The following is a 56,906-nucleotide window of genomic DNA, read 5'->3' as shown; positions in this document are numbered from 1 at the left end:
GGCAGCGCGGCGAGCACGCCGGCCAGGAAGCCCTCGGCCTCGGCGGTCAGGCCGTGCGGGCCGGAGCCGCCGCGGCCGAGGTTGCGGCCGTCCCGCCAGAGGCTCAGGTGGAGGTGGCCGCCGTTGCCGACCGTGCCGGCCTCGACCACGGGTGCGAAGGAGACCCGCAGGCCGTGCCGGTTGGAGACGGCACGGATGGTGTGCCGGACCAGGACCGCGGTGTCGGCGGCGGCGACCGGGCCCTCGGGGGCGACGGAGACCTCGAACTGGCCCGGCGCGTACTCGGGGTGGATCTGCAGGACGTCGAGCCCCTGCTCGCCGAGGGCGCGCAGGACGTCCCGCAGGTAGTCGGAGAGGTCGGTGAGGCGGTGCATCCCGTACGCGGGGCCGTGGGTGGGGTACTGCGGCTCGTCCGCCGGGGCGCCGGCGAGGGCGGCCACCCACTCGACCTCGATGCCGGCCTTGAGGCCGATGCCGCGCGCGGCGGCCGTGGCCTCCATCCGGCGGGCGAACAGCCGCTGGCAGCCGGGGTGCGGGGTGCCGGCCTGGGTGTGCCGGTCCCCCGGGGCCCAGGCCCAGCCGGGCTGGGCGGCGAGCGGGACGACCCGGTCGAGGTCGGGGTACAGGCGCAGGTCCCCGGTGGGGCCGCCGATGATCGGGCTGGTCGTGATGGCGTCGTCGGCGAGGAACACGTCGAAGCAGGGGGCGGCGCCGACGCCCCACTGGGCGGCGTGCACGAGGCCGCCGAGCGGCACGGCCTTGACCCGGGTGATGCCGGCGTTGTCCACCCAGGTGACGGCGACCGCCTCGACCCCGGCCGCGCGGAGCCGGTCGGCGGCGGCCTCGGCCTGCCGGGCGCGCTCGGCGCGCGGGGGCAGTTCGACGGCGGCGTGGGCGTCCACGGCGACGGCGATGGTGTCAGCAGTCATGCCTTCATGCTGCCCCTCCGGGTGGGTCCGCGTAACTCCTCGATCGGGTGGTTGGAACGGACGCGCGTCCTCCCGTTCACCCGTTCGGGGTGGGGCGGTTTTGCCGCCGTCCGCCCTCTTCCTACTGGGCAGTAGCTTCGCTACAGTGGCCGCACGCACCGCCGTCGGGCTTCGGGAGCCGCACCGACGGGTGCCGTGCGTCCTTCACCGGCCGGTGCCGCGAACCGCGGCGGGCCGGGTTTCCCTCCTCGCGTCAGCGCCGCTCCGTTCACCTCCGAGCGCCTGAGCACGACGGCACACCCGCAGTTCGGCCGGAGCGGACCGGCCGCCGCGCGGGTGGGCCGCACCCGTCATCCCTCCAGCCCCCGCGCGCGGACCCTCCTCCGGCGGGCTGCCGCCCCCTGCGTACGCACGGGCGCGGCGGCACGTCCGCCGGAGCGCGCGCGGGCCCTTCATGACTAGGAGTCAGGACCATGCAGCGTCCCTTCCCCACGGTCGCCGTGGTCGGCCTCGGCACGATGGGTGCCGGCGTCGCGGTGGCGGTCGCCAAGAGCGGCCGCCGGGTGATCGGCATCGAGGCCACCGAGGACTCGGCCGCCCGGGCCCTGGCCCGGATCGAGGAGGCCACCGCGCACGCCGTCGAGCGCGCGCGGATCACCGCCGAGGAGCGCGCGGCCCTGCTCGCGCAGATCTCCGTCGGCCACGAACTCTCCGCCGCCGCGGGCGCCGACCTCGTGATCGAGGAGGTGCCCGAGCAGCTGGAGCTCAAGCGTGAGGTCTTCGCCGAGCTGGACCGGATCTGCCCGCCGGAGACGGTGCTCGCCACCGGCACCACCGCGCTGTCGGTGACCCGGATCGCCGCCGCGACCGCCCGCCCGGACCGGGTGCTCGGCCTGCACTTCTTCAACCCGGTCCACACCATGAAGCTGGTCGAGGTGGTCCGCACGGTGCTGACCGCCCCGCAGGTCGCCGAGGACGCCGCCGGGTTCGCCCGGGACCTCGGCAAGGAGCCGGTCGCGGCCGGCGACCGGGCCGGTTTCGTGGTGAACGGCCTGCTGTTCGCGTACCTGAACCAGGCCGCCGCGATGTACGAGTCCAAGTACGCCTCGCGCGAGGACATCGACGCCGCGATGCGGCTCGGCTGCGGCCTGCCGATGGGCCCGCTGGCACTGCTCGACCTGATCGGCGTGGACACCGCGCGGACCGTCCTGGAGGCGATGTACGAGCAGTCCAGGGACCGCCTGCACGCGCCCGCGCCGATCCTCGGCCAGCTGGTGTCGGCCGGTCTGCTGGGCCGCAAGTCCGGCCGGGGCTTCTACACCTACGAGGCGCCGGGCTCCTCCAAGGCCGTGGACGCGGCCACCGGCCCGGCGCGGCCGAAGGTGGCGGGCCGCGAGGTGCGGACGGTCGGCGTGTGCGGCTCGGGCACGATGGCGACCGGCATCGCCGAGGTGTTCGCCAAGTCCGGGTACGCCGTGCTGCTGGCCGCGCGCAGCCAGGAGAAGGCGGACCGGGCCAAGGCGCAGCTGGCGAAGTCGCTGGAGCGCTCGGTGGCGAAGGGCCGGATGGGCGCCGAGCAGCGGGACGCGGCGCTGGCCCTGGTGACGCCGGTCGGGCAGTACGCGGAGCTGGCCGAGGTCGACCTGGTGGTCGAGGCGGTGGCCGAGGACCTGGCGGTCAAGCGGGAGCTGTTCGCAGCCCTGGACAAGATCGTCCGGCCGGGCGCGGTGCTCGCCACCACCACCTCCTCGCTGCCGGTGATCAGCTGCGCGACCGCCACGTCGCGGCCGCAGGACGTCGTCGGCATGCACTTCTTCAACCCGGCGCCGGCGATGAAGCTGGTCGAGGTGGTCTCCACCGTGCTGACCGCGCCGGACGTCACCGCGACCGTCCTGGACCTGTGCGCCAAGGTGCGCAAGCACCCGGTGGAGTGCGGGGACCGGGCCGGCTTCATCGTCAACGCGCTGCTCTTCCCCTACCTGAACGACGCGGTGCGGATGCTCCAGGAGCACTACGCGACGGTGGACGACATCGACACCGCGATGAAGCTCGGCTGCGGCTACCCGATGGGCCCGTTCGAGCTGCTGGACGTGGTCGGCCTGGACGTCTCGCTGACCATCGAGCAGGTGCTGCACCAGGAGTTCCGCGAGCCGGGCCTGGCCGCCGCGCCGCTGCTGGAGCACCTGGTGGCGGCGGGCTGCCTGGGCCGCAAGACCGGCCGCGGGTTCCGCGACCACGCGCGCCGGTGACCGTGCCGCAGCCCGGCGGCGCCGCTCCCCGCGGGGCGGCGCCGGCCGGGAGCGCGCCGACGGCCGGGCAGCCGCGCTCGGCCTGGAACCCCGGGACGGTGTCGGCCCGCTGGCCGCGCCCGGCCGTGACCGGCCCGGTCTCGCCGGTCCGCCGGGGAAGGGCCGCCGGGGCGCAGCCGGGGCCGTGTAGCGTTCCGGACATGGATCGGGTTCAGTCAGCCACCCCGCAGCAGTCCGCCGCACCGCGCGCCGCCGACCGGCCGGCCACGTCGGCCGGGGGCACCGGCCCGGACGCCGGCCCGGGCAGCCGCCGGGCCGCGGCGCAGCGCCTGCAGATGCGCCAGGACCTGGCCACGGCCGCGATGGACCTGTTCGCCTCGCAGGGCTACGAGGAGACCACCGTCGACCAGATCGCGGCGGCGGCCGGGGTCGCCCGGCGCACCTTCTTCCGGTACTTCCGGTCGAAGGAGGAGGCGATCTTCCCGGACCACGACGACACGCTCGTCCGGGTCGCGGACCTGCTGGCCAGCGCCGAGCCCGAGGAGCACCCGCTCGACGTGGTCTGCCGGGGCATCAAGGAGGTGCTGCGGATGTACGCCTCCACCCCGGGGGTGTCGGTCGCGCGGTACCAGCTGATCCGCCAGGTGCCGGCGCTGCGCGAGCGGGAGATCGCCGTGGTGGCCCGGTACGAGCGGCTGTTCACCCGGTACCTGCTGGGCCGCTTCGACACCGGCGAGGACATCCCTTCGGGCTGGCAGCGCGGCGGCGAGGACGACTCGATGCTGGCCGAGGTGTCGGCGGCGGCCGTGGTCGCGGCGCACAACCACGTGCTGCGGCGCTGGCTGCGGGCCGGCGGCCGGGGTGACGTGGAGGCGCAGCTGGACCACTCCTTCGAGGTGATCCGGCGGACCTTCTGGGCGTCCAGCGCGCCCGGTGCCAGGCGCCGCGGATCCCTGGTGGCACCCGGTGCCAGTGGGGCGCCCGGGGAGGTGCTCGCCGAGAGCGCACTGAGTGCCAGCCCCGGAGGTGAGGTACTCATCACAGTCGCCCGGACGGACGCTCCGCTGGACGTCGTGGTGGACAGCATCCGGGCCGCGCTGAGCGGCTCCGGGCACATCTGACGGGAGCGTTTCCGCAGGTCACGGAGGAAACGAAGGTCAAAAAGGGCCCGCGCCGAGGAATCGGCGGCGGGCCCTTTTCGTCCCCGTTCGGGTGTCCATGACAGCCGCCGGAAGTCGGCCAAATTCCTGACACCCGGTGTCTTTACGGCTGGCACAGGGTGCCACTACGTTGTTACTCACCAGTCGCGGCGCCGCGGCTCCCCACCTCGGCGCGCCGTCGTCCGGTGTTCCCACACCCCGGGAGCAGAGCGAGTACCACCCGGCCCACGGCCGGGCCGACCAGCCTGACCCCGCCCACCACCCACCACAGCGAAGCCGGTGTCCGCTCCCGGCCTTCCCCAGACGCCCTGTGCGCCCTCACACAGGTACGCCTCCGGAGGCAGAGCCATGCAGCAAATCCTCGACGCGATCCTCAGCAACGACGCCACGGCGGAGGACTTCGCAGCGATCCAGCTCCCCGAGTCCTACCGGGCGGTCACGCTCCACAAGGACGAGGAGCAGATGTTCGCCGGCCTCGACAGCCGCGACAAGGACCCCCGCAAGTCCCTCCACCTCGACGACGTCGCCCTGCCCGAACTGGGCCCGGGCGAGGCCCTCGTCGCCGTCATGGCCAGCGCGGTCAACTACAACACCGTGTGGAGCTCGATCTTCGAGCCGGTCTCCACCTTCGGCTTCCTGGAGCGCTACGGCCGGCTGTCGCCGCTCACCAAGCGCCACGACCTGCCGTACCACGTCCTCGGCTCCGACCTGGCCGGTGTCGTCCTGCGCACCGGTGCCGGCGTCAACGCCTGGAAGCCCGGCGACGAGGTCGTCGCCCACTGCCTCTCGGTCGAGCTGGAGTCCCCGGACGGCCACAACGACACGATGATGGACCCGGAGCAGCGCATCTGGGGCTTCGAGACCAACTTCGGCGGCCTGGCCCAGCTGGCCCTGGTGAAGACCAACCAGCTGCTGCCCAAGCCCAAGCACCTCACCTGGGAGGAGGCCGCCTCCCCCGGTCTGGTCAACTCCACCGCCTACCGCCAGCTGGTCTCGCGCAACGGCGCCGGCATGAAGCAGGGCGACAACGTGCTGATCTGGGGCGCCAGCGGCGGCCTCGGCTCGTACGCCACCCAGTACGCGCTGGCCGGCGGCGCCACCCCGATCTGCGTGGTCTCCAGCCCGCAGAAGGCCGAGATCTGCCGCGCCATGGGCGCCGAGGCGATCATCGACCGCTCGGCGGAGGGCTACCGGTTCTGGAAGGACGAGCAGAACCAGGACCCGCGCGAGTGGAAGCGCCTGGGCTCGAAGATCCGCGAGTTCACCGGCGGCGAGGACGTCGACATCGTCTTCGAGCACCCGGGCCGGGAGACCTTCGGCGCCTCGGTGTACGTCACCCGCAAGGGCGGCACCATCGTCACCTGCGCCTCCACCTCCGGCTACATGCACCAGTACGACAACCGCTACCTGTGGATGTCGCTCAAGCGGATCGTCGGCTCGCACTTCGCCAACTACCGCGAGGCCTACGAGGCCAACCGCCTGGTCGCCAAGGGCAAGATCCACCCGACCCTGTCGAAGGTCTACTCCCTGGAGGAGACCGGCCAGGCCTCCCTCGACGTGCACCACAACAAGCACCAGGGCAAGGTCGGCGTGCTGTGCCTGGCCCCCGAGGAGGGCCTGGGCGTGCGCGACGCGGAGTTCCGCGCCACGCACCTCGACGCGATCAACCGCTTCCGAAACGTCTGAGGCCGATCCGATGACCGAGCCGCAGAAGCGCGACCGGCCCTGGCTGATGCGCACCTACGCCGGACACTCCACCGCGAGCGACTCCAACGCGCTCTACCGGCGGAACCTGGCGAAGGGCCAGACCGGCCTCTCCGTCGCCTTCGACCTGCCGACCCAGACCGGCTACGACTCCGACCACATCCTCGCCCGCGGCGAGGTCGGCCGGGTCGGCGTGCCGGTGGGCCACGTCGGCGACATGCGCACCCTGTTCGACGGCATCCCGCTCGAACAGACCAACACCTCGATGACGATCAACGCCACCGCGATGTGGCTGCTGGCGCTCTACCAGGTGGTCGCCGAGGAGCAGGGCGCCGACGTCGCCAAGCTCACCGGCACCACCCAGAACGACATCGTCAAGGAGTACCTGTCGCGCGGGACGCACGTCTTCCCGCCCGGCCCGTCGGTGCGCCTGATCACCGACATGATCGCCTACACGGTCGGCAACATCCCCAAGTGGAACCCGATCAACATCTGCAGCTACCACCTGCAGGAGGCCGGGGCCACGCCCGTCCAGGAGATCGCCTACGCGATGTGCACCGCCATCTCGGTGCTCGACGCGGTGCGCGACTCCGGGCAGGTGCCGGCCGAGCGCATGGGCGACGTGGTCGCGCGGATCTCCTTCTTCGTGAACGCCGGCGTGCGCTTCGTCGAGGAGATGTGCAAGATGCGCGCCTTCGCCCGGCTGTGGGAGAAGGTCACGCGCGAGCGCTACGGCGTCGAGGACCCCAAGCAGCGCCGGTTCCGCTACGGCGTGCAGGTCAACTCGCTGGGCCTGACCGAGGCGCAGCCGGAGAACAACGTCCAGCGGATCGTGCTGGAGATGCTCGCCGTCACGCTCTCCAAGGACGCCCGCGCCCGGGCCGTCCAGCTCCCGGCCTGGAACGAGGCGCTGGGCCTGCCCCGGCCGTGGGACCAGCAGTGGTCGCTGCGGATCCAGCAGGTGCTCGCCTACGAGTCCGACCTGCTGGAGTACGGGGACATCTTCAACGGCTCCGAGGTCATCGAGGCCAAGACGGCCGAACTGCTGGCCGGCGCCGAGGCGGAGATCGCCAAGGTGCTGGAGATGGGCGGGGTGATCCCGGCCGTCGAATCCGGCTACCTGAAGTCCAACCTGGTCTCCTCGCACGCCGCCCGGCGGGCCCGGATCGAGTCCGGCGAGGACAAGATCGTCGGCGTCAACTGCTTCGACACCACCGAGGAGAGCCCGCTCACGGCCGACCTCGACACCGCGATCATGGTCGTCGACCCGGCCTCCGAGCAGTCCGTCCTCGCCGCCCTGGAGGCCTGGCGCGGACAGCGCGACGAGGCCGCCGCCCAGGAGGCGCTGGCGGAGCTCAAGGCCGTCGCCGCCACCGACGCCAACCTGATGCCGGCCACGCTCGCCTGCGCCCGGGCCGGCGTCACCACCGGGGAGTGGTCCTTCGCCCTGCGCGAGGTCTTCGGCGAGTACCGCGCCCCCACCGGCGTCGGCGGCGCCCCGGTCGCGGTCGCGGCCGAGCCCGGCGGCGAACTGGCCGCCGTGCGCGCCGCCGTGGCCGCCACCGCCGAGGAGCTGGGCGCCGGCAAGCTGCGCCTGCTGGTCGGCAAGCCCGGCCTGGACGGGCACTCCAACGGTGCCGAGCAGATCGCCGTCCGGGCCCGCGACGCCGGGTTCGAGGTGGTCTACCAGGGAATCCGGCTCACGCCGGAGCAGATCGTCTCCGCGGCCGTCGCGGAGGACGTCCACTGCGTGGGCCTGTCGATCCTCTCCGGCGCGCACTCCGAGCTCGTGCCCGACGTGCTGCAGCGCCTGCGGCGGGCCGGGGTGGAGGATGTCCCGGTGATCGTGGGTGGCATCATCCCGGCAGCGGACGGCGAGGCCCTCAAGGCCGCCGGCGTCGCCGCCGTGTTCACCCCGAAGGACTTCGGCATCACGACCATCATCGGCCGGATCGTGGACGAGATCCGGCTGGCCAACAAGCTCCAGCCGTGGACGCCCGCACCGACCCCGGCCACGAACTGACCAGCTGACCAGCTGACCACTGGGAAGGAACAGAACCACCCTCATGACCACTGTCAACCGCCTGCGCCCGCGCCGCTCCTGCCTCGCCGTGCCCGGCAGCAACCCGCGCTTCCTGGAGAAGGCCCAGGGCCTGCCCGCCGACCAGGTCTTCCTCGACCTGGAGGACGCCTGCGCCCCGCTGGTCAAGGAGAGCGCCCGCCACACCATCGTCGACGCCCTCAACAACGGCGACTGGGGCGGCAAGACCCGCGTCGTGCGCGTCAACGACTGGACCACCCACTGGACCTACCGCGACGTGATCACCGTCGTCGAGGGCGCCGGCCCCAACCTCGACTGCATCATGCTGCCGAAGGTCCAGGACGCCGAGCAGGTCAAGGCGCTCGACCTCCTCCTCACCCAGATCGAGAAGACCATGGGCTTCGAGGTCGGGAAGATCGGCATCGAGGCGCAGATCGAGAACGCCAAGGGCCTGATCAACGTCGACGCCATCGCCGAGGCCTCGCCCCGGCTGGAGACCATCATCTTCGGCCCCGCCGACTTCATGGCCTCGATCAACATGAAGTCCCTGGTGGTCGGCGAGCAGCCCTCCGGCTACAACGCCGACGCCTACCACTACATCCTGATGCGCATCCTGATGGCCGCCCGCGCCAACGACCTCCAGGCGATCGACGGCCCGTACCTGCAGATCCGCAACCAGGAGGGCTACCGCGAGGTCGCCGGGCGCTCCGCCGCCCTCGGCTTCGACGGCAAGTGGGTGCTGCACCCCGACCAGGTCGCCGCCGCGAACGAGATCTACTCGCCCTCGCAGGAGGACTACGACCACGCCGAGCTGATCCTCGACGCCTACGACTACTGCACCTCCGCGGCGGGCGGCGCCAAGGGCTCGGCGATGCTCGGCGACGAGATGATCGACGAGGCCAGCCGCAAGATGGCCCTGGTCATCTCCGGCAAGGGCCGGGCCGCCGGCATGGAGCGCACCACCAAGTTCGAGATCCCGGAGGCGTAGCACCATGCAGTTCGGACGCACCTACGAGGAGTTCGAGGTCGGCGCGGTCTACAAGCACTGGCCCGGGAAGACCGTCACCGAGTACGACGACCACCTGTTCTGTCTGCTCACCATGAACCACCACCCGCTCCACATGGACACCAACTACGCGGAGAAGACGACCGACTTCGGGAAGAACGTCGTCGTGGGCAACTACATCTACTCGCTGCTGCTCGGCATGTCCGTCCCGGACGTCTCGGGCAAGGCGATCGCCAACCTGGAGATCGAGTCGCTGCGGCACGTCGCGCCGACCTTCCACGGCGACACGATCTACGGCGAGACCACCGTCCTCGACAAGTGGCCCTCCAAGTCCAAGGACGACCGGGGCATCGTCTACGTCGAGACCAAGGGGTACAAGCAGGACGGCACGGTCGTCTGCATCTTCCGCCGCAAGGTGATGGTGCCGACCGAGACGTACATCAAGGAGCGCGGCGGCGAGCAGCCCGGCCGTCCCACCCCTCTTTCCTGAACCGCTTTTCCCCTCCCAATGCCCCGGAGGGGCAGGCCGCCGTCATCGGCCGACCCCCACCCGGAACGGGGGCCCTGCTGCCGCAGCCACGCCGGCAGGGCCCCCGGCAATCCCCCCCCCCCCCGACTTTTCACGACAAATCGGAGCCGCACGATGGGACGCCTCGCACAGACCGACGGCCTCACCGAGATCCAGCGGGACATCCTCGCCACCGTGCGGGATTTCGTCGACAAGGAGATCATTCCGGTCGCGACCGAGCTGGAGCACAAGGACGAGTACCCGACCGCCATCGTCGAGGGGATGAAGCAGCTCGGCCTCTTCGGCCTCACCATCCCCGAGGAGTACGGCGGCCTCGGCGAGTCGCTGCTCACCTACGCCCTCGTGGTGGAGGAGATCGCCCGCGGCTGGATGTCCGTCTCCGGCATCGTCAACACGCACTTCATCGTGGCGCACATGATCAACGCCCACGGCACGCAGGAGCAGAAGGACTACTTCCTGCCGAAGATGGCGGCCGGCGAGATCCGCGGCGCGTTCTCGATGTCCGAGCCCGGCCTCGGCTCCGACGTCTCGGCCATCTCCACCAAGGGCGTCAAGGACGGCGACTTCTACGTCCTCAACGGCCAGAAGATGTGGCTCACCAACGGCGGCACCTCCACCCTCGTCGCGGTCCTGTGCAAGACCGACGAGGGCGGCAGCAGCCCGTACAAGAACATGACCACCTTCCTGATCGAGAAGACGGCCGGATTCGGCCCGAACCCGACCGTCCCCGGCCTCACCGTGCCCGGGAAGATCGAGAAGATGGGCTACAAGGGCGTCGACACGACCGAGCTGGTCCTCCAGGACGTCCGGATCCCGGCCGACCGGATCCTCGGCGGCGTCCCCGGCCGCGGCTTCTACCAGATGATGGACGGCGTCGAGGTCGGCCGCGTCAACGTCGCCGCCCGCGGCTGCGGGGTCGCCCGCCGCGCCTTCGAGCTCGGCATCTCCTACGCCCAGCAGCGCTCGACCTTCGGCAAGAAGATCGCCGAGCACCAGGCGATCCAGTTCAAGCTCGCCGAGATGGCCACCAAGGTCGAGGCCGCCCACCAGATGATGGTCATGGCCGCCCGCAAGAAGGACAGCGGCGAGCGCAACGACCTCGAAGCCGGCATGGCCAAGTACCTCGCCTCCGAGTACTGCAAGGAGGTCGTCGAGGACGCCTTCCGCATCCACGGCGGCTACGGCTTCTCCAAGGAGTACGAGATCGAGCGCCTCTACCGCGAGGCCCCGATGCTGCTCATCGGTGAAGGAACTGCGGAGATCCAGAAGATGATCGTCGGACGCCGGCTCCTGGAGGAGTACCGGATCGCCGAGTGACCTCCGGGCCACCCCGGCTCGACGGGTGGCCCCCGGAACAGCCGGCCGACGGGCGTGCGGGCCCGTCCCGGCATCCCGCCGTGCCACGACGGCCCCGGCCTGGTCCGCCTGGGGTCCGGCACGGCCCCGGAAGCGGCCGCAGGGCGTAGAGCTGCAGCTACGCGCCCCGCGGCCGCTTCCGCACGCCGTCGCGGCGCCGTCCCGGGGCGTCCGGGAGCGGATGGCGCGGACGCGGCGTTCCCCCGGCGCACCCGCTGAGACAAGAGTCACCAGGCCCGTCCGGGCCCTTGGGAACCGGACGGGGCCGAGCTACGGTCGTATGAGTAGGCGTGACCTCGCGCCTGCGGAACGAGCAGGCGGGTTGCCCACCCACCGTGTGCTCCCGATAGCATCCACCGGGACAGCAGCCGTCCCTCTCTTACCCGATCCCGCGGTGGCCCCCGTCCAGCGGCCATGATCCCCCGCGACAAAGGTCTTCGATGCCCATCAGCCCGTCCCCTCACACCTCCGTCACGGACCGCGATGCCCTCGCAGCCACGACGGCCGGTCGGCGACCCCGCGTGACCATCGCGCGCGGAGCCACCCCCTGGTTCGTCCCCACCCTCGCCACGGCCGCCGTGACCACCGCCCTCACCCGGCGCAGCGGCAAGTGGGCCCTGGCGGCGGTACCCGCCTGCGCGCTCGGCGCGGGCATGCTGTGGTTCTTCCGCGACCCCGAGCGTGAGATCGGCACGGGCAGAGTGATCTCCCCCGCCGACGGCGTGGTGCAGAGCATCGACGCCTGGCCGGACGGCCGCACCCGGGTCGCCATCTTCATGAGCCCGCTCAACGTCCACGTCAACCGCGCGCCGCTGCCCGGCACGGTGACGTCGGTCGAGCACGTCGCGGGCGGGTTCGTGCCCGCGTTCAACAAGGACAGCGACCAGAACGAGCGGGTCGTCTGGCACTTCGACACCGAGCTCGGCGACATCGAGATGGTGCAGATCGCGGGGGCCGTGGCCCGCCGCATCGTGCCCTACGTCGACGCCGGCACCAAGGTCGCCCAGGGCGACCGGATCGGCCTGATCCGGTTCGGGTCCCGGGTCGACACCTACCTGCCGGCCGGCGTCGAGGTCGGCGTCGAGGTCGGCCAGAAGACCACAGCCGGGGTGACACGCCTTGACCGTGACTGATCCTGAGACCATCGTCGGCCTGGACGACGAGGAGACGGCGCTGCGCCGTCGCCGCTGGGCACGCGACCGCGAGCTCCGCGCGCCGCGCTCGCCGCAGCACCTGTCCACCGCCGACTTCCTGACCCTGGGGAACGCCGTCTGCGGCTTCCTGGCGATCTACTCGATCACCACCGGGGTCCTGATCCCGCACATCACCAACCCGGACGTCGCTCCGGACCGGCACAGCGCCGCCACCGCGGTGACGCTGCTGCTGATCGGCTCGATGTGCGACCTCTTCGACGGCCTGGTGGCGCGCAAGCTGCGCTCCTCCGCCCTGGGCGCCGAACTCGACAACCTGGCCGACCTGATCAGCTTCGGCATCGCGCCGGCCTACTTCGTCGCGGTCTGGGGCATGGTCTCGCAGGGCTCCAACCGGCCGCTGTCCGCGCTGATCGCGCTGACGGTGCTGCTCGCGGTGGTCCTGCGGCTGGCCCGCTTCTCGGCCGTGAAGATGCGGCCCGGGGTGTTCCAGGGCATGCCCTGCCCGATGGGCGCCATGACGGTCATCGCGATCGTGCTGCTCGACCCGCCGTTCCTGCCCGGTCTGGTCGCCATCTTCGGCGCCGCGTACCTGATGGTCAGCCGGATCGAGTACCCGAAGCCGCAGGGCCTGCTGGCCACCGCCACGCTGTGCTGGATCGTGGTCTCCATCGGCTGCCTGGCCGCGTGGGCCACCGGCCTGCCGGGCGGCGACCTGCTCCTGCACGTCGGCGCCTTCGCCCAGATCGCGCTCGCGGCCATGGCGCCGCTGCTGGTCATCCGGCGCAAGGTCGGCCAGAAGGTCGGCGACGTCCGCGCCCGGCGGGCGGAGTCGCGGCTCGGCTGAGCCTCCCGCGTACGAAGCGCACATGACGAAGGGGCCCGGATCCGCAGTGGATCCGGGCCCCTTCGTCATACGTGCTTCCGGGCGCTCACGCCCCGCCGGTGTGGACGCTGAACGCCGAGCGGCGGGCCGCCCGGGCCACGCCCGGGTCCGGGTGCACGCCCGACACCGCCGTCAGCACCGAGGCCGCCCGCGGGTGCCCCGACTGCCGGGCCCGGGCGAACAGCCGCACCGGGTCGCCCGCCGAGGCGCCCTCCACGTGGCCGACCAGCAGCTCGGTCTCGCCGTGGTCCAGCACCGCGGCCGCCGTGTCCACCCAGAGCCAGGCCGCATCCTCGGCGCCCAGCACGTCGGCCGGGGACACGCCCTCGTCCGACTGCTCAGCGAGCCACAGCAGCGCGTACGGGCGCAGCACCGGCTCGTCCACGGCCGCGCGCACCGCCTGCTCGGCCGTGCCCCCGGCCACCCGCAGCGCCTCGAAGGCCAGGCCGCGCACGAGCGCGTCGTCGCCCTGGGCGGCGTCCAGCAGCTCCGCCACGGCACGGTCCGCCGGGCGGGCCGCCACCCAGGCGCGGTACTCGGCCCGGGCCGGGCCCGGCGAGTAGTCGGCGCAGGCGTTCAGCAGCTCGTAGGCGCTCTGCTCGATGTGGCCGGCCGCGGTCTGGGCGACCGTGCAGATCTCCTCCAGCTTCGCCCGCACCGCCCAGTGCCCGAGCGGCGACAGCTCGGCGGCGTCGTTCCGGCGCACCACGGCGCCGACGGCCGCGAGGCCGTCCAGCATCCAGTCCAGGACGGCGGCGACGTCCGCCGGCGCGGCCGGGGTGTCGATCTGCGGCTCGCGGCAGGTGCCGCGGACCGCCGACACGGCGGAGGCGGCGTGCGGCACGGGCGACAGGCCCACGCCCCCGCTGCCGCCGACCCGGCGCTCGTCCAGGCCGCGGCGCAGCAGCTCCAGGAGCTCGCTGTCGGCGACCGGGCCGGCCACCAGGTGCAGGAAGGAGAGCAGCTGCGGGGCCTGGTCCACGGCCTGGCCGGCCAGCACCGTGAAGACGCCGCGCAGGGCGGCCGGCGGGACCGGCGCGAGCAGCGTCCAGGCGTCGAACAGCGCGGACCAGCCGCGCACCACGGCCTCGTCGTCGTGCTCCCAGGCGTGCAGCCGCCAGCCCGGCCCGGCGCCGCCGTCGCGGGCCTCGACCAGGCCGACCAGCAGCGCCTGGCCCCAGGCCTTGGCCGCGGCGCCGACCGTCATGGCCAGTGCGCGGCCCGCCGCGCGGGCGTCCTCGGGGAGCAGTTCGCCCCGCTTGTCGACCTCGCCGAGCTCCCCCGCCCAGCGGGCGATCCGGACGGCGTCCACCAGCATCCGGCGGGCCAGCGGAGCCAGCTCGGCGGGGGCGGGGAAGCCGTCCGGCACGGGGACCCGGCCGCGGCCTGGGGCGGGTGCGGGGCCTCGTCGGCGGGGTACGCCGCCCCCGCCCGGCCTGGCCCCGACGGGCCGGTGGGCCGTACCGGGGAGGCGGGTCACCGTCGCACCGGTACCGATCGTCGGTGGGAGCGGGGCATCACGGTCGCGCGGGTTCCGAGACGTCACGTCGAGCAGTCTTCCCCTTGTACCGGCCTTCTGTCACATCCGGTTGGTTGTACGGGCGGGCGGGTTGTGGCAGCACCTCCGCAAGATCGGGCAACAGCGGCAAACCGCCTGGCCGGAATCGTGTGGCGGGCTCATGCCAGGCCCGTTTGCGGTGGTCACGGGGGGTGTTCGAACGGATACGGAAAGGGCTGCGGCGAGGGGTGAATGGCCGACTCTCGCGGTGTCGCCGACGGATGGAGGCGGGAATGCGCGCACCGGGCACGCCCGCCGGGAGTGCTCCGGGTGGATGCGGATCGGCCAGGTCGGCGAGGGCGGGACCGGTGGCGGAAATCGACCGCGCCGACTTCCCGTTCCGGCGGAATCGGCTTCCGGTGCCCGGGTGGCGCGCGATGACGGGTGGGGGGAATTGCAAGAACGGAGGAAGCGGGGGCCGGACCGGGGAATGACCGGCCGGAATGCCCCGGATTAACGGCAGCCGGTCCGGATCAGAGGAGGGGGGTGAGCCAGCGCCGGAGGAGTTCCGAGTAGTGCGCGGGGTCGGAGTTCCAGAGGGCGGTGTGGTCCGCGCCCGGGAAGGTGCGGAGGCTGACGACGTCGGGACGGGCCGTGGCGAGGTGCCGGGCGGCGCGGAACGGCGCGATCGGGTCGTCCGGGCTGTGCAGGACGAGGGTCGGCACGCGCAGGTCGGCGCCCTCGGCGAGGCGCGCGAAGTCGGCCAGGTCGACCCCGGTGCGGCCCTCCGCGGCCAGCGCGCCGAGCTCGGCGACCGGCCTGGAGTAGCCGGCCCGGACCGCGTCGCGGCGGGCGGTGGCGGGCAGGTCGAGCACCGGCGAGTCCAGGACGATCCCGGCGATCGCCCCCGCCCAGGCCGAACGGGCCGCGGCGTGCAGGCACATCGTCGCGCCCACCGACCAGCCGTAGAGGATCACCCGGCCGGCGCCGCTGTCGAGGGCGAGCCGCACGGCCGACTCCACGTCGCGCCACTCGGTCTCGCCGAAGTGGCCGAGCCCGTCCGGCGAGGCGGGGGCGCCCTGGTCGCCGCGGTAGGTGACGGCGAGGGCGGGCAGCGCCAGGCGCTGGAGGACGGGCAGCACGGGGAGCGTCTGGGTGCGGTCGGCGCCGGGGCCGTGCACGAGGACCACCCAGGTGCCGCGCTTGCCGTCCAGGCGCCAGGCGGGCATCGCGCCCAGCTCGCCGGCGACGGCGGTCTCGGTGAACGGGAGGCCGAGGGAGGTCGTCGGGTCGCCGAGGTGCACGCGCGGGGTGAAGCGGACCTCGGTGCCGGGCGTCAGGGTGCCCCGGTCGGCGCGGACCAGGCGGCGGGTGACGCCCTGTTCGTCGCTGTGCAGGATGTCGTCGACGACGGCGTGGCCGTCGCCGTCCCACTCCAGCGCCCAGCGGCCGGGGTGGAGGGCCGCGGGCGTCCGGTTGAAGGTGATCCGGCCGGCGGCGAGGCTCTGCACCAGGACGGGGCCGGACTCCAGCACGGCGCTCTCCGGCCGCACGAGCCGCTCGGACGCCCGCCGGCCGACGACCAGCACGGCGACCCCGGTGCCGACGGCGGCTGCCGCCACGGCGGCTGCGGTTCCCCAACGCATATCGCTCCCCGCTCTGTGAGTCTGCTGGGGACAAGTTCACTGGCGGGTGGGGGCGGGGGCCAGTGGGATGGGCTGTACGGGGGACGGGGTGGGGGGGCGGCTCCTGCGGAGGGCGGGGAGGCGGGAGGCCGAGGCGGAGGCGGGGGCGGGGTGGGGACGGGGTGGGGTGGGAGCCGGGGACGGGGTGGGGGTGGGGTCAGACCGGGATCTCCGTGTGGAGGCGGCCGAGGAGTTCCCAGAAGCGCGGGGCCAGGGGCCGGTCGCGCGGGGGCAGGGTGGGCGTCGCGGCGCCCCAGTGCGGGGAGGACACCTGGTGCTCCTGGTGCAGGGCCGTCAGGACGGTCGCGAGGTCGTCCTCGTGGACCGGCACGAGCCGCGCGACCGCCCGCAGGTGGGGCTGCCAGCGGCCGTCCACGCACCTGCGCAGCCGCTGGTCGAGCTCGGCGCCGCGGCCGGTCACCTCGACGAGTTCGGTGAGCCGCAGTCCGAGCACCTGGGCGAGCGCGTGCGTCCGCTCCTCGTCGCCGTCCCACGTCCCGGTGAGTTCGGCCTCCTGGTAGACGCGCAGGGCGACGCCGATGCGACGGGCGGCGGTGTCCTGGCTCAGTTCGCGGGCCACGCGGTGGTCGCGCAGGCGGGCCGGGCGGGTGCCCATGAGCTGCGCGGGCGGGCACCACAGGGCGCGGGCGAGGGCGATGAACTCCTCCTCGGTGGGGCGCAGCTCGCCGCTCTCCCAGGCGATGACGTGCGTGGGCAGCAGCCGGACGCCGTGCGCGGCCATGCCGCCGGCGACCTGTTCGGGGGTCAGGCCGAGCCCGGCGCGGTGGGCGCGGGCCGCGGCGGGCGAGAACGGCACCGGGGGCAGGGCGGGCGGAGGCTGTCTTCGTCGCATGTGAACGAACGCTAGGGCCGGTACGAACGGGCCCCCAGCCGCCGAACGCACGAAGCGCCGGGGAGGGCGCGCGCGGACCGCTGGAGGATCGCACAGGATGTCATGCCCCTGCGGCGGCAGTACTCGGAGGTAGTGACGGGGGCGTTCGCGGGCGCGCGCCGGGCCTCCCGCGTGTGACCAACCCCTCCGTGACCTCGGTTGACTCCCGGTTCGGCCGCGTGATGGGATCCCAGGGCCAAACGGAGGCATGCAGAGGAAGCCGGTGCGAGTCCGGCGCGGTCCCGCCACTGTCACCGGGGAGCACGGCCGGAACGACGCCACGGCGGACCGTCAGTCTTCGCTGACGTGCTGCTGGAAGGCTCCGGGGGTGCGTTCGACCCGGAAGCCAGGAGACTCTCGCCCCCGGTACGTCGATCCAGGGCGCGGACCCTGAGTGAGGACTCGCACGCGATGCAGGCTGCCCCGACCCGCCGAGCCCTCCCCTGTCCCCCTCCGTCGTGCGCCCGCTGACCCGCGCCGCCGCCTTCGCGGTCGGCGCCGTCGCGGGCTACCTGGCGGACGCCCGCTACGCCGATCCGCGCCGCGGCCACCCGGTGGCCGTCTTCGGCGGTGCGGCGACCCGCCTGGAGCGCCGGATGTGGCGCGACGACCGGGCCACCGGGGCCGCGTACACGGCGCTCTGCGTGGGCGCCGTCGCGGCGGGCGCGGTGGCGCTGGAGCGGACGGCCGGCCGCCGGCCGCTGGGGCGGGCCGCGCTGGCCGCCGCCGCGACCTGGACGGTGCTCGGCGGCACCTCGCTGACCCGGGAGGCGCGCACGATCGGCCGGGCGCTGGCCGCGGGCGACCTGCCCGCCGCCCGGGAGCGGCTGCCGCACCTGTGCGGGCGCGACCCGAGCGCGCTGGACGGGCAGCAGATCGCCCGCGCCGTCGTGGAGTCGGTGGCCGAGAACACCGCGGACGCCGTCGTGAACGCGCTGGCCTGGGGCGCCCTCGCCGGCACGCCCGGTCTGCTGGCCTTCCGCGCCGTCAACACGCTGGACGCGATGGTGGGTCACCGCTCGCCGCGCCACGCCCGGTTCGGCTGGGCCTCGGCCCGGCTGGACGACGTGGCGGGCTGGCCTGGCGCCCGGCTGACGGCGCTGCTGACGGTGGCCGCCGCGCCGCAGCCGCGGACGGCCTGGCGGGTGTGGCGGCGGGACGGTTCGGCGCATCCGAGCCCGAACGCGGGGCAGGCCGAGTCGGCGTTCGCGGGCGCCGTGGGCGTGCGGCTGGGCGGCACGCTGCAGTACGGCGAGCGCGTCGAGCACCGGCCGGTGCTGGGCGCGGAGCTGCGGCCGGTGACGGTGGACGACATCGAGCGGGCCTGCGCGCTGTCGCGGCGGGTGGGCGCGCTGGCGCTGGGTACGACGGTCGCGGGGCACGTCCTGCTGCGATCGCTGCTGAGGAGGGGAAGGGCATGACCAACGCGCTGCTGGTCGCGGGGACGACCTCGGACGCGGGCAAGAGCGTCGTCACGGCGGGCATCTGCCGGTGGCTGGCCCGCCGGGGCGTCCGGGTGGCGCCGTTCAAGGCGCAGAACATGTCGCTGAACTCGTTCGTGACGGCCGACGGCGCCGAGATCGGCCGGGCCCAGGCGATGCAGGCCCAGGCCGCCCGGGTGGAGCCGGAGGCGGCGATGAACCCGGTGCTGCTCAAGCCCGGCGCGGACGGCCGCAGCCAGGTGGTGCTGCTCGGCAGGCCGGTCGCCGAGGTGGGCGCGCTGGACTACCGCGAGCGCAAGCCCGTCCTGCTGGAGCGCGCCCTGGAGTGCCTGGCGGACCTGCGCCGCCGGTACGACGTGGTGGTGTGCGAGGGCGCGGGCTCGCCCGCCGAGATCAACCTGCGCGACCGGGACATCGCCAACATGGGCCTGGCGACGGCCGCCCGGCTGCCTGTCGTGGTGGTCGGCGACATCGACCGGGGCGGCGTGTTCGCGGCGATGTACGGGACGCTGGCGCTGCTGTCCGAGGAGGACCAGCGGCACGTGGCCGGCTGGTTCGTCAACAAGTTCCGCGGGGACGCCCGGCTGCTGGCGCCCGGCCTGGAGATGCTGCACGGCCTGACCGGCCGTCCGGTGCTCGGCACGCTGCCGATGCTGCCGGGGCTGTGGCTGGACGCCGAGGACTCGCTGGACCTGTCGACGGTCGTGGACCGGGTCGACGGGCGCGGGCCGCTCGGGGCGGACGTGCTGCGGGTGGCCGTGGTGCGCTTCCCCCGGCTGTCGAACTTCACCGACCTGGACGCGCTGGCGCAGGAGCCCGGCGTGCTCGTCCGCTGGGCGACCCGGCCGGAGGAGCTCGCCGACGCCGACCTCGTCGTGCTGCCCGGCACCCGGGCCACCGTGGCCGACCTCGCCTGGCTGCGCGAGCGCGGGCTGGAGCCGGCGCTGCGGGCGCGGGCGGCGGCCGGGCTGCCGGTCCTCGGTGTGTGCGGCGGGTACCAGATGCTGGCGGGCTCGATCGTCGACGACGTCGAGTCCAAGGCCGGTGCCGTCGACGCGCTCGGCCTGCTGCCGACGCGCGTGCGGTTCGGCGTGGAGAAGGTGCTCGCCCGGCCGGTCGGCGAGGCCTACGGGCACCGCGTCGAGGGCTACGAGATCCACCACGGGGTGGTCGCCGTGGACGGCGGGGAGCCCTTCCTGGACGGATGCCGGGTGGGCTCGGTGTGGGGCACGACCTGGCACGGCGCGCTGGAGAACGACGGGTTCCGCCGGGAGTTCCTGCGCGAGGTGGCCGCGCTGGCGGGCCGCGCGTTCGTCCCGGCGCCGGACACCTCGTTCGCCGAGGCGCGCGAGGCCCGGCTGGACCGCCTGGGGGACCTGATCGAGGAGCACGCGGACACCGACGCGCTGTGGAAGCTGATCGAGGGCGGGGTGCCGGCGGCCGGAACGCTGCCGTTCCTGCCGCCCGGTGCGCCTGAGGAGGCTGGCAACGCATGAGTGACGTCCGCTACCCGTTCACCGCGGTCGTCGGGATGACCGACCTGCGGCTCGGACTGCTGCTGAACGCGGTCTCCCCGGCCGTGGGCGGCGTGCTGGTGCGCGGCGAGAAGGGCACCGCCAAGTCGACGATGGTCCGCGCGCTGGCCGGCCTGCTGCCGTCCATCGCCACCGTCGACGACTGCCGCTTCTCCTGCGACCCGGCCGCGCCCGACCCGCAGTGCCCGGACGGACCGCACGCCTCCTCCGGGAGCAGCGAACGGCCGTCCCAGCTGGTCGAGTTGCCGGTCGGCGTGGCCGAGGACCGGATCGTCGGCTCGCTCGACCTGGAGCGCGCGCTCGCCGAGGGCGTCAAGGCGTACGAGCCCGGACTGCTCGCCAAGGCGCACCGCGGGGTGCTCTACATCGACGAGGTGAACCTGCTCCAGGACCACGTCGTCGACCTGCTGCTGGACGCCGCCGCGATGGGCCGCTCCTACGTCGAGCGCGAGGGCGTCTCGGTGCGGCACGCGGCCCGGTTCCTACTGGTCGGCACGATGAACCCGGAGGAGGGCGAGCTGCGGCCGCAGCTGCTCGACCGCTTCGGCCTGACCGTGGAGATCGCCGCGACGCGCGACCCGGCCGAGCGCGCCGAGGTCGTCCGGCGGCGGCTCGCCTACGACGCGGACCCGGCCGGCTTCGCGGCGCGGTTCGCCGGCGAGGAGCGGGCGCTCGCCGAACGGATCACCGCCGCACGGGAGTTGCTGCCCAAGGTCGAGCTCACCGACGTGGCGCTCCGGCAGATCACCGCCGTGTGCGCCGCGTTCGAGGTGGACGGGCTGCGCGCCGACATCGTCATGGCGCGGACGGCCGTCGCGCTGGCCGCGTGGGACGGGCGCACGGAGGTGCTGGAGGAGGACGTCCGCAAGGCCGCCCAGCTCGCACTGCCGCACCGGCGCCGCCGCAACCCGTTCGACGCGCCCGGACTGGACGAGGAGCAGCTGGACCGGACGCTGGAGGAGCACGCGCAGCCCGAGGACTCCCCGGAGGACTCCCCCGGGACCGACGGTGACGGTGACGGCGACGACCCGGACGGCGACGGCCCCGGCCCCGGCGACGACGGCGGCCCCGGCCCGGACGGCGGCGGCGCGCCCGAGCCCGAGAGCGGTCCGCAGGCCCCGGAGGCCGCCGCCTCCGACGCCGCCGCCCCGGACCTCCCCGAGCAGCAGCCCGTCCCGGCCCAGCACCCCGCCCCCGCGCGGGAGTCGGCGCCGGTCGCGGCCGGCGACCCGTACCGCACCCGGCTGTTCGCCGTGCGCGGCACCGGCCACGGCGCGCAGGGCCGCCGCTCCCCCGCCGAGACCGACAGCGGGTACACCGTCCGCGCGCGACGCCCCCAGGGCGCCCTCAGCCGCCTGCACCTGACCGCCACCCTCCAGGCCGCCGCGCCGCACCAGGTGGCGCGCGGGCGCGCCGGCGCCGCGCTCGTGCTGCGCAAGGACGACTTCCGCGAGCAGGTGCGCAAGGGCCGCGAGTCCAACCTGGTGCTGTTCGTCGTCGACGCCTCCGGCTCGATGGCCGCCCGGCAGCGGATGACCGCCGTCAAGGGCGCCGTGCTGTCGCTGCTGATGGACGCTTACCAGCGGCGCGACAAGATCGGCATGATCACCTTCCGCGGCGCGGGCGCCGAGCTGGCGCTCCCGCCCACCTCGTCCGTCGAGGTCGGCGCGGCCCGGCTGGAGTCGCTGCCCACCGGCGGCCGGACCCCGCTGGCCGCCGGCCTGCTGCGCGCCCACGAGGTGCTGCGGATCGAGCGGCTGCGCGACCCGGCCCGCCGCCCGCTGGTCGTCGTCGTCACCGACGGACGGGCCACCGGCGGCCGCGACGCGCTCGCGCAGTCCCGGCGCGCCGCCGGGCTGTTCGCCGCCCAGGGCGTCGCGAGCGTCGTCCTGGACTGCGAGTCCGGCCCCGTCCGGCTCGGCCTCGCCCGCACCCTCGCCGGACACCTCGGCGGCACTGCCGTCACCCTGGACGAACTGCGCGCCGAGGGCGTCGCCTCGCTCGTCCGCGACAGTCGCGACAACCGTGCAACCACCATGCGAAAGGCGGCCTGAGCAGCATGCCCAAGGGTGTTCCCGAGAGCGTTCCCGACGACGGCCTGACGACCCGCCAGCGCCGCACGCAGCCGATCACCGCCGTGCACACCGGCCCCGGCAAGGGCAAGTCCACGGCCGCGTTCGGCATGGCGCTGCGGGCCTGGAACCAGGGCTGGTCCGTCGGGGTGTTCCAGTTCGTGAAGTCCGCCAAGTGGAAGGTCGGCGAGGAGAACGCGCTGCGCGTCCTCGGTGCCTCCGGCGAGGGCGGCACCGTCGACTGGCACAAGATGGGCTCCGGCTGGTCGTGGATCCAGCGCTCCAGCGAGATGGAGATGGACAGCGAGGCGGCCGCCAAGGAGGGCTGGGAGCAGGTCAAGCGCGACCTCGCGGCCGAGACCTACCGCTTCTACGTGCTCGACGAGTTCACCTACCCGATGCACTGGGGCTGGGTCGACCCGGAGGAGGTCGTGTCCGTGCTCGAGGACCGGCCGGGCAGCCAGCACGTCGTCATCACCGGCCGGTACGCCCCCGAGGCGCTCACCGGCTTCGCCGACCTCGTCACCGAGATGACCAAGGTCAAGCACCCCATGGACGCCGGCCGCAAGGGCCAGCGCGGCATCGAATGGTGATTCCTTGAGCATCCCCCGCCTCGTCGTCGCCGCGCCCTCCTCGGGCGCGGGCAAGACCACCGTCGCCACCGGCCTGATCGCCGCGCTCGCCGCCCGCGGGCTCGCCGTCTCCCCGCACAAGGTCGGCCCGGACTACATCGACCCCGGCTACCACGCGCTGGCCGCCGGGCGACCGGGCCGCAACCTGGACGCCTTCCTGTGCAGGCCGGAGCGGATCGCGCCGCTGTTCCTGCACGGCGCGGCCGGGGCCGACGTCGCCGTCGTCGAGGGCGTCATGGGGCTGTTCGACGGGGCGTCGGGGCGCGGGGAGCTGGCGTCCACCGCGCACGTCGCCAAGCTGCTGCGCGCGCCGGTGGTGCTCGTGGTGGACGGCAGCTCGCAGTCCCGTTCGGTGGCCGCGCTGGTGCACGGCTTCGCCTCCTGGGACCCGGAGGTGCGGCTCGCCGGGGTGATCCTCAACCGGGTCGCCTCCGACCGCCACGAGCACCTGCTGCGCGAGGCCCTGGAGGAGGGCTCCGGCGTGCCCGTGCTGGGCGCGCTGCGCCGCTCCACGGCCGTCGCGACGCCCTCGCGCCACCTCGGGCTGATCCCGGCCGTGGAGCGGTCGGCGGAGGCCCTGAAGGCCGTCGCGGACATGGGCGACCTCGTCGCCGCCTCGGTGGACCTGGACGCGGTGCTGGCGCTGGCCCGGACCGCACCGGCCCTGGACGCCGATCCGTGGGACCCGGCGGCCGAGGTCGCGCCGGTCGCCGGCCGGCCCCGGATCGCCGTGGCGGGCGGCGCCGCGTTCTCCTTCTCCTACGCCGAGAACGCCGAACTCCTCGGCGCCGCCGGGGCGGAGGTCGTCCCGTTCGACCCGCTGCACGCCTCCGGGCTGCCCGAGGGCACCGCCGGGCTCGTCATCGGCGGCGGCTTCCCCGAGCTGTACGTCCGGGAGCTGAGCGGGAACGCGGAACTGCGCTCGGCGATCCGGGAGTTCGCCGCCTCCGGCGGTCCGATCGCGGCCGAGTGCGCCGGACTGCTCTACCTGGGGCGGGAGCTGGACGGGAAGCCGATGTGCGGCGTGCTCGACACCACCGCCCGGATGACCGAACGGCTCACCCTCGGCTACCGGGAGGCCGTCGCCCTGCACGACTCCCCGCTCGGCCCGGCCGGCACCCGGCTGCGCGGCCACGAGTTCCACCGCACGGTCTGCGAGCCGGCCGCCGGCGACCACCCCGCCTGGGGGTGGCGCCTGCCCACCGGATCCCACACCGAGGGCTTCGCCGACGGCAACGTCCACGCGTCGTACCTGCACCTGCACTGGGCCGGCACCCCGGAACTCGCCACGTCCTTCGCGGGCGCGGCGGCGGCCTACGGGGGTTCGCGCTGAACGTCGTCGTCCTCAACGGTGGCTCCAGCTCGGGCAAGTCGAGCATCGCGCGCCACCTCCAGGAGCTGCTGCCGGAGCCGTGGCTGCACCTCGGCACGGACACCCTGGTCGACGCGCTGCCGCCACGGCTGCGCGAGGGCGGCGAGGGGATCGGCGGCATCGGCGGCCCGGCCGGCGGGGGCGAGGACGCCGACGGCGTGGTGAGCGTCGGACCGGCGTTCGCGGCGCTCGACGCGGCCTGGACGACCGGGGTCGCGGCGATGGCGCGGGCCGGCGCCCGGATCGTCGTCGACGAGGTGTTCCTCGGCGGCGCGGCCTCGCAGCGGCGGTGGCGGGCGGCGCTGGACGGCCTGGACGTGCTCTGGGTCGGCGTGCGGTGCGACGCCGCCGTCGCGAGCGCCCGGGAGGCGGCGCGCGGCGACCGGGCCGCCGGGATGGCCGCGGCGCAGGCGCAGGCGGTGCACGTGGGTGTGACGTACGACGTGGAAGTGGACACGTCCCGGACGGATGCGGTCGGCTGCGCCCGAATCGTCCTCGGCCACCTCCCCGGATGCGATTGACTGTCCGCCAGGACCGTCCGGAGAGGCTCGCACATGCCCAAGCTGCACACGTACACCACCGAGGTCACCTGGACCGGCAACCGGGGCACCGGCACCGGCGACTACCGCTCCTACGGCCGCGACCACGACGTCGCCGCCGACGGCCGGCCGACCATCCCCGGCTCGTCCGACCCCGCCTTCCGCGGCGACCCGGCCCGCTGGAACCCCGAGCAGCTGCTCCTCGCGTCGATCTCGCAGTGCCACCTGCTCTGGTACCTGCACCTGTGCGCCGTCAACGGCGTCGTCGTGACCTCGTACGTCGACAACCCGGTCGGCACGATGGCCGAGACGCCCGAGGGCGGGCACTTCACCTCGGCGGTGCTGCACCCGCGGATCGAGGTCGCGTCCGAGGGCATGGTCGAGAAGGCGCTCGCCCTGCACGCCGACGCGCACCGGGCCTGCTTCATCGCGAGCTCGGTCAACTTCCCGGTCCGGCACGAGCCGGTGGTGACGGTCGCGCCGTAGTGCCGTGGCCGGACAGGTCCACGGCACTAGCCGTCAGAGGGCCAGGGTCTGCCAGCCCCGGGTGATCTGGTCGTGGACGGCCGCCGGGTCCGGGGCCGCCTGCCGGGCCTCCCGCTGGGCCGCCGCGAGCGCGGCCAGCAGCGCCGCCCCGTCCGCCGGGCGCTGCGCGGGGTCGATGGCCAGGGCGCGGGTCACGACGGCGGCGAGCCCCGGGTCGAGGTCCCGGACCGCCGCCACCGCGGCCGGTTCGGGCCCGGTCTCCACGATCCGGCGGATCACCGCTCCCGTGCTGGTCGCCGCGAACGGGCTCGCGCCGTGCGCCGCGCACACCACGCAGCACGCCCACGCCCACACGTCGGCGGCCGTGCCGACCCGCTCGTCGCCGAACTGCTCCGGCGCCATGTACGTGAGGGTGCCGGGCCCGCCGCCGGTCATGGTGAGCCGGGTGCCGTCCACGATCGCCGCGATGCCGAAGTCGAGCAGGCGCGGGCCGGCCGTCGTCAGCATGATGTTCGCCGGCTTGAGGTCCCGGTGCACCAGCCCCAGCCGGTGCACCCCGGACAGCGCCACGGCCAGCGCGAGCGCCAGGGCGCGCAGCGCCTCGGCGGAGCGGATCGGCCCCTGCTCGCGCAGGTGGACGTCGAGCGGGCGGCCGTCCAGCAGCTCCATGGCGAGGTACGGGCGGCCCTGGTCCACGCCCGAGTCGAGCACCCGGGCGGTGTAGGCGCCCGGGACCATCGCCAGCACCTCGGACTCGCGCTGGAAACGGCGCAGGAGCTCGGCGTCGTCGAGGAGTTCGAGGTTGATGGTCTTGAGCGCGACCTGCGTCGCGGAGCCCTGCCGCTGGGCGAGGTACACCGTGCCCATGCCGCCGGAGCCGATCCGGCCGAGGAGCTGGTAGCCGCCGATGACGCGGGGCTCGTGGGAGCTCAGCGGTTGCCCGACGGACGGGACGGGCAGGGCCGGCGGGGTCGGCGGAGTCGCGGGGGTGGGCGGGGCGAACTGCGGGGCCGGGGGAACGTATTGCGTCGGAACGTACCCCTGCTGCGGCGGCACGGTCGCTCCGTACGGGTTCAGCGGCGGTTGCTGTGCCGCACCGGTGCCGACGGGCTTGGGCCGGCGACTCGTGATCACGGCCACGATCTGGAAGACCAGCGCGGCCGGGACCAGGATCACCGGCAGGACGAACACGGCGAGCACGGCACGGAGGACCAGCAGTCCGACGACCCGGAGCTGAGTCCGCCTGGAGCGCCACGCCTGCTGCGGCAGGCCGGTGGCCAGCACGTTGCGCTGGGTCAGGTAGGAGAGCCCCAGCCAGAGCACCAGGCACACGACGAAGACCGTGATGTACCAGGTCCTGGCCAGGTGAACGGCCAGGTGCACCTCGAAGGAGATGTACCGCGCGTTGGCCGTGTCGAACGGCCGCACGAGCAGCCTGTCGCCGAAGACGAACATCGCGGGGGTCACGGCCACCACCCCGGCCGCGGTCAGCACGGTGACGGCGGCATCACCGATGGCCGCCCCGATGCCGCCCGGGGCGCCCGCGCCCGCGTCCTCCCCGAGGGCCGTCAACGCCCTTCGGCGCATTGCCGCCTGAGCGCGCACCAGCAGTGGGAGCGTCGCCAGTCGGATCACCAGCACCGCGCCGAGCAAGGCGAGCAGAGCCACCCAGAAATTGTTCAGCATGCTTCCCCCAGCCTCATCGAGCACAGGGAGTATAGGGGGCCCGGGGCCGGCGTGACCGACGGCGAGGAGGTCAGTCCCGATCCCGGCCCCCAGGCAGCTCGCCCACCCACCGGCCCTCTACGGCCAGCCGGCGGCGAGGGTGCCGTGGAGGGGGTCGGCCTGGTAGCAGGCGGGGCAGCGGAGGCGGGTGTAGATCGCCACGGGGCCCATGCAGACGTCCTCGCGGCCGTCGGCGGGGGAGGCGGAGGCGGCGGGGCGGCCGCATTCCAGGCAGCGGCGGGTGGGGCGTTCGGCGGTGGAGCAGGCGCGGCAGAGCATCCGTTCCGGGGTCTCGGCGTGGACGACGACGGGCTGGGGGCCGCCGGCGCAGAGGTGTTCGCAGAAGGTCCAGGTGTCGTCGGCCTCGGCCGCGAGCATCCGGGCGCGGGCCTCCTGCTGCCAGCGGGCCGCCTGCTGGATCGGGATCGTCACCGGCGGACCCCAGCCGGCGGCCATGAGCCACTCCCTGCCCTCGGCGCCGGCGGCTCGGAGCTGGTCGTCGACGGCGATGTCCCTGGGTGTCCTGTCCTTCATCGGCGTTCTCCTCCGGCACGGTTGTGCCGGGTCTAACGCGACCGGGGATCGGTTGGATACGTCGTCCCGCCCGGGGCGCTACAACCGCTCGACGTCTCCGTGGGCGACGAGCAGCTTCTTCAGCAGCGCGTCCAGCTGGGTGCGTTCGCCCTGGTCGAGGGGGGCGAGGAGGCGCTCCTCGTTCCGGACGTGGCCGAGCAGCAGCGTGTCGACGAGCTCCTTGCCCTCCGGGGTGAGCCGGACCAGGACCGCCCGGCGGTCGCCCGGACAGGGGTGCCGCTCGACGAGGCCCTTCGCGGACAGCCGGTCCACGCGGTTGGTGATCGCGCCCGACGTGACCATCGCGGACTTGAGCAGTGCGCGGGCGTTCAGCTCGTACGGCTCGCCGGCCCGGCGGAGCGTCGCGAGGACGTCGAACTCCGAGGTGTCCAGGCCGTGCTGGGTGAAGTACTCGCGCAGGGCGGAGTCGACGTGCAGGTTGAGGCGACGCAGCCGGCCGATCAGGGCCATCGGGCCGCTGTCGATCTCGGGGCGGGCCCGGGCCCACTGGTCGACGATGTCGTCCACGGTGTCGCGCTGCTGCACCTGCTCCTGCATGGCCTCCGCCTCCTCCGGCCGCTGTCCGTACCCGTTTATCTTAACCTTCACATACTTGACGTTCACAGATCCTCGGCGCACAATTTATCTCAACGTTCAGATAATCAACGTTGAGGGGAACCCGCCATGGACCGGAACCGCCTGGGAATCGCCGCCACCGCCGCCCTCGCCCCGGCCGCCTGGGGCACGACCTACCTCGTCACCACGCAGCTCCTGCCGGAGGGCCGTCCGCTGCTGCTCGCCGTCGTCCGCGCCCTCCCGGCGGGGCTGCTCCTGCTGCTCATGGGGCGCAGACTGCCCAAGGGGCGCTGGTGGGGGCGCGCGGCCGTGCTCGGGATGCTCAACATCGGGCTGTTCTTCCCGCTCGTCTTCGTCGGCGCGTACCGCCTGCCCGGCGGGGTCGCGGCGACCATCGGGGCGATCCAGCCGCTGCTCGTCGCCGGGTTCTCGATCGGCGTGCTCGGCATCCGGCCCGGGCGGCGGACCGTCCTGGCCGGACTGGCCGGGGTCGGCGGCGTCGCGCTCCTCGTCCTCAAGAGCGGCGCACGGCTGGACGGCGTCGGCATCGCCGCGATGGTCGCGGGGATCGGGCTGATGGCGATGGGCACGGTCCTCACCCGCCGGTGGGGCCGTCCCGAGGGCGCCACCATGCTCGACCTGACCGCGTGGCAGCTCCTGGCCGGCTCGGTCTTCCTCGTCCCGCTCGCCGCCGTCGTCGAGGGCGCACCGCCCGCGCTGACCGCCACCAACCTGGCCGGGTTCGCCTACCTCGGGCTGTTCGGCACGGCGCTCGGCTACGTCCTCTGGTTCCGCGGCATCGAGCGCCTGGGCGCCGGCCCGGCGTCCTTCCTCGGCCTGATCAACCCCGTCGTCGCGACGATCGGCGGCCTGGTCGTCCTCGGCCAGACGCTCACCCCGTGGCAGGTCCTGGGCCTGCTGATCGCCCTGGGCGCCCTGGTGGCCGGCCAGTCCCCGGCCCGCGCCCCGAAGCCCGCGGCGCCGGCCCCGATCCCGGCCGCGGCCCCGAAGCCCGCGACGACGCCCCCGGTCCCCGAAGCGGCACCAGCCGCCCGCTGACGTCCCGTGCCCCCGCCGAGCCCGCTCGGCGGGGGCACGGCATCGGGGCAGGAGAGGAACGCGTCAGCCGGTGGCGCGGACGTAGATGTCGGCGGCGCCGGGAAGGCCCCCGGGGATGGTGGAGACGTAGATGCGGCGGCCGGCGGTCGTAGTGGGGGCGGCCGAAGCCGCCGTCGGAGTGGCCGCGGGGCTCACGGTCACCGTCGCGGTTGCCGTCGCGGTCGCCGTCGGAGTGGCCGGCGGCGGGGTGTCGTCGTCCTCGTCCTCGTCCCCGTCGACGGCCGCGGGCGCGGGCACGGGCACGGGCACCGAGTCCGCCGGGGCCACCTCCGTGGTCACCGTCGGGGACGGCCCGGGGAGTTCGGGCGCCGACGGGGACGGCTCGGGGACTTCCGGGGCCGTTGTGGGTTCGTTGCCGCCGAGGGCCGTGGAGAGGTCGGGCGGGAGCGGAGCGGCGGGGCCCGGGTCGGGGAGGTCGTAGGTGCGCAGGAAGTCGGCGAGGCCGACGTCCTTGCCGCCCGCGACGCGGTAGTGGAGGTACGCGACGGCGGACCCGTCGGGCGCGTGGGTGTAGACGGAGCCGACGGGCACGAAGGCCCGGCCCGCGCCCGGGTGCTGGGACGGGTGGAGGCCGGCCAGGCGTTCGGCGCGGTCGCGGTCGGTCTCGCGACCGCCGCCGCCCAGGGTGAGGGTGTTGATGCCCCGGACGAGCAGGGCCGCCGCGACGGAGACGAGCAGCACGAGGCTCACGGCGACGGTGCGGCGCAGCACCGGCCGGCCGTGCAGGGCGGGCCAGGAGTCGGTGACCACGCGCTCGGGCGGGATTCCGTCCACCGTTGTCGCTCCCCCGTTCGATCGAGCCGTCACCGTGCTCGACGAGGGACCGCGGCCGAGAGTTCCTCGACGTGCTCCGCCGCCCCCTCGCTCACCCCACGTACGCGGGGGCGACCGCGGCCGTGGTGACCCGCCGGGCGGCGCCGGTGCCGTCGGCCGGGACGGTCCACAGGTCGGCGCCGTAGTCGCCGGGGAGGGCGTAGAGGAGGGTGCCGGTGTCGCTCCAGAGTGCCTGGTCGTCGATGTTGCGCTGCTCGGCGGTGGCGGTCTCGGTCATGGTGGCGAGGTCGAGGACGTAGAGCCGCCAGGGCGAGTCGGCGGGCAGGCCGGGCACGCGCTTCTTGTAGGCGACGCGGGTGCCGTCCGGGGAGAGCGAGGGGCACTCGACGTCGTCGTGGAGGGTGGTGAGGGTGCGGGCGGCGAGGTCGCCGCGGACGAGGTGGGTGGTGCCGCCGGAGGCGAGGGTCGCGTAGAAGGTGTTGTCGTCGGCGAAGGTGACGCCCCAGATGTTGACGTCGTGCGCCCGGAACGGCTGCCCGTCCTTGATGACGTCGAAGGTCTCCAGGTTCTCGCGGAGGTTCCCGTCGCGGACGTCGACGATCGAGGTGCGGGTGGAGAAGTCGGTGCCGGCGTAGGAGTCGCCGCTGACGAAGACGGTCCAGGCGGCGAAGTGGCCGGAGGGCGAGACGCGGGCGCGCGTGGGGATGCCGGCGGCCGGGAAGGAGCGCGTCTCCTTGAGGTGGTCGTCGAGGACGACGGCGCGGTAGGTGTCCTCCAGGGCGCCGTGTTCGGCCTGGAGGCAGATGCCGGTGCCGCCGGCGGTGTGGAAGCGCAGGCACTTGACGCCGGAGGCGGTGCGGGGGCCGTCGGCGCGGTCGGCCGGGACGGTGGTGAGCTCGTCGCGGTGCGGGCCCCACGCCATGTTGCGGAACACCAGCCGTCGGCCGTCCGGGGCGGCCTTGAGGGACACCGTCCCGGACGAGACGGCCGGGCCGCCCGCCTGCGGCCGGTCGCGGCGGGCGGTGCGGTCGGAGGCGTGGAGGACGGCGCCGGTGCCGACGGATCCGAGCAGCAGGACGGCGACCAGCAGGATGAGCACCCTGGCCCGGTTCCCGAGGGTCCGGCCCTGGACGGGCCGGTCCGGAACGGGCTCGTCGAGGAGCGGCTGGTTCTGGAGGGGCTGGTTCACGAAGACACCTCACGGGCGGGTTCGCGGAGCACGACGGCCGCGCCGACGACGCACAGGGCGAGCGCGCCCGCCGACCACGCGAGCGCGGTGGAGCCGCCGGTCGCGCTCCACAGCGCGCCGAACAGCAGCGAGCAGGCGAACCGGGCGAGCGCCTGCCCGGTGCCGACGAGGGCGAGCCCGGCGCCGCGCTGCTCGGCGGGCACGGTATCGGCCGCGGCGGCCGCGAGGACGCCGTCGGTGGCGGCGTAGAAGGAGCCGTGCAGGACGAGCACGCAGATCACCGCGGGCAGTCCGCGCAGCGGCGAGAGCAGCAGCCCGTACGCGAGGAGCAGCAGCCCGTGCCCCGCGAGGAACAGCGTGCGGCGGCCGATCCGGTCGGCGAGCAGGCCCATGGGCACGGCGAGCAGGAGGAAGGCGGCGGCGGTGCCGAGCGGCAGCAGCGGGAACAGGGTGATGGACAGGTCGAGGCGGCGCTGGACGAGCAGGTAGACGAACGAGTCGCTGACGGTGGTGAGTCCGAGCAGGACGGCGCACACGGTGAGCCGCCGGAGCCCGGGCAGCCGCAGCAGCCGCAGGCCGTCGCGCAGCGAGGGGGCGGCACGTGAGGGCTCGTCGCCGGTGAGCCGGTTCGGCACGAACAGCAGCAGGACCAGCACACCGAACACCGCGACGCACGCGCTGACGGTGAACACCGCGTCGTAGCCGTGCCGTTCGCCGCCGTCGGCGAGCAGCGGGCCGCCGGCCAGGCGGAGCACCAGGAACGCGGTGAGCGGCCCGAGCAGCGCGCCCGCCGTGTCCATCGCGCGGTGCACGCCGAACGCCCGGCCGCGGTGCGCGGGGTCACTGGCGAGCGAGATCATCGCGTCGCGCGGGGCGGTGCGCAGGCCCTTGCCGGTGCGGTCGACGGCGATGACGGCGCCGATCAGGGGCACGGTGTGGGCGAACAGCAGCAGCGGCTTGCACAGCGCCGACAGGCCGTAGCCGACGGCCGCGACGGCCTTGTGCCGGGGTGCGCCGCCGGCGCCGCGCCGGTCGGCGAGGTGGCCGCCGGCGAGGCGGACGAGCGCGCTGAAGCCGTTCTGGATGCCGTCCAGCAGCCCGAAGCCGAGCGGCGAGAGGCCGAGCCCGGTCAGCAGGTAGAGCGGGAGGACGGCGCTGACCATCTCGGAGGAGATGTCGGTGACCAGGCTGACGGTGCCGAGGGCGAAGACGGCCCCGGGCACGGCGCGCAGGGCGGCGCCCCGCCGCCCCGGCGTTTCGGCCGGGGCGGCGGGGGCCTTCGAGCTGCGGGATTCCGCGACGTACACGGGCGTCAGTTCCAGATGCCGGTGATGTCGTTCGCGCTCGCGGAGTTGCCGGCGTGCGCGCTGAGGCCCGCCAGGTCCTCCAGCGTGTGCAGCACGTCGTAGTGGTTGTAGCTGGTGGAGGTGCTGCTGCCGGGGGCGACGTGCGCGCCGTAGACCACGGTGGGGATGCGGTTGCCGGAGAGCTTGTTGTCCTCGTCGAAGGTCATGACGAGCAGGCTGTTGTGGCTCCTGGCCCAGTCCGCGTAGGCGGCGAGGTTGGTCTGGATCCAGGAGTCGCCGGTGCCGACCGAGCAGTCGTGCATGTCGTCGCAGAGGTCCGGGACGACGAACGACACCTTGGGCAGGGTGGTGAAGTCGGCCGGGAACGCGTCCATGCCGTACGCACTGGAGGTCGGGACGTTGCCGAAGCCGAACCAGGGGTTGTGCTTCTGCGCGTAGTTGTCGACGCGGCAGTCGGTGGCGCCGACGCCGGGGATGCCCTCGTTGTAGCTGGCGAAGGTCTGGCCGGCGTCCAGCAGTTCGGAGGCCAGGTTGGGCGCCTGCATGGTGCCGACGTCGACGCAGCTGTCGTCGGTGACGCCCTGGGAGCTGCCCGAGAACAGCATGTAGTAGTTGGGCTGGCTGGGGTGGGTGAGTGCGTAGGACTGGGTCAGCGTCGCGCCTCCGGCCACGAGGGTGTTGTTGACGTAGGGCGCGTTGGAGCTGCCGACCACCTGCGAGTAGGCGTGGTTCTCCATGACGACGACCACGATGTGGTCCGGCGTCGGCAGGGCGGCGGCGGTGTCGGCCGCGGCGTCGCCGGTCGCGGCCCACAGGCCGAGCGAACCGGCCGAGAGGCCGAGGGCCGCGGCGAGCGCGGTCAGGGTGCGGCGGCGAGGAGTGCCGGGGGTACGGAGTCGTGCGAAGGCCATGGGGGTCCTCCGGGCGTCGAATGTGCTTCGGGCTTGATGGGGGTTGAGCGCCGAAAACAGTAGGATCGCCGCGGTGTCGTGTACCGCACAAGACAAGTGAAGAACAGACGAACAGCTGCCGCCCGCGCGCGGGCCGCCCCACCGACGTCACAGCCGCCGGCGATTGACCCGTTCCGGCCGGGCGTGGTGGGATCACCTGGGCTTTTGGCTGTCGGGGCGGGTCCGGACGGGGCCGGCCCGAAGCCGGGTCAAACCCTGGTCAAGGAGCGAGCTGAGGAGCTGGACGTGATCGGGCTGGTCGCTGTCAACGGGTCGCTGCGGCCACTCGCCGCCGAACTGCACGCCGCCTGGCCGGACAGCAGCAAGGTCTACCGGGCCTCGGTCGGCAACTGCTTCGGCCCGCCCGAGGCGATCACGCTGGCGCTCGTCGAGTGCGAGTACGTGATCTGCTTCGCACCCCTCCCGGGAGCCGCCCGCCTGTTCGACTACGCGGGCCACCTGAGCAGCAAGGACAAGGGCCTGCTCTGCGTGGACCCCCTGCGCCGGTACGTGATCCCGCTGAGCAGCGACCCCGCCACCGCGGAGCTGGCCTGGGAGGTGGCGGCCGTGCTCGGCGTCCAGCCGGTGATCACGGACCGCCGGGACCCGCGCGAGACCGCGCTCGCCGAGCTGGCCCGGCAGGCCGCCCCCGGGACCGGGACCGGCGGCCCGACAGCGGCACCCGCGGAGGAACCCGTCCTGCGGATCCCCGACCCGCAGGACCCGGACGACCCCGACAGCGACCTCGCGGTCCTCCCCCGCACGCTCGTCCTCGGCATCGGTGCGGGCAGCGGCACCGAGGACACCGAGGCGATGCGGCTGCTCATGGACGTCCTGCGGGAGACCGGACTGTCCCGCCAGTCGATCGCCCGCATCGCCACCGTGGCCGGCAAGGGCGACCACCCGGCCGTGAACTGGGCCCGCTGGTGCCTCGGCCGGACACCGGTGGACGAGCACCCGGCGGACGTGCTCGCGACCGTCCCGGTGCCGAACCCCTCCGCCGCGGTCGGCGCCGCGGTCGGCACCGCGAGCGTCGCCGAGGCGGCGGCGCTGGCGAGCGCGCCGGGCGGCGAACTCGTCGTCGCCAAGCGGAAGTCGGCGCACGCGACGATCGCGATCGCGCGGACGGCGCTGCGCGGACGGCTGACGCTGGTCGGCCTCGGCCCCGGGCCGCACGACCTGCTCGTGCCGCGCGCCCTGGAGGCGCTGCGGAGCGTCTCGGCCGTGGTCGGCCCGCCGGACGCGGTCGCGGCGGCCGCCGGACTGCTTCGCCCGGCCACCCGGCGGATCGCGACGGACGACAGCGCCGGGGCCGCCGCCACCCTGGCCTCGCACGGCCACGACGTCGCCCTCGTGGCCCTCGGCGACGGCGCCGCGCTGAGCGTGCCGCCCGGCGCGTACGACGTCCTGCGCGTCCCCGGTCTGCCCCTCGACGTCCGGGACGCGCCCCGGGAACAGCACCAAGGAGACCCCGCGTGACCCGAGCCGAACCCGACCTCCGCCACCACGGCGACGCCGAGGTGCGCGCCGACGGGCTCGGCCTGGTCGACCTCGCCGTCAACGTCCGCACCGGTACGCCCCCGCTCTGGCTGCGCGAGCGCCTCGCCGCCACGCTAGGCGAACTGGCCGCCTATCCGGACCAGACGACGGCGCGCGCGGCCGTCGCCGCGCGGCACGGACGGCCGGTGGACGAGGTGCTGCTCACCTCGGGCGCCGCCGAGGCGTTCGTCCTGCTCGCTCGCGTGCTGACACCACGTCACATCACCGTCGTGCAGCCGCAGTTCACCGAGCCGGAGGCGGCACTGCGCGACGCCGGGCACGCCGTGCACCGGGCGCTCCTGTCGCCCTCGGACGGCTTCCGGCTCACCGCGGGCGCCGTCCCGGAGGAGGCCGACCTGGTCGTCCTCGGCAACCCGACCAACCCGACCTCCGTCCTGCACCCCGCCGACGCCGTGGCCGCGCTGGCCCGCCCCGGGCGCACCCTGGTGGTGGACGAGGCGTTCATGGACACCGTGCCCGGCGAGCGCGAATCCCTCGCCGCCGCCCGGGACCTGCCCGGCCGGGTGGTCGTGCTGCGCAGCCTCACCAAGACCTGGGGCCTGGCCGGGCTGCGGATCGGCTACGTGCTCGGGCCCGCGCCGCTGATCGCGGAGCTCGGCGCCGCGCAGCCGCTCTGGCCGGTCTCCACCCCGGCGCTGGCCGCGGCCGAGGCGTGCAGCACGCCGGCGGCACTGGCCGAGGCGGAGGAGGCCGCCGCCGAACTCGCCCTGTGGCGCGCGAACCTGCTGAAGGGCCTGGCCGGTTTCCCCTCCGTCCGGGTGCACGGGGAACCGGCCGCGTCGTTCGTCCTGGTCCGGCTGCCGGGCGCGGCCGCCGTGCGGGAGCGGCTGCGGGCGCGCGGCTTCGCCGTCCGCCGCGGGGACACCTTCCCGGGCCTCGGCGAGGAGTGGCTGCGGATCGCCGTCCGGGACGAGCCGACGACCGCGCGCTTCCTGGACGCGCTGGCGGCCGTGCTGGACGAGGCCTGACCGGGCCCGTCCTCAGCGCAGCGTGACGACGTCCCCCACCGCGATCGGCCCCGGCGCCAGCACCTGCGCGTACACGCCCGCGCAGGGCAGCTCCGGCATGCCCTCCAGCGGCACCAGGCGGTTCTCCGCGGCGAGCACCCGCAGGGCGTCCGCGCTGCGCGGCAGCGGTCCGTGCCGCAGCGTCGGCACGGCGCAGCGCGGGGTGGGCACCAGGACGCGCAGGCGCAGGCTCGGCCCGATGCCCAGTTCCCGCCCCACCCAGCCGTTCTCGACGTAGCCGGTGCCGCCGGTCCGGATCACGGCGTTCGGCCGGTAGCGCTCGGCCTGCGCACCCGCGGCGCCGAGCGTCGAGGTGGTCAGGAGGTGCAGCGGCGCGAAGTCGAAGAACGTCCCGTCCGGCGCGGCCCGGCCCAGTTCGTTGACGGTGAAGGCGACGTCCTCCCCGATCCCGCGGGCCAGCACCTCCTCCGGCACGGCCCGCTCGATCGTCGCCCCGGGCGGGCGTTCGGCGATCAGCTCCACCTTGCGGCCGAGCGCCTCCGACAGCGCTGCCTCGTCCACGCCCCGGCCGTCCGGGCCGGTGATCGCCACCGTGCCGTCCGCCGCCGTCCCGGCCGTGAAGCCGAGCAGGCCGGCCCAGAGCCGCGGGTGCTTGGCGCTGGCGATCCGGCCCGTCCCGATGTCGCGCAGGGCGCGGACCCGGTCGCCCGCGAGGCCGCGCCCGGTGACGTCCGCGCGCGGCAACTCCTCCCCCAGCAGCGACTTCACCGGGTACCGGCGCAGGCGCTCGACCGTCCCGACGACCGTCCCTCCGGCGTCCCCGCTCACTGCCCGGCCTCCACCCGCTCGCCGTCCTCCGCCCACTCCCGGAGCGCCGCGAAGTGCAGCTCCCCGAGCCCCGCCCTGGGGTCGACCCAGAGCGGCAGGGCCGGACCCGGGTGGTGGGCGGCGATCCACTCGATGTCCTGCGGCCCGAGCTCGTCGTCCAGCCAGACGAAGGGCCGGCCGGCCGCCCAGGCGACGAGGTCCCGGGTCTTCCAGTGCAGGCCGTCCGGGTCCTCGCGGAAGACCTCCGTCCAGCGGATGTACGGGAGCTCGGGCAGGCCGATGCGGGGGCCTATGAAGGTGTTCGCCTCGTCCATCCAGGTGGTCGCCCACACCAGTTCGTACGGCAGGGCCAGCAGCTCCGGCCCGTGCAGCGGGTTGAGCCACACCCGCAGCGGCTCGACCTGCTCGCCCGGCCCCGGCCGGCGGCGCGCCACCCAGGAATCGGGCAGGACGTGGTGGGTGTCGTAGCCGTCGGGGCGCTGCTCCCCGGGGGCTGCGTAGGGGTTCAGGGGCCCGTCGACGTCGATGAGCAGAAGGGGCGTCATACCTGTTCATCCTGACCGTCCCCGGCCGGGTTGACTACCGGGTTTCCGGCCCCGGGGTGCTAGCGTCGCGGCGGCCCGGAAGAACCTGCCCGGGCCTCCACACGACAGAGCGTAAGGTCGGCAGACTCCGTTGATTTCCATACCGAGAGCGGCACAGCGCCCGCTCGCCCCGCGCGGCAGACGGGCCCTCGGCGCCGCCGTGGCCACCGTACTGGCCGGCGCGGCCTTCGGGTTCGTCCCGGCGGCCGCCGCCGCGCCCGCGCAGGGCTCGCTGCAGGATCAGTTCCGGGCGGCGGCGGCCGAGTTCCGGGTGCCGGAGGGCGTGCTGCTCGCGCTGTCCTACCAGGAGACCCGCTGGGACTCCCACCGGGGCGCGCCGAGCACGACCGGCAACTACAACGTCATGGGCCTGACCCAGGTCGACGTCGCCGCGGTCCGCGCGGCGCTGGCCGCCGGGCCGGGGCCCGACACGGCCGACGGCCGCGGCGACGACCTCCCGCCGCGGCCGGTCTCCGGCACGCCCACCGCGCCGCCCGTCGAGGACGGCCCGGAGCTGCACACGCTCGACGCGGCGGCGGCGCTGATCCACCGTCCGGCGGACGACCTCAAGCGGGACGCCGCGCAGAGCGTCCGCGGGGGTGCGGCGCTGCTGGCCGAGTACCAGCAGGAGTCCCTGAAGCAGAGCGGCCGGGCCGCCTCGGCGGACCCGAGCGCCTGGTACCAGGCGGTGGCCCGGTTCAGCCGGTCCGGGGACGCGGGCGCGGCGAACCCGTTCGCCGACCGGGTCTTCGACACGCTGCGCAAGGGCGTCTCCCGGCAGACCGCCGAGGGCGAGACCGTCACCCTCGCGCCGGTCCCGGTCCCGAGCGTCCCGTCCACGGCGGCCCGGGCCGCCGCGCCGGCCCCGCGCACGGCCACCCGCGCCGCGTTCGTCACGACGGCGGCCGACACCGCGCCGGCGGGCGCCGCCCCGGCCACCACGGCCACCCCCGCCGCGGCGGCGGCCGACGGCAGCGTCGAGTGCCCGGCCTCGCTCGGCTGCGACTTCCAGCCCGCCGCGTACGCGCTCACCAACCCGAACGACCCGACGTCCTACGGCAACTACACCAAGGCCAACCGCCCGGACGACGGCGACCGGATCCAGTACATCGTCATCCACGACACCGAGGGCGGCTTCGCCGGCTCGATCTCGGCGTTCCAGAACCCGAGCAACCAGGCCAGCGCCCACTACATGGTGCGTTCCTCGGACGGTCACGTCACCCAGCTGGTCAACACGAACAACGTGGCCTGGCACGCGGGCAACAAGACCGTCAACATGCACAGCATCGGCGTCGAGCACGAGGGCTACGCCTTCCCGACCGACCGCCCGACCTGGTACTCCGAGCAGCTCTACCAGTCCTCGGCCGCGCTGGTCGGCTACCTGGCGACCCGTTTCGGCATCCCGCTGGACCGCCAGCACATCATCGGCCACGACGACGTCCCCGGCCCGCTCCAGGCGAACGTGGCCGGGATGCACTGGGACCCGGGCACGTTCTGGGACTGGTCGCACTACATGGACCTGCTCGGCGCCCCGCTCAAGGCGGGCATCGGCGGCCTGCCGGCGGTCGGCGGCAAGGTCACCATCACCCCGGCCTTCGACGCCACCAACCAGCCCCCGGTGACCGGCACCGCCGACCGCCCGGAGAACTTCGTCTACCTGCGCACGGGCCCGGACCCGAGCGCCCCGCTGATCAACGGCGGCTCCACCAGGGCCGCCGACTGGAGCGACAAGGCCGTCACCGGCGCCTCCTACGTCGTCGCCGACCTGAGCGGCGACTGGACGGCCATCTGGTACGACGGCCAGAAGGCCTGGTTCTACAACCCCGGCGGCCAGAGCGCGACCGCCGACAACCGGCCCGGCCAGACCCTGCTGACCCCGAAGTCCGGCGCCGCCTCCATCCCGGTGTACGGGCGCAGCTACCCCGAGGCCTCCGCGTACCTCCCATACCCCGCGATCACCGCGCAGGCCGTCACCCCGCTGAACGCCGCCGTGCCGGCCGGGCAGTCCTACGTCGCGGCGAGCGCGGCCCCGGTGCAGTCCGACTTCTACTACGGGCAGAACATCGACGGCAGCGCCCCCAACGACCGTACGCTGGTGGTGGGTTGCGACACCTACTACCCGATCCGCTACAACCACCGGCTGGCCTTCCTGAAGGCCTCCGACGTCGCGGGCGCCCCGGTCGCCGGGCCGTGCACCCAGGCGCCCACCCCGAGCGCGGGCGTGCTGCGCGGGGCGGGCTCCGGCCGCTGCCTGGACGTCCCGTTCGCGAGCCAGGCCAACGGCACGCAGCCCGACATCTGGGACTGCAACGGCGGCGGCAACCAGCAGTGGACCTACACCCCCGCCGGCCAGCTGACCGTCTACGGCGGCACCAAGTGCCTCGACGCCTACAACAACCAGACGGCACCGGGCACGGCCATCGACATCTACGACTGCAACGGCGGCGCGAACCAGCAGTGGCGTCGCAACGCCGACGGCACCGTGACCGGCCTCCAGTCCGGCCTGTGCATCGACATCACGCAGGCCGCCACCGCCAACGGCTCCGGCATCGCCCTGTGGACCTGCTCCGGCGCGGCCAACCAGCAGTGGCTCCGCACCGGCGCGCTGCTCGGCACCGCTTCCGGCCGCTGCCTGGACCTCCCGTTCGCGAGCCAGGCCAACGGCACCCAGCCCGACATCTGGGACTGCAACGGCGGTGGCAACCAGCAGTGGACCCACACCCCCGCCGGCCAGCTGACCGTCTACGGCGGCACCAAGTGCCTCGACGCCTACAACAACCAGACGGCACCGGGTACCAAGATCGACATCTACGACTGCAACGGCGGCGCCAACCAGCTGTGGCGGCTCAACGCCGACGGCACGGTCGTCGGCGTCCAGTCCGGTCTGTGCATCGACGTGACGCAGGCGGCCACCGCCAACGGCTCCGCGCTCTCGCTGTGGACGTGCTCAGGCGCGGCCAACCAGAAGTGGACCCTGGTCTGACCCCCGACCGGTAGGCACCGGAAACGGCCGCAGGCCCTTCCCCGTGGCGGGGAAGGGCCTGCGGCCGTACGTGCGCGGTGCGGCGGATCAGACCTGGCCGGCCTTCTCCAGGGCCTCGCAGCAGGTGTTGATCAGCAGGCGGGTGACGACGTAGGGGTCGACGTTCGCGTTCGGGCGGCGGTCCTCGATGTAGCCCTTCTGCTCCACCTCGACCTGCCACGGGATGCGGACGGAGGCACCGCGGTTGGAGACGCCGTAGCTGTAGACGTTCCACGGGGCGGTCTCGTGCTTGCCGGTCAGGCGGGACTCGATGTCGGCGCCGTACTGGGTGACGTGCTCCAGCACCTTCTCCTGGGAGGTGCCGAGCGACTCGCAGGCGGTGATGATGGCGTCGTAGCCCTCGCGCATCGCCTTGGTGGAGAAGTTGGTGTGGGCGCCCGCGCCGTTCCAGTCGCCACGGGCCGGCTTGGCGTCCAGGGTGGCGTCGATGCCGAACTCCTCGGCGGTGCGGTACAGCAGGTAGCGGGCGATCCACAGGTCGTCCGAGACGGTCAGGGCGTCGACCGGGCCGATCTGGAACTCCCACTGGCCGGGCATGACCTCGGCGTTGATGCCGCAGATCGCCAGGCCGGCGTCCATGCAGCGGTCCAGGTGCAGCTCGACGATCTCGCGGCCGAAGACCTCCTCGGCGCCGACACCGCAGTAGTAGCCGCCCTGCGGGGCCGGGTAGCCGCCCTCCGGGAAGCCGAGCGGGCGGGAGCCCTTGAAGAAGGTGTACTCCTGCTCGATGCCGAAGATCGACTCCTGCGCGGAGTACTTCTCGGCGACCTCGCGCAGCAGGGCACGGGTGTTGGACTCGTGCGCCGCACCGTTGGTCTCCAGGACCTCGCACAGGACCAGGATGTTGTCACCACCGCGGATCGGGTCCTTGACGACCTTCACCGGCTCCAGCACGCGGTCGGACGCGTGGCCCTCGGCCTGGTTGGTCGACGAGCCGTCGAAGCCCCAGGTCGGGATCTTGTCGGCGTTGGGCAGGACGCGAGTCTTGGAACGGAGCTTCGCGGTCGGCTTGGTGCCGTCGATCCAGATGTACTCGGCCTTGATTGCCACGGCTGGTCCCTCGCATTGCTGGGTGGTGGGTGCCCGCGTAGCGTCGCAAGCCGCCGTTTCCCGGTTGTTCCTCTCATGTAACGCGCATGTGAACCAACCGTCCGCGTTGACACGGTCACGGTGCGGGAGTGCCGGGGGTGACACTCCCGCTTCCTCCCGTGCCCCGGGGCGGTCCGTCAGTGGTGACGGGCGTGCGCGGCGCGGCGGCGCCGGGTGGCCCAGAGGGCGGCGGCTCCGCCCGCCACGAGCGCCGCGGCCCCGGCGGCGAGCGGGCCGGTGGCGCTGCTGCCACCGGTCTCGGCCAGGCCCGCGGCCGGGCGCGCGGACGCGGCGTGCGCGGCGCCGGCGCCCGCCGTGGTGTCGGCCACCGGCTGGGCGGTGGGCACGCCGGTGGGCGCGTCCGTGGTGGGCGCCGGGGTCGGGGTGGCCGTGGCCGGGCCGGTCGGCGGGACCGGCTTCTCGCAGCTCACCGAGGCGACGGTGATCTTCCCGGTGACCTTGGCGACGTTCAGGTTCAGCGGGTTCACCGCCACCTGCACCTCCAGCGCGGAGGCGGCGGCCGTGGTCGAGGTGGTGGTGCGCTTGGAGAACTCCACCGAGACACTGCCCACCAGCGGCACGTCCACCGTGGTCGGCGCGTACAGGCCGACGGCGACCGGCTTGCCGAGCACGGTGAGCTTCGCGGGCGCGACGACGTTCGCGGTCGGCTGCCCGTCGACCGGACACGTCACCTCGGCGCTCATCGCCTCCAGGCCGAGCAGCGCGGTGGCCGGCAGGCCGGGGGCGTGCACGTCGGCGTTGACCAGCCGGACGGAGGCGGCGGTGCCCTTGGCGTCGGAGCCCGTCACGGACTTCCCGACGTCGGCCTTGACGAGCGTGACCGGGCCCTGCTGGTCGACACCGTCGACCTTGGCGGTCAGCACGGAGCCTTCGCGCTGCGCGGGCGTCTCCACCTTGTTCAGCGCTATGTCCACGGGCACGTCCACCGCCTTGTTCAGCAGGCTGACGTCCAGCGCGAGCTCGGCGGTGACGGCGCGCGCCGTGCCCGGGGATCCGGGCGCCGGCGCCGGTGTCGGCCCGGCCGCCCGGGCGGGCGGGACGGTGAGCAGTGCGCACGCCACCGTGGCAGCGGCAACAGAAACGATTCGTCGGGAAGACATGGCGGTACCCCCACAGCGGTGGAACGATGAGCCGCCAGTCTTCTCAAACGATCCGTCACACGAGTCACACGGAACGTCATTTCACTCGTTGGAGTGAGGTTGGCGTTCCGCCGTGACCCGGAACTGCTAGGGCAGGCGCCAGTCCACCGGCTGCGCCCCCTGGCGCGCCAGGAGGTCGTTGGCCCGGCTGAACGGCCGCGAGCCGAAGAAGCCGCCGTTCGCCGAGTACGGGCTCGGGTGCGCCGACTCGATCGCCGGGACCTCCCCGAGCAGCGGCCGCAGGTTCCGGGCGTCCCGGCCCCACAGGATCGCCACCAGCGGGCCGCCGCGTGCCACCAGCGCCTTTATCGCCTGCTCGGTGACCTCCTCCCAGCCCTTGCCGCGGTGCGCGGCGGGCTTGCGCGGCGCCGTCGTCAGCGCGCGGTTGAGCAGCAGGACGCCCTGCTGCGTCCACGGGGTGAGGTCGCCGTTGGACGGCTGCGGGAGGCCGAGGTCCGTCCCGTACTCCTGGAAGATGTTGATCAGGCTGGCCGGGATCGGCCGCACCTCGGGCCCGACCGAGAAGCTCAGCCCGACGGCGTGCCCGGGGGTCGGGTACGGGTCCTGCCCGACGATCAGCACCCGCACGTCGGCGAAGGGCTGCTGGAAAGCGCGCAGCACGTTCGGCCCGGAGGGCAGGTAGGTGCGGCCTGCGGCCAGTTCGGCGCGCAGGAAGTCGCCCATCGCGGCGACCTGCCCGGCGACGGGTGCCAGGGCGGTCGCCCAGCCGGGCTCGACGATCTCGTGAAGTGGACGCGGTGCCATGGTCGCCACCCTATCGGCCTACGCCGACAGCGCGTTCAGCGGATGATCTTGAGAGCCGTCATCCCACCGGACGGCCGCGCAGCACCACCGTGCGGGGTGCGGCCAGCACCCGGACGTCGGCCCGCGGGTCCTCGTCGTAGACCACGAGGTCCGCCGGGGCGCCCTCCTCCAGGCCCGGACGCCCGAGCCACTCGCGCGCACCCCAACTCGCCGCCGACAGCGCCTCGTTCGGGCTCAGTCCGGCCTTGACGAGCTCGGCGACCTCCTCCGCCACCAGGCCGTGCGCGAGCGAGCCGCCCGCGTCCGTCCCGACGAAGACCGGGATCCCGGCGTCGTGCGCGGCGCCGACGGTGTCGTAGCGGCGCTCGTGCAGGCGGCGCATGTGCGCGGCCCAGGCCGGGAACTTGCCCTCGCCGCCGGCCGCCAGCGCGGGGAAGGTCGCGATGTTGACGAGCGTCGGGACGATCGCCACCCCGCGCTCGGCGAAGGCCGGGATCAGTTCCTCGGTCAGCCCGGTGGCGTGCTCGACGCAGTCGATGCCGGCCGCGAGGAGGTCCGGCAGCGACTCGGCCGCGAAGCAGTGCGCCGTCACCCGCGCGCCCTCCTCGTGCGCCGCCGCGATCGCCTCGGCCAGCGCGTCGCCGGGCCAGCAGGCGGTGAGGTCGCCGTGCTCGCGGTCGATCCAGTCGCCGACCAGCTTGACCCAGCCGTCGCCGCGCCGGGCCTCGGCCCGGACGTAGGCGGCGAGGTCGCCCGGCTCGATCTCGTGCGCGTAGTTGCGGATGTAGCGGCGGGTGCGGGCGATGTGCCGCCCGGCCCGGATGATCCGCGGCAGGTCCTCGCGCTCGTCGATCCAGCGGGTGTCGGCGGCCGAGCCGGCGTCGCGGATCAGCAGGGTGCCGGCGTCGCGGTCGGTGAGCGCCTGCTTCTCGCTGGTCTCGGCGTCCACCGCGCCGTGCGCGTCCAGGCCGACGTGGCAGTGCGCGTCGACCAGGCCGGGCAGCGCCCAGCCGGTGACGGTCCGGACGTCCCCGGCGCCGGGCGGGCGGGTGAAGCTCACCCGGCCGTCCACCACCCAGAGTTCGTCCCGGACGTCCTCCGGACCGACCAGCACCCGACCCCGGACGTGCAGCACCGCGCCATCGCTCATGGCCCGCACTCTACCGACGGGCGGGTTCCGTGTGAGCGGCGAGAATGCGGCAGACTCGTTCCCGTCCCAACCACCCGTGCGCGAAAGGCACCAGCTGTGAGTGTGTTCCTCGACGACCTCCCCCCGCTCAGCGCCGCCGGGTTCGCGGCGATCGAGGACCAGGTGGCCGCGCTGCTGCACACCTCCGCGGACGTGATCGTCACCCAGGGCGAGGCGCTGCTGCCCCTGGAGGCCGCGATCCGCGGCGCCGCGCACCCGGGCTCGACCGCGCTCAACATCGTCACCGGCCCGTACGGCCAGACCTTCGGGAACTGGCTGCGCTCGTGCGGCGCCGAGGTCGTCGACCTGGCGGTCCCCTTCCACAGCGCGGTGAGCGCGCGGCAGGTCGCCGACGCGCTGGCCGCGAACCCGGCGATCGACTTCGTCTCGCTGGTCCACGCCGAGGCCGCCACCGGCAACACCAACCCGGTCGCCGAGATCGCCGCCGTGGTGCGCGAGCACGGCGCGCTGCTGATGCTCGACGCGGTGGCCTCGGTGGCCGCCGAGCCCCTGCTCACCGACGCGTGGGGCGTCGACCTGTGCGTCATCGGCGGCCAGAAGGCGATGGGCGGCCCGGCCGGCGTCTCCGCGGTGTCCGTCTCCGGGCGCGCCTGGGAGCGGATCGCCGCCAACCCGGCCGCCCCGCGCCGCTCGTACCTGTCCCTGCTGGACTGGAAGGAGCGCTGGACGGACGCCGGGCGGGCCGTACTGCCGCACGCCCCGGCCCAGTTGGAGATGCTGGCGCTCGGCGCCTGCCTCGACCGCATCGCCGCCGACGGCCTGCCGGCGGTCATCGCCCGCCACCGCGCCGCCTCGGCCGCGACCCGCGCCGGCGTCCGCGCGCTGGGCACGCTCACCCCGTACGTCACGGAGGACGCACACGCCGCGCCGGTCGCGACCACCCTGCGCACCGCCCCGGGCGTGCACGCCGGCGAGCTCGCCGCGGCCCTCGACCCGTCGCTCCCCGTCCAGCCGGGCGGCGGCGCGCTGGCGGCGGAGATGCTCCGGGTCAACCACTACGGCCGGGCGGCCTCGCCGAACACCGTCCGCGCGTGCCTCACCGCCCTGGCCGCCGCGACCGGCGCGGACGCCGAGCCGGCCCTGGCGGCCGCCGACGCCGCCTGGGCCGCGACCGTCGAAGGCTGAGCGCACAAGCGGAGAGCGGCCCCCGGGACTCCTCGGGGGCCGCTCTCCGTTCCGACGGTCAGTGCCCGCCCGCATCCACCACCTCGACGCCCCGGATGTTCCGCTCGATCTCCTCCCGCGGCAGCGCGACCGCGAGGGCCCAGTAGTAGACCACCAGGGAGAAGACCACCACGACCCCGATGTCCCACCAGAGCGGCAGGTTCCCCTGGGCGCCCACGCCGAAGGTCCCCTGCCACGAGACGATCCCCATCCCGACCAGGTAGACCGGCAGCCACTGCCCGGCCTTGAAGTCCATCCGCGGCGCGTTCGGCATGCCCTTCGAGGCGGCGTACGCGGAGTACCCGCCGAGCAGCGCGTACCCGATCAGGATCGCCAGGCCCAGCCGCCACAGGGTGTCCCAGCCGGACCAGTAGATGACCAGGCTCGCCACCGCGAAGGCCAGCGGCGAGATCACCGAGCCGGCCGGCAGGTGGTACGAGCGCTCCAGCCCCGGCAGCCGCTTGCGCAGCACGCCGAAGGCCAGCGGCGCCCCCGCGTACATCAGCACGACGGCGGAGGTGATGAACCCGACCAGCCGCTGCCAGCTCGGGAAGGGCAGGAAGCACAGCACGCCGGCCACCCAGGCGATGACCAGGCCGAGCCAGGGCACCGAGCGCTTGTCGGTGTACTGGAGGGCCTGCGGCGCGTAGCCGTTGCGACTGAGGCCGTAGGTGACCCGCGAGCTGGAGGTGATGTAGACCAGCCCGGTGCCGGCCGGCGAGATCACCGCGTCGATGAACAGGATGGTGGCGAGCCAGCCGAGCCCGATCAGCGTGGCGAGGCCCGCGAACGGCCCGCTGATGCCGGGGTAGTCGAGCTTGCCCCAGCCCCCGGCGAAGGTCTCCGGCGGCAGGGCGCCGATGAACACCACCTGGAGCATGACGTAGACGATCGTGCCGACCACGACCGAGCCGAGCACGGCCCTCGGGATGTCCCGCCGGGGGTTGCGGCTCTCGCCCGCCCACTGGATGGCCTGCTCGAAGCCGAGCAGCGCGAAGATCACCCCGCTGGTGCTGATGGCCGCGAGCACGCCCTTGGCGCCGTCCGGCGCGAAGCCGTGGACGTTGAAGTTGGAACCGTGGAACTCGGTGATCCCGAGGGCGAAGATGGCCAGGATCGGGACCGCGACCTTCCACACGGTGGCCACGCTGTTGGTGTGCGCGAGCAGCCGGACCCCGAGGAAGTTGACGGCGACGAAGACGCCCAGCAGCACGGCCGCGACGACGAACCCGCTGCCCGTCAGCGTGAGGTCCTTGTTCAGGAAGCCGTCCGCCCAGGTCCAGTGCCGGGCGTAGTTGATCATCGCCTGGACCTCGATGGGCGCGATCGTCGCGGCCTGCAGCCACGTGAACCACCCGAACGACATCCCCGCGAACCCGCCGAACGCGTAGTGCGGGTAGCGCGCCGTCCCGCCCGCCACCGGGAAGAGCCCGCCCAGCTCGGCGTGGATCAGCGCCAGGAGGATGATCGCCACCGCGCCGATCCCCCAGGACAGCAGGGCGGCCGGCCCGGCCGCCACCGCCGCCTTCTGCGCCCCGAACAGCCAGCCGGACCCGATGATCGCGCCGACCGAGGCCCAGAGCAGCCCGACCATCCCGACTTCTCGCTTGAGCCCGGTATGCCCTGACCCAGCCGGAGCCGTCGTCCTGGAATGAGCCATACCCGGCCACCTCTCGCCTATCGGGACAAATCCACCCCGACAGTGCCGCAGCCCCGCCCCTTCTCCCCCGCCAAAACGCGCCCGGGACCGCCCCCTCACCCGAACGGCCGGAGCGCGGATCCCTCAGCCGGGCGGCGGAACCGGCCGACGGTGTCGGCCGGCGCCGCCGCAGCTGCTCGGATTCCTCACCGAGCTCCAGCAGTGAGATCGGTCGTCGCCCTGCGACTCGCGCGGGCGCTGTCGGCCTCAGGGGATCACGCGTCCGCCCGTCGCGCGCTTTCGCTCGCGTTGACCTGGCACGACCGGTCCGACAAGGACACCGAGGCTCCCCGATGGACGGCGTTCGCCGGCCAAGTCGAGGTCGACTACGCCACTGCCGCGTGGCACGTGGAGAACGGTCGCCCCTTCCATGCGATCCCGTTTCTGAGATCCGCCGTGAGCCGGCTCGGGCCAACGTACAGCCGGAATGCGGCGCTGTACCGGGCACGCCTGGCCGAAGTGCTCATGAAGGCCGGCGCTGTGGAAGAGGCCTGCGCGGAGGCGTGCGCGAGCGCCGACGCGGCTCAGGGCATGACCTCTGCCCGGCTGGTCGAGAGGCTACGAACCGTGGCAGCCTCTGCCGAGCTCATCGATTCGGCAGTGACCCGGGATTTCGTAGAACACATGCGGGAGTTCGGGGTGACAGCGAATAAGGGGGAGGCAGCGTGACGGTGATGGTCAGGGTTCTGGACGGAGCACAGACGGCCTTCCTGGAAGAGCAGTTGAAAGCCGTGTTCGCCGAGGCCTTCGCGGAACCGCCGTACGGGGAGGGCCCGCCCGACGTGGAGCGCGCGTTCCGGCGATTCCGGTCGCAGGTGCGCAGGCGGGGTTTTCGGGCAGCGGTGGCGTTCGATGGCGAGACGGTGGTGGGCATGGCGTACGGCTACCCGCTGGCCGCCGGCACGGGCTGGTGGGACACGCTCATCGAGCCAGTAGCCGAGGATCTCCGCCTCGAGAACGGGAAGCGGACGTTCGGACTGTTCGAGCTGGCCGTACGCCCCGCCTGGCGCAGGCGGGGCGTGGCCGCCGAGATGCACCGTGCCCTGCTGAACGGACTGAAGAACCAGCGCGTGATGCTGAACAGCCGCCCGGAGGCGACAGCAGCGCAGGCCGCCTACCGGGCGTGGGGCTACCGCCGGGTGGGCACGGCGGTTCCGTGGGAGGGCGCGGCGGAGCACGACGTGTTGCTCCTGGAGCTGTGACGCAACAGGTTTCAGTCAGCGGCTACCGGCACAGTTCCCGGGGCGTTCACCCGCAGGGCACCGGGAACTCACCGGGGGGCGGCAGGCTCCCGGGCGACGGGGTGAAGTTGGCTATACAACTCCACCCCGACCGGGATGCCGTCGAGGAGGAGACCCGCCATGCCCGAGCTGCCGACGTACTGGCTGCGCGACAACTGCCCGTGTGCCGAGTGCCGCGACCCCCGCAACGGGCAGAAGCTGTTCCAGATCGCCGACCTGCCCGAGGACCTCGCGATCGCGGCGCAGTGCGAGATGAACGGGAACCTGGAGGTGCTCTGGTCGGACGGCCACCGCTCGCGCTACCCGCTCGCCTGGTTGGCCGAGGCCGGCGACGGGGACGGGCGTACCGAGGCCGACAAGCGGCTCTGGGTCGCGGCGGACTTCCGGCGCGGGCTGCCGGAGGCCGGGTGGGAGGCGTACCTGGCCGATCCCGCCGAGCAGGCCGCAGTGCTGGCGGCCGTCCGGCGCAGCGGGTTCGCGGTGCTGCGCGGCGTGCCGACCACGGAGGGAAAGGTGTGTGAGGTCGCCGAGAGCTTCGGGTTCGTCCGAGTCACCAACTACGGCGAGCTGTTCGACGTCCGCGTCGAGCCGGACCCGAACAACCTCGCCTTCACCAGCGCCGCCATCACGCCGCACACCGACAACCCGTACCGGGACCCGGTGCCCACCCTCCAGCTCCTGCACTGCCTGGAGAACTCCGCCACCGGCGGCGACTCCGGGCTCGTCGACGGTTTCAAGGCCGCCGCCGTGCTGCGCGAGGAGGCCCCGGCGGACTTCGCCGTCCTCACCGGCACCCCCGTCCCGTTCGTCTTCCGCGACCGCGGCACCGAACTGCGCGCCGACCGCCCGCTGATCGACGTGGACGCCCTTGGCCGGATCCGCGAGGTCCGGTTCAACAACCGCTCGATCGGCACCCTTCGCAGTGGTGACAGGAACGCCTTCTACGCCGCCTACCGCCGCTTTGCCGCCATCACGCTCCGCCCGGAGCTCCAGCTGACCTTCCGCCTCGGCCCCGGCGATTGCCTGATCTTCGACAACACCCGCCTCCTGCACGCCCGGACGGCCTTCCAGCAGGACGGCCACCGCCACCTCCAGGGCTGCTACGCCGACCTCGACTCGCTCGCCTCCACCCTCGCCGTGCTGCACCGCCGCACCGCCGCCCTGGACGCGGTCGCCGAGCTGTTCGCGGGCGAGGGTGCCGGGGAGTACCTGGGCGAGGCGGTCACGATGGCCGAGCACATGCTCCAGGCCGCGGCTGCCGCCGAGGCGGCCCAAGCACCGGCGCACCTGATCGCCGCCGCACTGCTGCACGACGTCGGACACTTCCATGGCACCCTGCACGGCCGGGACCTGATGCAGGGGCAGGACAACCGGCACAGCGACAGTGGCGCCGACTGGCTGGCGCAGTGGTTCGGCCCGGAGGTCACCGGGCCCGTCCGGCTGCACGTCGCGGCGAAGCGCTACCTGTGCGCGGTCGAGCCGGACTACCGCGCGCGGCTGTCCGAGGCGTCCGAGTACACGCTCAAGGTCCAGGGCGGCCCGATGGACGACGCCCAGGCCGCCGCCTTCGCCGCGCTCCCGGGCGCCGCCGACGCGGTGGCCGTCCGCCGCTGGGACGACGAGGCGAAGGCCGCCGGTGCGCCCACGCCGGACTTCGAGCACTACCGCCCGTTGCTCGCCTCGCTCATGAAGTAGCGGAACGGATGAAGTAGCGGAACGGCGCGAGGGGGAGGACCGGTTGGTCCTCCCTCTCGCGCCGCTCCACCTCAGTCCAGTTCGCGCGCGTGCCGCGAAAGCGCGGACGTCGCCAGGGAGTTGTGCACGCTGAACGCCACCGTCCCGGGCAGGTAGCGGTCCTGGGACCACTCCACCGGCGTGCCGGTCGGGTCGGTCGTGCGCCGCCGCTCGCGCAGCAGCGGGCCGCCGCGGCGGCAGCCGAGCAGGCGGGCGTCCTCCGCGTTGGCCGCGACGATGTCGATGGTGTGGTCGGCGTCGCAGAACAGGATGCCGTGCTCGCGCAGCACCTCGGTGTGCGAGACGACGTCCGGCGGCAGCTCGGCCACGATCTCGCCGACGCGCGGCGGGTAGACGGTGCGCTCGACCATCACCGGCGTGCCGGACAGCGTCCGCAGCCGGACCGTCACGTACACGTCGGCGCCCGGCTCCAGCCGCAGTTGCTCGCGCTCGGCGGCGTCGGCCGGGCGGCGCACCAGCGAGTCGAGGATGCCGCCGGGCTCCTCCCCCATCGAGTACGCCCAGTGCGTGAAGCTGAGGAGCTCGGAGAAGCTCTGCACCCGCGCGCCGCCGAGCACCACGCGCCGGGTGCCGCGCCGGGAGGTGACCAGTCCGTCCGAGCGGAGCACGGCCAGCGCCTGGCGGACCGTCCCGCGGGAGACCCCGTACTGCTCGGCCAGCGCGCCCTCGGCCGGCAGCCGGCCCGCCTCGCCGAACGCGCCGGAGGTGATCGCCTCGCGCAGGTCGGCGGCCACCTTGCGGTAGAGGGCTCCCGTGCGCTCCGCCGGCCGCCCCGGCTCCAGCCCGGGATCCGTTGCCACGTCAGTCAATGTCCCTCCTGGGGCGGTGTCCTGCGCAGCCGTACCGGCGCGGACAGCCCGACCTTATCCCGCTGCGCCTTCGAAGCATCGCACCGGACGGATCACTCCCGACCGGCCGGATTCCACCGTTCCCGCAGCCGACCCCGGTTCTGGGCCGTCCGTTCACCTTCCCGTCACCGGACTCCGGGTTACTTACCCCCGTCAGCGAAGTTGGCTAGTCAACTCGGACGGACTCGCCCGGCTATCGGACGAACCCGAGCACCGGCCGCCACTCGCACGATCCCCCGATCAGACACCTCTGCTCCGCACTCACCCCTCGCAGTACACCCCGATCAGGAGACTGACCAGTGTCCGTGCACCGCGCCCGCTCCGCCGCCTTCGCGGCCGTCCTGACCGCCGCCGCGCTCTCCCTCACCGCCTGCGGCTCCGCCGGCTCGTCCTCCGCGAAGTCCAACAGCGCCTCGGGCGGCAAGGACGCGAAGACCGCCACCTCCGTCGCCGACTTCGGCGGCATGGACGCGCTGGTCGCCGCCGCCAAGAAGGAGGGCAAGCTCCACGTCATCACGCTGCCGCGCGACTGGGCGAACTACGGCAAGCTGATGGACGACTTCAAGGCGAAGTACGGCATCGAGATCGAGGACGAGAACCCGGACGGCTCCAGCCAGGACGAGATCAACGCGATCACCTCCCGCAAGGGCCAGGACCGCGCCCCCGACGTCGTCGACCTGGGCTCGGCCTTCGCGATCAGCGCCGGCAAGCAGGGCCTGCTGGCCCCCTACAAGGTCGCCGACTTCGACAAGATCCCGGCCACCATGAAGGACGCCAACGGCCTGAGCTACAACGACTACGGCGGCTACATGTCGATCGGCTGCGACGCCAAGAAGGTGGCCGTCTGCCCGAAGACCTTCGCCGACCTGCTCAAGCCCGACTACAAGGGCATGGTCGCCCTGAACGGCAACCCGACCAAGGCCGGTGCCGCCTTCGGCGCCGTCTACGCCGCGGCCCTCGCCAACGCCGGCTCGCTGGACAACATCCAGCCCGGCATCGACTTCTTCGGCAAGGTCAAGCAGGCCGGCAACTTCAACCCGGTCGAGGTCACCCCGGCGACCATCGAGAAGGGCGAGACCCCGATCAGCATCGACTGGTCGTACCTGAACGCCGGCTACTCGGTGAAGTTCAAGGACAAGGGCATCGACTGGCAGGTCGCCATCCCGTCGGACGGCTCCTACGCGCAGTACTACAACCAGGCCGTCAACAAGGACGCGCCGCACCCGGCCGCCGCCCGCCTGTGGGAGGAGTACCTCTACAGCGCCGCCGGCCAGAACGGCTTCATGGGCGGCTTCGCCACCCCGGCCCTCTTCGACGCCATGAAGGCCGCCGGCACCCTGGACGCCGACGCCGCCTCGAAGCTGCCGCCGGTCGAGAAGCCCTTCACCACCTTCCCCACCCCGGACCAGACCGACGCGGCCAAGAAGGTCGTGACCGAGAACTGGGCCAAGGCGATCGCGGGCTGACCTGAGATGACCACGGCTCCCACCCCGGTGCCGGCCTCCGCCTCCGCCGCGCGTAGCGGCGGGGGCGGCGCCCCCGGCTCCGTCACCCCCGAATCCCCGGCCACCACCGCGGCCGCCAAGGCCCCCCGCCCCGGCAAGCGCGGCGGACCCCGCGGCCGGGCCTGGCTGGCCGCCCTCCCCCTGCTGCTGTTCTTCGCGATCGGCTTCGGGCTGCCCGCCATCGCGATCGCCATCGGCGCGTTCACGACCTCCTCCGACGCCCCCGACGGCGGCGGCACGTTCACCACCGACAACCTCACCGGCTCGCTGCAGGGCGCGTACTTCACCGCCCTGTGGGGCAGCGTGAAGCTCTCCCTGCTGACCGCGCTGATCGCCGCCGTCGTCGGCCTGCCGCTGGCCCAGGCGGTCGCCACCTCCCGGTTCCGGATGTTCCGCGAGGCCGTCATGTCCGCCTCCGGCGTGCTCGCCAACTTCGGCGGTGTCCCGCTCGCGTTCATGTTCGTCGCCACCCTCGGCAACTCCGGCGAGGTCACCAAGCAGTTCGGCCTCACCAAGCACGGCTGGAACCTCTACACCTTCTCCGGCCTCTCGGTGGTCTACCTGTACTTCCTGGTACCGCTGATGGTCATCACCATCACCCCGGCCCTGGAGGGCCTGCGCACCCAGTGGCGCGAGGCGGCGGCCAACAACGGCGCCACCGGCGTGCAGTACTGGCGCCACGTGGCCCTGCCGGTGCTCGCGCCCTCGCTGCTCGGCGGCTTCGTGCTGCTCTTCGGCGCCTCCTTCGCCGCGTACGCCACCGCCGAGGCCATGGTGGGCAGTTCGGTGCCGCTGATCTCGATGCAGATCGGCGACGCGCTGTCCGGCAACGTCCTGGTCGGCCAGGGCAACCTCGCCCTCGCCCTCGGCCTCGACATGATCGTGGTCGCCTGCCTGGTGATGGCCGTGTACCTGCCCCTTCAGCGCCGGAGTGCCAAGTGGCTCGCCTGATCAACCGCATCCGTTTCGGCCGCGGCCTCGTCCTGCTGATCTGCGGGATCTACTTCGCCGTCCCGATGGCCGCGTCGCTGTGGTTCAGCATCGACGACAACAAGGGCGGCACCACCTTCCGCGCCTACACGGAGCTGGTGAACGCCCCCGGCTTCACCGACAGCCTCGTGCTGAGCCTCGAACTCGCCGGCGTCTCCGTGGCGGTGCTGCTGCTCCTGCTGGTGCCCGCGATGCTCGCCGCCCGGCTCGGCGCGCCGAAGCTGCGCCCGGTGATCGAGATCATGTGCTCGATGCCGCTGGTCGTCCCCGTGGTCGCGCTGACCACCGGCATCATCGGCGTGCTGCGCTGGGGCCCGGACTACCTGCAGGACACGCCGTTCTTCCAGACCATCGTGGCCATCCAGGACCCGAACTTCCCCGTCGTCCTGATCATCGCGTACGTGCTGATGGCGCTCCCGTTCGCCTACCGGGCGCTGGACGCCGGGATGCGCGGCGTCGACGTCGTCACCCTCGTCGAGGCCGCCCGCAACTGCGGCGCCGGCTGGCTGCGCGCGGTGTTCACCGTCGTCCTGCCGAACCTGCGCAGCGGGCTGCTGAACGCGGCCGTGCTCACCGTCGCCCTGGTGCTCGGCGAGTTCACCACCGCCTCGATCCTCGGCTTCGCCCCCTTCTCGGTGTGGATCAACTCCAACGGCAAGAGCGACGGCCAGATGTCCGTCGCCGTGTCGATGCTCAGCCTGCTGATCGTCTGGCTCGTCCTGCTGCTGATGTCCGCCGTCGGCCGCGGCCGCAAGGCCGCGCGGTCCTGATCCGCCCCTTCCGCTTCCCAGGAGTACCTCCCCCATGACCACGGCTACCGCCACCGCCACCGGCACGGCCCCGGCCACCGGCGGCGCGACCGTCGAATTCCGCTCCCTGCGGCGCTCGTTCGGCGCCACCACCGCCCTCGACGGCCTGGACCTGACCGTCAACCCGGGCGAACTGCTCGCCCTGCTCGGCCCGTCCGGCTGCGGCAAGACCACCGCGCTGCGCATCCTGGCCGGCTTCGAGCAGCACGACTCCGGCGAGGTCCTCGTCGACGGCCGGGACATCACCGCGATCCCGGCGCACAAGCGCGACGCGGGCATGGTGTTCCAGTCCTACAGCCTCTTCCCGCACCTGACCGCGCTCGACAACGTCGCCTTCGGTCTGCGGATGCGCGGCGCCGGCAAGGCCGAGCGCCGGCGGCGCGCCCAGGAGCTGCTGGAGCTCGTCGGCCTGCCGCAGCGTGCCGGGCACTACCCGCACCAGATGTCCGGCGGCCAGCAGCAGCGCATCGCGCTCGCCCGCGCGCTCGCCCTGCAGCCGCGCGTCCTGCTGCTCGACGAGCCGCTGTCCGCGCTGGACGCCAAGGTCCGCCTCCAGCTACGCGAGGAGATCCGCCGCCTCCAGCAGGAGCTCGGGATCACCACCCTGTTCGTCACCCACGACCAGGAGGAGGCGCTGTCGATGGCCGACCGCGTCGCCGTCCTGCGCGCGGGCCGCCTGGAGCAGTGCGCCAGCCCGAACGCGCTGTACTCGCGCCCGGCCACCGCGTTCGTCGCCGAGTTCGTCGGCACCATGAGCCGGATCCCGTGCACCCGCACCGACGGGGGCGTCGAGGTGCTCGGCCGCCGGCACGCCGTGGACGGCGCCCTGCCGGTCGACGGCGAGCTCCAGGTGCTGGTCCGCCCGGAGAACGTCACGCTGACCCCGTCCGCGAACGGCCCGGCCCTCGTCGTCACCGCGTCCTTCCTGGGCGCCGTCACCCGGCTCACCGTCCGCCTGGACGACGGCACCGAGGTCAAGGCCGACCTGCCGACCGAGGCCGCCGCCGCCCTCCCGGCCGGTTCGCGCGCCGCGCTCACCCTCCCCGAGCGACCCGTACTGGTGGACCGCCGCTCGGCCTGAGAGCCTGTGACGTCCCCTTTTCGCTCCTGACGATCCACCGAAGGTACCGCCATGCCTGAATCCGCACTGCCCGAATCCGCGCTGCCCGAGTCCGCACTGCCCGAGTCCGCACTGCCCGCCGCCGTCCTGTTCGACATGGACGGCACCCTGGTCGACACCGAGCACCTCTGGTGGGAGGCCGCCGCCGAGCTCGCCGAGGAGCTGCACCGCCCGCTCACCGACCAGGACGCCCCGGAGGTGCTCGGCCGCGCCGTCGAGCACACCGCCGCCCACCTGCACCGGGTCAGCGGCACCGAGCTGAGCGAGGCCGAGGTCGCCGAGCGGCTCGGCGAGTCCTTCGCCGGCAAGGTCGCCGCCGAGACGGTCCCGCGCCCCGGCGCGCTCGCCCTGCTCGCCTCGCTGCGCGAGGCCCGGGTGCCCACCGCGCTGGTCTCCGCCTCGCCGCGCCGGGTGGTCGACCTCGTCCTGTCCACCATCGGCCGGGACTGGTTCACCGTCACCCTCGCCGCCGAGGACACCGAGCGGACCAAGCCCGCGCCCGACCCGTACCTGGCCGCCGCCGAGCGCCTCGGCCTGGACCCGGCCGCCTGCGTCGCCGTCGAGGACACCCCGACCGGCGTCACCTCCGCCAGCGCGGCCGGCTGCGCCGTGCTCGCCGTCCCGTCCACGGCCACGCCGATGCCGGACGGCGCCCGGATCACGCTGCTCGACAGCCTGGCGAACGCGGATCTAGCCCTGCTCGGGAAGCTCGGCGCCCACCAGGCCGTTTGAGTCCGGCATGCCCTACCTCCTCCTCGCCCTCGCGATCCTCAGCGAAGTCTGCGCGACCAGCTGCCTCAAGCTCACCGAGGGCTTCTCGAAGTTCTGGCCCAGCGTCGGCGTGGGCGTCGGCTACGTGCTCTCCTTCGCGCTGCTCGGCCGCGCGCTCAAGCACATCCCGGTCTCGGTCGCGTACGCGGTCTGGTCGGGCGCCGGGACGGCGGCGGTCGCCGGGATCGGCGTCGTCGCCTTCGGCGAGTCGCTCGGCAGGCTCCAGATCGCGGGGATCGCCCTGATCATCGTCGGGGTGGTCGTGCTCAACCTCAAGGGCGGCCACTGAGCCCTCCCGGTCCGGCGGCGTCCTCCCGGTCCGGGGGGGGGGGGGGGGCGAGTAGGGCGCGGCCGCGCGTATATACAGGGCCCCCCCAGCGGGCGCGGGCGTTGGTGGGGGGGGCCAGTGTGGGGGAGCGC

The 56,906-nt window shown here is 73.8% G+C and carries 49 protein-coding genes and 1 riboswitch (1 of these 50 only partly in view); of the genes, 30 read left to right on the top strand and 19 right to left on the bottom strand.

The window, feature by feature from the left end:
* Positions 1–929, bottom strand: the 5' portion of a protein-coding gene (locus tag ACFVSN_RS25765; protein WP_387596838.1) for a glutamine synthetase. The gene continues 484 nt to the left of window position 1, outside the view; only the first 929 of its 1,413 coding nucleotides appear in the window; its start codon is at positions 927–929; its stop codon lies off the left edge, out of view.
* A 473-nt stretch (positions 930–1,402) separates the two neighbouring features.
* Here ACFVSN_RS25765 and ACFVSN_RS25760 point away from each other — a divergent pair, with 473 nt between their 5' ends.
* The 9 genes from ACFVSN_RS25760 to ACFVSN_RS25720 all read left to right on the top strand — a co-directional run bounded on the left by ACFVSN_RS25760 (position 1,403) and on the right by ACFVSN_RS25720 (position 12,972).
* On the top strand, positions 1,403–3,178 hold the full coding sequence (locus ACFVSN_RS25760; RefSeq protein ID WP_380445119.1) for a 3-hydroxyacyl-CoA dehydrogenase family protein: 1,776 nt from the start codon (positions 1,403–1,405) through the stop codon (positions 3,176–3,178).
* 200 nt (positions 3,179–3,378) lie between these two features.
* Entirely contained in the window at positions 3,379–4,299 is a 921-nt protein-coding gene (locus ACFVSN_RS25755; protein WP_380445120.1) for a TetR family transcriptional regulator, read from the top strand.
* A 387-nt stretch (positions 4,300–4,686) separates the two neighbouring features.
* The gene (gene ccrA / locus ACFVSN_RS25750) at positions 4,687–6,024 is read left to right on the top strand and encodes a crotonyl-CoA carboxylase/reductase (protein ID WP_380445121.1); all 1,338 of its coding nucleotides are present in this window, start codon (positions 4,687–4,689) and stop codon (positions 6,022–6,024) included.
* Between the two features lie 10 nt (positions 6,025–6,034).
* A complete protein-coding gene (locus tag ACFVSN_RS25745) occupies positions 6,035–8,065 on the top strand; it encodes a protein meaA (RefSeq protein ID WP_387956673.1) in 2,031 nt (676 codons plus the stop codon).
* A 43-nt stretch (positions 8,066–8,108) separates the two neighbouring features.
* Positions 8,109–9,071 carry an HpcH/HpaI aldolase/citrate lyase family protein gene (locus ACFVSN_RS25740; RefSeq protein ID WP_380445123.1) on the top strand — a complete coding sequence of 321 codons (963 nt, stop codon included), beginning with the start codon at positions 8,109–8,111 and terminating at the stop codon, positions 9,069–9,071.
* Between the two features lie 4 nt (positions 9,072–9,075).
* On the top strand, positions 9,076–9,579 hold the full coding sequence (locus ACFVSN_RS25735) for a MaoC family dehydratase (RefSeq protein ID WP_045704019.1): 504 nt from the start codon (positions 9,076–9,078) through the stop codon (positions 9,577–9,579).
* 153 nt (positions 9,580–9,732) lie between these two features.
* Positions 9,733–10,935, top strand: a complete 1,203-nt coding sequence (locus ACFVSN_RS25730; protein ID WP_380445124.1) for an acyl-CoA dehydrogenase family protein — start codon at positions 9,733–9,735, stop codon at positions 10,933–10,935.
* 479 nt (positions 10,936–11,414) lie between these two features.
* Entirely contained in the window at positions 11,415–12,107 is a 693-nt protein-coding gene (locus ACFVSN_RS25725) for a phosphatidylserine decarboxylase (RefSeq protein ID WP_329926306.1), read from the top strand.
* Complete coding sequence (locus tag ACFVSN_RS25720; protein WP_380445125.1) at positions 12,094–12,972, top strand: CDP-alcohol phosphatidyltransferase family protein; 879 nt, start codon at positions 12,094–12,096, stop codon at positions 12,970–12,972. The genes ACFVSN_RS25725 and ACFVSN_RS25720 overlap by 14 nt, the downstream gene beginning before the upstream one ends.
* 85 nt (positions 12,973–13,057) lie before the next feature.
* On the opposite strand, the gene ACFVSN_RS25715 is transcribed toward ACFVSN_RS25720, so the two are convergent.
* The 3 genes from ACFVSN_RS25715 to ACFVSN_RS25705 form a co-directional block, all read right to left on the bottom strand.
* Positions 13,058–14,380, bottom strand: a complete 1,323-nt coding sequence (locus ACFVSN_RS25715; RefSeq protein WP_380449099.1) for a hypothetical protein — start codon at positions 14,378–14,380, stop codon at positions 13,058–13,060.
* A gap of 662 nt (positions 14,381–15,042) precedes the next feature.
* Positions 15,043–16,131, bottom strand: a complete 1,089-nt coding sequence (locus ACFVSN_RS25710; protein ID WP_387956671.1) for an alpha/beta hydrolase family protein — start codon at positions 16,129–16,131, stop codon at positions 15,043–15,045.
* Between the two features lie 220 nt (positions 16,132–16,351).
* Complete coding sequence (locus ACFVSN_RS25705; RefSeq protein WP_380445240.1) at positions 16,352–17,047, bottom strand: helix-turn-helix domain-containing protein; 696 nt, start codon at positions 17,045–17,047, stop codon at positions 16,352–16,354.
* Positions 17,048–17,298: 251 nt separating this feature from the next.
* Positions 17,299–17,443: riboswitch (cobalamin riboswitch) on the top strand.
* Positions 17,444–17,544: 101 nt separating this feature from the next.
* Here ACFVSN_RS25705 and ACFVSN_RS25700 point away from each other — a divergent pair.
* From ACFVSN_RS25700 to ACFVSN_RS25670, 7 genes are read left to right on the top strand one after another with little or no spacing between them, the layout of a single operon-like run.
* On the top strand, positions 17,545–18,507 hold the full coding sequence (locus ACFVSN_RS25700; protein ID WP_380506277.1) for a cobalamin biosynthesis protein: 963 nt from the start codon (positions 17,545–17,547) through the stop codon (positions 18,505–18,507).
* The gene (locus tag ACFVSN_RS25695) at positions 18,504–20,024 is read left to right on the top strand and encodes a cobyric acid synthase (RefSeq protein ID WP_380445238.1); all 1,521 of its coding nucleotides are present in this window, start codon (positions 18,504–18,506) and stop codon (positions 20,022–20,024) included. The genes ACFVSN_RS25700 and ACFVSN_RS25695 overlap by 4 nt, the downstream gene beginning before the upstream one ends.
* Positions 20,021–22,117, top strand: a complete 2,097-nt coding sequence (locus tag ACFVSN_RS25690; protein ID WP_380506283.1) for a putative cobaltochelatase — start codon at positions 20,021–20,023, stop codon at positions 22,115–22,117. The genes ACFVSN_RS25695 and ACFVSN_RS25690 overlap by 4 nt, the downstream gene beginning before the upstream one ends.
* A gap of 5 nt (positions 22,118–22,122) precedes the next feature.
* Positions 22,123–22,728 carry a cob(I)yrinic acid a,c-diamide adenosyltransferase gene (gene cobO, locus ACFVSN_RS25685; protein ID WP_380445236.1) on the top strand — a complete coding sequence of 202 codons (606 nt, stop codon included), beginning with the start codon at positions 22,123–22,125 and terminating at the stop codon, positions 22,726–22,728.
* 4 nt (positions 22,729–22,732) lie between these two features.
* Positions 22,733–24,100 (top strand): cobyrinate a,c-diamide synthase, encoded by a 1,368-nt coding sequence (locus ACFVSN_RS25680; RefSeq protein WP_387956670.1) that lies wholly within the window; start codon positions 22,733–22,735, stop codon positions 24,098–24,100.
* The gene (gene cpt / locus ACFVSN_RS25675) at positions 24,097–24,660 is read left to right on the top strand and encodes a chloramphenicol phosphotransferase CPT (RefSeq protein ID WP_387956693.1); all 564 of its coding nucleotides are present in this window, start codon (positions 24,097–24,099) and stop codon (positions 24,658–24,660) included. Before ACFVSN_RS25680 ends, cpt begins: the two co-directional genes overlap by 4 nt.
* 33 nt (positions 24,661–24,693) lie before the next feature.
* Positions 24,694–25,164 (top strand): OsmC family protein, encoded by a 471-nt coding sequence (locus tag ACFVSN_RS25670; RefSeq protein ID WP_380445234.1) that lies wholly within the window; start codon positions 24,694–24,696, stop codon positions 25,162–25,164.
* A 33-nt stretch (positions 25,165–25,197) separates the two neighbouring features.
* On the opposite strand, the gene ACFVSN_RS25665 is transcribed toward ACFVSN_RS25670, so the two are convergent.
* From ACFVSN_RS25665 to ACFVSN_RS25655, 3 genes are all read right to left on the bottom strand, one after another.
* Positions 25,198–26,832 (bottom strand): serine/threonine-protein kinase, encoded by a 1,635-nt coding sequence (locus tag ACFVSN_RS25665; protein WP_387956669.1) that lies wholly within the window; start codon positions 26,830–26,832, stop codon positions 25,198–25,200.
* A 135-nt stretch (positions 26,833–26,967) separates the two neighbouring features.
* Entirely contained in the window at positions 26,968–27,423 is a 456-nt protein-coding gene (locus ACFVSN_RS25660) for a hypothetical protein (protein WP_387956668.1), read from the bottom strand.
* 78 nt (positions 27,424–27,501) lie between these two features.
* Positions 27,502–28,071, bottom strand: coding sequence for a MarR family winged helix-turn-helix transcriptional regulator (locus tag ACFVSN_RS25655; protein ID WP_387956666.1), 570 nt, complete (start codon positions 28,069–28,071; stop codon positions 27,502–27,504).
* Positions 28,072–28,146: 75 nt separating this feature from the next.
* Between ACFVSN_RS25655 and ACFVSN_RS25650 the strand changes: the two genes are divergently transcribed.
* Positions 28,147–29,097 (top strand): EamA family transporter, encoded by a 951-nt coding sequence (locus ACFVSN_RS25650; RefSeq protein ID WP_387956665.1) that lies wholly within the window; start codon positions 28,147–28,149, stop codon positions 29,095–29,097.
* A 63-nt stretch (positions 29,098–29,160) separates the two neighbouring features.
* On the opposite strand, the gene ACFVSN_RS25645 is transcribed toward ACFVSN_RS25650, so the two are convergent.
* The 4 genes from ACFVSN_RS25645 to ACFVSN_RS25630 form a co-directional block, all read right to left on the bottom strand.
* A complete protein-coding gene (locus ACFVSN_RS25645; RefSeq protein WP_387956664.1) occupies positions 29,161–29,931 on the bottom strand; it encodes a hypothetical protein in 771 nt (256 codons plus the stop codon).
* A gap of 91 nt (positions 29,932–30,022) precedes the next feature.
* Complete coding sequence (locus ACFVSN_RS25640) at positions 30,023–31,030, bottom strand: TolB family protein (protein WP_380445243.1); 1,008 nt, start codon at positions 31,028–31,030, stop codon at positions 30,023–30,025.
* Between the two features lie 86 nt (positions 31,031–31,116).
* Positions 31,117–32,427: an MFS transporter gene (locus ACFVSN_RS25635; RefSeq protein ID WP_387956663.1), complete on the bottom strand. Its 1,311-nt coding sequence runs from the start codon at positions 32,425–32,427 to the stop codon at positions 31,117–31,119.
* A 5-nt stretch (positions 32,428–32,432) separates the two neighbouring features.
* On the bottom strand, positions 32,433–33,338 hold the full coding sequence (locus ACFVSN_RS25630; RefSeq protein ID WP_380445227.1) for an alkaline phosphatase family protein: 906 nt from the start codon (positions 33,336–33,338) through the stop codon (positions 32,433–32,435).
* A 285-nt stretch (positions 33,339–33,623) separates the two neighbouring features.
* Here ACFVSN_RS25630 and ACFVSN_RS25625 point away from each other — a divergent pair, with 285 nt between their 5' ends.
* The gene (locus tag ACFVSN_RS25625) at positions 33,624–34,856 is read left to right on the top strand and encodes a cobalamin biosynthesis protein (RefSeq protein WP_387956662.1); all 1,233 of its coding nucleotides are present in this window, start codon (positions 33,624–33,626) and stop codon (positions 34,854–34,856) included.
* A complete protein-coding gene (gene cobC, locus ACFVSN_RS25620; RefSeq protein ID WP_387956661.1) occupies positions 34,853–35,905 on the top strand; it encodes an Rv2231c family pyridoxal phosphate-dependent protein CobC in 1,053 nt (350 codons plus the stop codon). The genes ACFVSN_RS25625 and cobC overlap by 4 nt, the downstream gene beginning before the upstream one ends.
* Positions 35,906–35,917: 12 nt before the next feature.
* On the opposite strand, the gene ACFVSN_RS25615 is transcribed toward cobC, so the two are convergent.
* Together ACFVSN_RS25615 and ACFVSN_RS25610 are read right to left on the bottom strand one after the other, a co-directional pair.
* The gene (locus ACFVSN_RS25615) at positions 35,918–36,733 is read right to left on the bottom strand and encodes an MOSC domain-containing protein (protein WP_380445224.1); all 816 of its coding nucleotides are present in this window, start codon (positions 36,731–36,733) and stop codon (positions 35,918–35,920) included.
* Positions 36,730–37,278: a hypothetical protein gene (locus ACFVSN_RS25610; RefSeq protein WP_380445223.1), complete on the bottom strand. Its 549-nt coding sequence runs from the start codon at positions 37,276–37,278 to the stop codon at positions 36,730–36,732. Before ACFVSN_RS25610 ends, ACFVSN_RS25615 begins: the two co-directional genes overlap by 4 nt.
* Before the next feature lie 199 nt (positions 37,279–37,477).
* On the opposite strand from ACFVSN_RS25610, the gene ACFVSN_RS25605 reads away from it, so the two are divergent.
* A complete protein-coding gene (locus ACFVSN_RS25605; RefSeq protein WP_387956659.1) occupies positions 37,478–40,300 on the top strand; it encodes a ricin-type beta-trefoil lectin domain protein in 2,823 nt (940 codons plus the stop codon).
* Positions 40,301–40,387: 87 nt separating this feature from the next.
* Here ACFVSN_RS25605 and glnII read toward each other — a convergent pair whose 3' ends face one another.
* The 4 genes from glnII to ACFVSN_RS25585 form a co-directional block, all read right to left on the bottom strand.
* Positions 40,388–41,410 carry a glutamine synthetase GlnII gene (gene glnII / locus ACFVSN_RS25600; protein WP_380506308.1) on the bottom strand — a complete coding sequence of 341 codons (1,023 nt, stop codon included), beginning with the start codon at positions 41,408–41,410 and terminating at the stop codon, positions 40,388–40,390.
* 176 nt (positions 41,411–41,586) lie between these two features.
* On the bottom strand, positions 41,587–42,570 hold the full coding sequence (locus tag ACFVSN_RS25595) for an SCO1860 family LAETG-anchored protein (protein WP_387956658.1): 984 nt from the start codon (positions 42,568–42,570) through the stop codon (positions 41,587–41,589).
* 126 nt (positions 42,571–42,696) lie between these two features.
* Positions 42,697–43,374 (bottom strand): uracil-DNA glycosylase, encoded by a 678-nt coding sequence (locus ACFVSN_RS25590; protein WP_380445219.1) that lies wholly within the window; start codon positions 43,372–43,374, stop codon positions 42,697–42,699.
* A 58-nt stretch (positions 43,375–43,432) separates the two neighbouring features.
* Complete coding sequence (locus tag ACFVSN_RS25585; RefSeq protein WP_380445218.1) at positions 43,433–44,524, bottom strand: amidohydrolase family protein; 1,092 nt, start codon at positions 44,522–44,524, stop codon at positions 43,433–43,435.
* 96 nt (positions 44,525–44,620) lie between these two features.
* On the opposite strand from ACFVSN_RS25585, the gene ACFVSN_RS25580 reads away from it, so the two are divergent.
* The gene (locus ACFVSN_RS25580; RefSeq protein WP_387956657.1) at positions 44,621–45,709 is read left to right on the top strand and encodes a pyridoxal-phosphate-dependent aminotransferase family protein; all 1,089 of its coding nucleotides are present in this window, start codon (positions 44,621–44,623) and stop codon (positions 45,707–45,709) included.
* A gap of 58 nt (positions 45,710–45,767) precedes the next feature.
* Here ACFVSN_RS25580 and ACFVSN_RS25575 read toward each other — a convergent pair whose 3' ends face one another.
* Complete coding sequence (locus ACFVSN_RS25575; protein ID WP_380445216.1) at positions 45,768–47,342, bottom strand: APC family permease; 1,575 nt, start codon at positions 47,340–47,342, stop codon at positions 45,768–45,770.
* A gap of 267 nt (positions 47,343–47,609) precedes the next feature.
* Between ACFVSN_RS25575 and ACFVSN_RS25570 the strand changes: the two genes are divergently transcribed.
* The 3 genes from ACFVSN_RS25570 (at position 47,610) to ACFVSN_RS25560 (ending at position 50,383) form a co-directional block, all read left to right on the top strand.
* Complete coding sequence (locus tag ACFVSN_RS25570) at positions 47,610–48,116, top strand: hypothetical protein (RefSeq protein ID WP_387956656.1); 507 nt, start codon at positions 47,610–47,612, stop codon at positions 48,114–48,116.
* Between the two features lie 5 nt (positions 48,117–48,121).
* A complete protein-coding gene (locus ACFVSN_RS25565) occupies positions 48,122–48,649 on the top strand; it encodes a GNAT family N-acetyltransferase (RefSeq protein WP_387956692.1) in 528 nt (175 codons plus the stop codon).
* 159 nt (positions 48,650–48,808) lie between these two features.
* Complete coding sequence (locus ACFVSN_RS25560; protein ID WP_387956655.1) at positions 48,809–50,383, top strand: TauD/TfdA family dioxygenase; 1,575 nt, start codon at positions 48,809–48,811, stop codon at positions 50,381–50,383.
* A gap of 71 nt (positions 50,384–50,454) precedes the next feature.
* Here ACFVSN_RS25560 and ACFVSN_RS25555 read toward each other — a convergent pair whose 3' ends face one another.
* On the bottom strand, positions 50,455–51,243 hold the full coding sequence (locus tag ACFVSN_RS25555) for a GntR family transcriptional regulator (protein WP_359960935.1): 789 nt from the start codon (positions 51,241–51,243) through the stop codon (positions 50,455–50,457).
* Between the two features lie 347 nt (positions 51,244–51,590).
* Here ACFVSN_RS25555 and ACFVSN_RS25550 point away from each other — a divergent pair, with 347 nt between their 5' ends.
* From ACFVSN_RS25550 to ACFVSN_RS25525, 6 genes are read left to right on the top strand one after another with little or no spacing between them, the layout of a single operon-like run.
* Positions 51,591–52,757 (top strand): ABC transporter substrate-binding protein, encoded by a 1,167-nt coding sequence (locus ACFVSN_RS25550; RefSeq protein WP_380445208.1) that lies wholly within the window; start codon positions 51,591–51,593, stop codon positions 52,755–52,757.
* Positions 52,758–52,763: 6 nt separating this feature from the next.
* Entirely contained in the window at positions 52,764–53,747 is a 984-nt protein-coding gene (locus ACFVSN_RS25545) for an ABC transporter permease (RefSeq protein WP_387956653.1), read from the top strand.
* A complete protein-coding gene (locus ACFVSN_RS25540) occupies positions 53,747–54,556 on the top strand; it encodes an ABC transporter permease (RefSeq protein ID WP_380445241.1) in 810 nt (269 codons plus the stop codon). The genes ACFVSN_RS25545 and ACFVSN_RS25540 overlap by 1 nt, the downstream gene beginning before the upstream one ends.
* A gap of 34 nt (positions 54,557–54,590) precedes the next feature.
* Positions 54,591–55,676 (top strand): ABC transporter ATP-binding protein, encoded by a 1,086-nt coding sequence (locus tag ACFVSN_RS25535; RefSeq protein ID WP_387956652.1) that lies wholly within the window; start codon positions 54,591–54,593, stop codon positions 55,674–55,676.
* 51 nt (positions 55,677–55,727) lie between these two features.
* A complete protein-coding gene (locus tag ACFVSN_RS25530) occupies positions 55,728–56,447 on the top strand; it encodes an HAD family hydrolase (protein WP_380506323.1) in 720 nt (239 codons plus the stop codon).
* A gap of 7 nt (positions 56,448–56,454) precedes the next feature.
* Entirely contained in the window at positions 56,455–56,775 is a 321-nt protein-coding gene (locus ACFVSN_RS25525; RefSeq protein ID WP_380445204.1) for a DMT family transporter, read from the top strand.
* Positions 56,776–56,906: the final 131 nt, after the last annotated feature.

It is taken from the genome of Kitasatospora sp. NPDC057904 (genome assembly GCF_042887925.1).
Taxonomy (GTDB): domain Bacteria; phylum Actinomycetota; class Actinomycetes; order Streptomycetales; family Streptomycetaceae; genus Kitasatospora.
The sequence above is the reverse complement of the archived record's forward strand: the minus strand, read 5'-3'. Positions and strand labels throughout refer to the sequence as shown.

What these genes read in the sequence shown, in the direction of transcription:
- ACFVSN_RS25760 (WP_380445119.1), top strand. Translation starts at nt 1,403, where the DNA reads ATGCAGCGTCCCTTCCCCACGGTCGCCGTGGTCGGCCTCGGCACGATG.
- ACFVSN_RS25755 (WP_380445120.1), top strand. Translation starts at nt 3,379, where the DNA reads ATGGATCGGGTTCAGTCAGCCACCCCGCAGCAGTCCGCCGCACCGCGC.
- ccrA (WP_380445121.1), top strand. Translation starts at nt 4,687, where the DNA reads ATGCAGCAAATCCTCGACGCGATCCTCAGCAACGACGCCACGGCGGAG.
- ACFVSN_RS25745 (WP_387956673.1), top strand. Translation starts at nt 6,035, where the DNA reads ATGACCGAGCCGCAGAAGCGCGACCGGCCCTGGCTGATGCGCACCTAC.
- ACFVSN_RS25740 (WP_380445123.1), top strand. Translation starts at nt 8,109, where the DNA reads ATGACCACTGTCAACCGCCTGCGCCCGCGCCGCTCCTGCCTCGCCGTG.
- ACFVSN_RS25735 (WP_045704019.1), top strand. Translation starts at nt 9,076, where the DNA reads ATGCAGTTCGGACGCACCTACGAGGAGTTCGAGGTCGGCGCGGTCTAC.
- ACFVSN_RS25730 (WP_380445124.1), top strand. Translation starts at nt 9,733, where the DNA reads ATGGGACGCCTCGCACAGACCGACGGCCTCACCGAGATCCAGCGGGAC.
- ACFVSN_RS25725 (WP_329926306.1), top strand. Translation starts at nt 11,415, where the DNA reads ATGCCCATCAGCCCGTCCCCTCACACCTCCGTCACGGACCGCGATGCC.
- ACFVSN_RS25705 (WP_380445240.1), bottom strand. Translation starts at nt 17,047, where the DNA reads ATGCGACGAAGACAGCCTCCGCCCGCCCTGCCCCCGGTGCCGTTCTCG.
- ACFVSN_RS25695 (WP_380445238.1), top strand. Translation starts at nt 18,504, where the DNA reads ATGACCAACGCGCTGCTGGTCGCGGGGACGACCTCGGACGCGGGCAAG.
- ACFVSN_RS25690 (WP_380506283.1), top strand. Translation starts at nt 20,021, where the DNA reads ATGAGTGACGTCCGCTACCCGTTCACCGCGGTCGTCGGGATGACCGAC.
- cobO (WP_380445236.1), top strand. Translation starts at nt 22,123, where the DNA reads ATGCCCAAGGGTGTTCCCGAGAGCGTTCCCGACGACGGCCTGACGACC.
- ACFVSN_RS25670 (WP_380445234.1), top strand. Translation starts at nt 24,694, where the DNA reads ATGCCCAAGCTGCACACGTACACCACCGAGGTCACCTGGACCGGCAAC.
- ACFVSN_RS25660 (WP_387956668.1), bottom strand. Translation starts at nt 27,423, where the DNA reads ATGAAGGACAGGACACCCAGGGACATCGCCGTCGACGACCAGCTCCGA.
- ACFVSN_RS25650 (WP_387956665.1), top strand. Translation starts at nt 28,147, where the DNA reads ATGGACCGGAACCGCCTGGGAATCGCCGCCACCGCCGCCCTCGCCCCG.
- ACFVSN_RS25630 (WP_380445227.1), bottom strand. Translation starts at nt 33,338, where the DNA reads ATGGCCTTCGCACGACTCCGTACCCCCGGCACTCCTCGCCGCCGCACC.
- ACFVSN_RS25610 (WP_380445223.1), bottom strand. Translation starts at nt 37,278, where the DNA reads ATGACGCCCCTTCTGCTCATCGACGTCGACGGGCCCCTGAACCCCTAC.
- ACFVSN_RS25595 (WP_387956658.1), bottom strand. Translation starts at nt 42,570, where the DNA reads ATGTCTTCCCGACGAATCGTTTCTGTTGCCGCTGCCACGGTGGCGTGC.
- ACFVSN_RS25590 (WP_380445219.1), bottom strand. Translation starts at nt 43,374, where the DNA reads ATGGCACCGCGTCCACTTCACGAGATCGTCGAGCCCGGCTGGGCGACC.
- ACFVSN_RS25585 (WP_380445218.1), bottom strand. Translation starts at nt 44,524, where the DNA reads ATGAGCGATGGCGCGGTGCTGCACGTCCGGGGTCGGGTGCTGGTCGGT.
- ACFVSN_RS25575 (WP_380445216.1), bottom strand. Translation starts at nt 47,342, where the DNA reads ATGGTCGGGCTGCTCTGGGCCTCGGTCGGCGCGATCATCGGGTCCGGC.
- ACFVSN_RS25565 (WP_387956692.1), top strand. Translation starts at nt 48,122, where the DNA reads ATGGTCAGGGTTCTGGACGGAGCACAGACGGCCTTCCTGGAAGAGCAG.
- ACFVSN_RS25560 (WP_387956655.1), top strand. Translation starts at nt 48,809, where the DNA reads ATGCCCGAGCTGCCGACGTACTGGCTGCGCGACAACTGCCCGTGTGCC.
- ACFVSN_RS25545 (WP_387956653.1), top strand. Translation starts at nt 52,764, where the DNA reads ATGACCACGGCTCCCACCCCGGTGCCGGCCTCCGCCTCCGCCGCGCGT.
- ACFVSN_RS25535 (WP_387956652.1), top strand. Translation starts at nt 54,591, where the DNA reads ATGACCACGGCTACCGCCACCGCCACCGGCACGGCCCCGGCCACCGGC.
- ACFVSN_RS25530 (WP_380506323.1), top strand. Translation starts at nt 55,728, where the DNA reads ATGCCTGAATCCGCACTGCCCGAATCCGCGCTGCCCGAGTCCGCACTG.
- ACFVSN_RS25525 (WP_380445204.1), top strand. Translation starts at nt 56,455, where the DNA reads ATGCCCTACCTCCTCCTCGCCCTCGCGATCCTCAGCGAAGTCTGCGCG.